Below are 57,671 nucleotides of genomic sequence, written 5' to 3' on the forward strand. Positions count from 1 at the left end.
TACAATGTGGTACTTACACATCCATTTTGTATGTGATAAACTGTGAGCTTTTTGCGACATAGTCTTAACTCCTTTCGTTTTACAATTGGCTTGAACACCTATATTGTAACTCGTTTGGAGTTTTTTTGTTATGACGGTATAACCTTCGATGCGCACCCGCATAGCGGGTGGTTTATTTGTTTCGCACCTTGGGAGCGAAACGGACTTAAAGTCACATAATAAGAGGATCGACACTAGTCGACCCTCTCAGGAGATTTATGAAAAAGAAAAGTTTTAGGATGTTTTATAGTATAGAGAGACTTACTTAAACTTTCCTTAAGCTTCTTTTTTTTCTTTACGTTCTTTGATTTCCATAAATGTCTGTCCAAAAATCTTTAATTCTTCAAGAATTTCATAGTCTTTCTTGTTACGAACATCAAAAGTAATCTCTACTTTCCCCTGGTTATCACTGATTTTTGCTTTTAAATGCGTTTTAGAGATGGCTTCGAAATAATCTTGAGTCAAGAAGAATTTGAGAGAGGCTTTTTCGAAACGAACAGTGATAGTATCATTCTTACGCTCAACTAATTCTGCAAAGGCAGCATCCAAATAGGCCTTAACCAGACCAATCTCAATGAGATAGGCAACTTGGTCTGGATATTCTCCAAAGCGGTCAATAAGCTCATCTTGAAGGTCTTGATAATCTTTCTGATTCTCAATTTCTCGAATACGCTTATAAATTTCAATTTTTTGGCGCTCGTCAGAAATATAGTCAGAAGGGAGGTAAGCATCAATCTGAAGATTGAACTCTGCATTTCCTTTATGTCGAACTTGAGTTTTACCTTGACGTTTATTGATAGCCTCTTCCAAGAGTTGCGAGTACATTTCAAATCCGACTGAGTCGATGAAACCACTTTGAGAAGCGCCAAGAATGTTCCCTGCACCACGAATTGATAAATCACGCATGGCAATTTTGAAACCTGATCCCAGTTCTGTAAAGCCCTTAATAGCATCCAATCGCTTCTCAGAGACTTCCGTCAACACTTTGTCAGGACGATACATGAGATAGGCGTAAGCAATTCGATTACTACGTCCCACACGACCTCTCAACTGATAAAGGGTAGATAAGCCCATATGATCTGCATTCTCAATGAAGAGAGTATTAACGTTGGAGATATCAATCCCTGTCTCGATAATGGTCGTTGCTACCAATACATCGTAATCACCATTCAAGAAATCCAAGAGGGTATTCTCCAACATAACCTCACTCATCTGACCATGAACAAATCCGATACGTGCTTCAGGGACTAGCTCATGTAATTCAGAAACTTTTTGATCAATGGTTTCAACACGATTATAAACATAAAAAATCTGACCACCTCGGTCCATCTCTCTTAATATCGCTTCTCGAATAAGACCAGGATTGGTTTCCATAACATAAGTTTGAACTGGATAACGGTTGGTAGGTGCTGTCTCAATAATCGACAAATCACGAATACCTAACATAGACATATGAAGCGTACGAGGAATAGGTGTCGCAGTTAGAGTAAGGACATCAACCTTAGCTTTCAACTCCTTAAGTTTCTCTTTATGCTTCACGCCAAAACGTTGTTCTTCATCAATTACTAGCAAGCCTAAGTCAGAAAACTTAACATCTTTAGACAGTAGGCGGTGGGTACCAATAATAATATCAATACGCCCTTTAGCTAGATTTTCAATAGTCTCATTCTGCTCTTTTTTACTTCTAAAACGACTGAGTTCATCTACTTCAACGGCATGATTTTCAAAACGCTCTTTAAAATTCAAATAGTGCTGATGGGCAAGAACCGTTGTAGGAACTAGGATAGCAACTTGCTTTCCATCATTGACTGCCTTGAAGGCGGCACGCATAGCTACCTCTGTCTTACCAAAACCAACATCACCAACCAAGAGACGATCCATGGGTTTGTCTGACTCCATGTCTGCCTTAATTTCCTTGATAGAACGCAATTGATCTTCTGTCTCGGCATAGGCGAAATCATCCTCGAAATCTCTTTGATTATCATCATCCGGTGAAAAAGCAAAACCTTTAAGTTGACTACGCTCAGCGTAAAGTTTTAAGAGATCATCAGCAATATCTTCTACTTGCTTACTTACTTTTTGTTTAGTCTTTTGGAAACGCCCATCATTGAGTTTATTAATTTTAGGCTCTTTTCCGTCCGCTGACACATACTTAGAGAGACTCTCAATCTGCTCAACAGGTAGAGAAATTGTTGCAGCATCCTGATATTGGATGGTCAAGTAGTCACGATGCACCCCTTTAATCTCAATAGTCTCAATACCTTTAAATTGTCCGATACCATGAGTCTGGTGTACAACATAATCACCTTTTTCAAGCTCATTGTAATCTTTTAGACGCTCAGCATTGGAAACGTGACTGGCACGCGCACGACGTTTTACTTTTTTATGGAAAATCTCACGTTCAGTGACCAGAACAAGCTTTTCATCAGCAAAGTAAAAACCATTGGATAAGTTTCCTAGAACTAATTGAGGCTTATAAGGAATCAAATCTCCAAAACTACTAAGTGGTAAATCTAAATCATATTCTTCCAAGGTTTCCTTCAAAGATTTGAGTTGCTTTTCAGCCCCCACTTGTAAAATAACTGTGGCCTTATTCTTGGTATAGCGATGTATTTCATCAACTAGAAGTGGAAATTGGTTAAAGAACTCCTGCATTGGGTATTGCGTAAATTGATACAACTTATCAAATTTAAGGTTTCCCAAGCCCTTATGAAAATTCGAAAAGAAACTAGCTGGCTGATAGTTACGTAAAGTCTTAAATGAATCCACTAAGTAGTTTAGATGACTCAGAGACTTGCCTTGGTGAAGATCCTCAGTTAAAAGATTAGCCACCTCCAATTCAAGACGTCCATGGCGGTCCACTATCTTTTGAAAATCATCAATGAATACAGGAGTTCCTTTGGGAAGGTAGTCAAATAAGGTATAAACCTTATCATAAAAGAGAGACAAAAACTTACGTAAATCTTTATGACGGTAGCCATCAATCGTAACCGACAGAACTTCCTCAAGGTAAGCCTTATGAGGACCTTCTGCCTTCGAGACCGCACTTTCTAGGGCCTTCTCAGCACGTTGGTAATCCTCTCTTGTTAAGATAATATCATCTGCTGGTGATACGATAACATGCTCTAAATTGTCTAAAGATTTCTGACTATCGCTATCAAACTGACGAATGCCATCAATCTCGTCTCCAAAAAATTCTAAACGGTAGGGGAGCTCTGAAGTCATTTCATAAATATCTAAAATATCGCCCCTACGACTATACTCACCAGGTGAGAGAACTTGCTCCACTCTTTGGTATCCAATATGAGTCAGATGCTTACTGAGAGCCTCTAAATCATGTTCTTCCCCTAGTGTTAAGTCAATGCGAGAGTCTTTATAAACCTTAGGGTTAGGCAAATGTAACTTAGTACCAACTAAACTCGTGACCAAAACCCCAATGGCCTCTTTATCCATTAAAAAATTAAGACTTTCAAGACGAGAATGGGTCTTTTCTGGTGAAGCGAAGATAAACTCTGCAGCTACTACATCATCTGCAAAAAAAGAATAAACCTTATCCTCTCCTAAGATAGCTGACAAATCTCCTGTCAGTTGCTCAGCTTCATTTTGTGTTGAAGTAACGATTAAAATCTTAGGAACCTGCTCAGAAAGAGCAGATGCCATGACAACTGCCTTGCTAGAACCAGAAAATCCCATGACCAACTGCCTACTCAATAGGGTTACTTTATCACGCCACTCAAGCAATTGATGATTCTTCTCAAAAAGATCTAATAGAGTATTAGCCATTATAACGCCTCATAGTATCTTCGAAATCATTGGTTTTCAGGTAATGATTGAGGGCTGTCTCTACCTTGTCTAAAGTCAGTAAAATTGTGGCATAGTCGTCTTCACTAAATTTTCCAAGGACATGATTAACGACCGTCATTCCTTTCTGTGGACGGCCAATACCAATTTTTATACGGTCAAATTCTTGAGTGCCAGTTTCAGCAATGATAGATTTAATACCATTATGACCACCCGCTGAACCTTTTTGACGAAAGCGCAATTTCCCAACTTCCATATCTAAGTCATCGTAAATAACGATAAAATCCTCCATGGGAATATTGTAATAAGCTAGTAATGCTCTAACAGCTAGACCTGATAGATTCATAAAGGTTGTTGGTTTCACAAAATAAACCTTCTCACCATTTAAAAAGGTCGAAGCCACTTCAGCCTTAAAGGTCCTTTCTTCAGAAAAAGTTAATCCCAGTTCCTTAGCCAATAGGTCAATAGCCATAAAACCAACATTGTGACGTGTCTCATGGTATTTTGAACCAGGATTTCCCAAGCCAACTACTAATTTTGTCATTATTTCTCCTCTTTGATAAACAGCAAAAGGACTGAAAAATACTTTTCAGCCTTGTGCACTATTTTTTATTTTCTAAACGTTGAAACGGAATTCCATGATGTCGCCATCTTGGACAACATATTCTTTTCCTTCTTCACGAAGGCGACCAGCTTCCTTAACAGCTTTCTCAGAACCATATTTAATGAGATCATCGTAAGACATGGTTACGGCACGGATAAAGCCTTTCTCGAAGTCAGAGTGGATAATTCCGGCTGCCTGTGGTGCCTTGATACCTCGTTTAAAGGTCCAAGCACGCACCTCTTTTTCACCAGCAGTGAAGTAAGTTCCAAGACCAAGCAAGTGATAGGCTGCGCGTGTCAGTTTATCAACTCCTGATTCTGTCAAACCAAGGTCTTCTAGGAACATCTCCTTATCTTCATCATCCAACTCAGAAATTTCTTCCTCAACACGTGCCGAGATAACAACTACTTCTGCATTTTCAGTCGCTGCAAACTCACGAATTTGCTTCACATAATCAATATCATCAGGATTTGCGACCTGATCTTCATCAACGTTAGCCACGTAAAGCACTGGTTTTGTTGTCAAGAGGAAGAGTCCCTTAACAATTTTTTGCTCTTCCTCAGTAAAATCAATCGTACGTGCAGACTTACCATCTTCTAGAACAGGTTTAATCTTTTGAAGAATGTTAAACTCTGCCACAGAATCTTTATCTTTTTGTGTACGTGCAATTTTTTCGACACGCGCATAACGTTTGTTAATTGATTCAAGGTCAGCCAAAATCAATTCTAGGTTGATTGTATCAATATCAGCCATCGGATCTACAAAGGCATCCTCACGCCCTTGTTCACGCATAACGTTTTCATCATCGAAAGCACGAACGACATGGACAATCGCATCTACTTCACGAATGTTCGCCAAAAACTTATTTCCAAGACCTTCACCCTTTGATGCTCCTTTTACGATACCCGCAATATCTGTGAACTCAAATGTAGTTGGAACTGTCTTTTTAGGGGTAATAAGTTCAGTCAGTTTCGTCAAACGCTCATCTGGTACCTCAACCATACCGACGTTTGGATCAATTGTTGCGAAAGGATAGTTAGCAGCCTCCGCACCCGCTTTTGTAATTGCATTGAAAAGAGTTGATTTACCAACGTTTGGCAAACCAACGATACCTGCTGTTAAAGCCATTAATTTATTTCTCCATAAAAAAGTAATTCAGTTAATTATAACACAAAAATTGTTAAAAATAGGCAACTTCCCTTTTAGAATCAGAAAAAGGAAAGCAAGGCAAAGAATGCTATAAAAAAGATGATTAGGAACTATAGAAAGTTTTTATATTGCTAGTGAACTAATTTTCTGAACATAAAACTCTCGTTATATAGTCTCTCCAACATCTGTTATAAAACCTTCTTAAGTTTCTTCTCGAAATCATGACGACTCATCATGACCACATGATCACAATTCGTACAACGAATCTTAATGTCAGCTCCAAGACGGATTACTTCCCATTCATTAGCTTTTTTTCCTGTTGCTTTGATAGTACAAGCATGTGGTTTTTTCATTTCAACTAAACTTCCAATTTGGTACATAAACTCCCTTTCTAGTAAAAAAGTTATCCACAGTGGATAACTTTTTCGATTTTAGTTTGTTCTTACAGGTGTAATCAATTGAATAAAATTCTCACTGTCATCTGCTGGCATCAATGTAAATGGACGTACTGGTGAAATGAAACGTACACGGACAGTCTCACTCTTAAGAGCTTTCAAAGCATCTATTAGGTAGGTTGGATTGAAACTAATGACCAAATCACTACCTGAAACATCTTGCACGTCAATATCCTCATTCACCTTTCCGACTTCTGGCGAATTAACATGGGCACTGACACTACCATTAATGATTTCGAGTTTAACGGTACCACTTTGACTAGCATTAGAAATCAAATATGAACGTTCCATAGCAGAACGAAGGCTAGCTGTCTCAAAAACAACTTCTGTTTCAAATGAATCGGACAAGAGACGATTAGTGTCTGGATAATTTCCTTCAAGTAAACGTGTATAGAAAGAAATTGTTTCACTACGGAATAGAATTTGATTTGCTGAGAAGAAGACCTCTAAGTTTTCAATATCATCGCTAAAGACTGCCGACAATTCTTTAAGTGAGCGACTTGGGATTACGACATCAAAGTTATCTGCAGAATGCTCCAGAACAAGTTGACGTTGACTCATTCGGTGAGAGTCAGTTGCTACAGCTTTGAGATCTTTATGATTTGAAAGAACAAAGTGAACTCCGGTTAAAATTGGACGACTTTCTTGTGTGCTTGCTGCAAATGAAGTTTCAGCAATGATAGATTTTAAAACTTTTGTGTCCATGAGTAATGGTGTCAAGCTATCAACTTCCTGAATACGGGGATATTGTTCAACATCTTTCCCTTTTAAAGTAATCTCTGATTTACCACTCTTTAGTAAAACTTGGTATTGTTCGATTTCTTCAAAAGTAAGGGTAACATCAGGCAAGCTTGAGACAACATTAATGAAAAAGTTTGCTTCCAAAAGGATACTACCTGGCTGTGTAATTAATAGACCTGCATTTTCTTCCGAAACTGAGATACTATTTTCAATTGAGATTTGCCCATTTGATCCTGTCAAATAGATACCATCATTGGTAACTTCGATTTTAATCGTCGATAGAATTGGGATAGCATTTTTAGAAGAAATAGCACGGCGAGTCGTATGAAGTGCTTGTAAGAAATAAGCTTTATTAATCGCAAATTGAATCATGATGCTCCTTTATTTTTATTAGTATTATTTTAGTAGTAGTAGTAGGTCTTGTGGACACTGTGCATAAGTCTACAAAACATAGTTTTATCAAGTCTTTGAACTTGTGCACAACCTGTGGAAAAGTTTGAATGATTTTTAATAGTTATCCACAAGTGTCATTTTATCTTGTTTTTGATGGTATCAATTTCAATGCGTAAACTGTCATCTTGGGCAATCATATTTTTGATTTTATTGTATGCATGTAAGACAGTTGAGTGGTCTCTTCCGCCAAATTCTTTTCCAATTTTTGGAAGGGAGTTATCAGTCATTTCACGCGCAAGATACATGGCTACCTGACGTGCTAAGACAATATTTTGTGTTCGTTTAGTTGCCTTGATCTCTTTTACAGTGACATTATAAAATTTCCCTACCTCAGTTTGGATATCCTCAATCGGAATAAGAGTTAACTTAGGACCATCCATTTTACGTGCGCGAATAGCTTCAGCAGCTACCTCAACTGTAATAGTATCTAACTGGCGAACATTGGCAACTAAGCTAATATCTTTTAAGGCCCCCTCCAAGTCACGGACATTTGAATCAAATTGGCCAGCTAAATACTCAATTGTTTCAGGAGGAAAATGATAATCATAGTCCATAATCTTATTAGTAAGAATGGCCACTCGCGTTTCAAAGTCAGGTGGTGTGATATTGACGGTTAACCCCCATTTAAAGCGCGTGACAAGACGCTCTTCCATCTCGTTCAATTGATCTGGATTACGGTCGCTGGTCAGGACAATTTGTTTATTATTATTGTGAAGGACATTGAAAGTATTGAAGAATTCTTCTTGAGTGGCTTGCGTTGATTTTTTAGCCAATGATTGAATATCGTCAATTAAGAGAACGTCCAGATGACGATATTTAAGTTTTAGTTCGTCCATTTTATCTAAACGGATATGTACAACAAATTCATTAATGAAATTCTCTGCAGTGATGTATTTAATGCGTGCTTGAGGATTATCATGTAAGACCTTGTTTCCAATGGCATTGAGCAAGTGAGTTTTCCCGAGACCAGGTCCTCCGTAAATAAATAGAGGGTTATAAGTAGCTCCTGGTGAATCAGCTACAGCTAAAGATGCAGCAACTGACCAACGATTTTCATCCCCTTGGATAAAATTATCAAAGGTATACTTACTATTTAAGTCTGAGTCCAATGTAGGAAGAGCAGGGGTATGCTGTTCCTTTTTATTACCAAAGTCATTATTTGCTACAGTTGAATTTGCCTCGTTTATGAGTGCTTCGTCAAAGACGTACTCAACTTTTATTTCACTATTATAGGCTTCAAAACCAGCCATCAAAATGAAAGATTGCATATTCTTTTCCCAGAATAGCTTTTTGACTTCTTCAAGCAGAATTGTAGCAACGTTATTTTGAACTTTGATGAGCTTGGTATCCAGGACATAATAATCAAAAGTGGCTTGTGTTAGTTCCTCTTTGGCCAGCTCTAAGAGCTTATTCCAAAAAAAATGCTCTTTTTCGGTCATTCCATCAATTCTCCTTCTTTATTCTTGTTCTCTGATTCTATCATAAAACAAAAAAGTTTTCCACAGGTCAGAAGATAAAAGTTTCTCTAGTTATCCACAGCTAAAAAAGACAATTCACATTGTGCACAAGAGTTATCCACAAGTTGTGAATAAAAAAAGAAACCCTCTAAAATAAAGGGAGGGCAACATTTTTACGATGTGGATAAGTTTGTTTCTTTTTTCTCATCAATTCACAGGTCAAATTAGCTTGTTGATAATTCTGTTAAAATCTTCTTCCGTCGAAAAGTGGATCTGAATAGTTCCAGAGTGATTTTTGTGATAACGAAGAGTAACGGGGAGACCAAGTGATTTTTCTAGTTCTTTTTCTTTATCTTTTATGTGAATATCTTTTTTTGATTTTTGTTTTTTAGGAAGTTCTTGAAGTCTTTTTTCCAGAGTACGAACGGACCATTTTTCAGTAAGCACCTGATGATAGATAGTTAATTGCTTTTGGGTATCCTCAACAGATAAAAGCGCTCTAGCATGTCCTTGAGTCAGCTTGCCATTTTCGATACTCGTCTGTATCTCTTTGGGAAGTTGGAGGAGTCTGAGAGCGTTACTGATATAGGGTCTTGATTTCCCCATAGCTTTGGCCAGTTCCTCGTGACTGTAAGCTAACTCATTAATTAAACTACGATAGGCCTTTGCTTCTTCAATAGGATTGAGATTCGAGCGTTGTAAATTTTCAATAATAGCTTGTTTACGACTCTCTTGATCTGAGACTTCCTTTACGACTGCAGGGATTTCTGTCATTCCCAGACGTTTACAGGCACGTAAACGTCTTTCCCCAGCAATTAGTTCATAACCAATAATGTCCGATTTTCGGACAATGATTGGCTGTATCAGTCCATTTTCAGCGATTGATTGGCTCAGTTCTGCTAATTCTTCATCAGAGAATTCTATACGAGGTTGAAAAGGATTTGGGTAGATTTCACTAATAGGTAAAGCTTTGAGTTGTTCTTGCATGTTATTCCTTTCCAAAAAAGACCTTTACATTATTGTAAAGGTCTTTTGACAGATTTGTCAATGACTTAGTCAGATAAGTCTTCTGTAGATTTTGTTAATTTAAGTTCTTCAGTTTTCTTCTCTTTACCACGATAGAAGGTTACCTTGATTGTATCTCCGATACTATGGCTGTAAAGATTGGTTTGAATATCAGTTTTTGAGCTGATTTCCTTACCGTCAATTTCAGTAATAACATCATTTTCTTGAAGTTTACCGTCAGCTGGCATACCTTTTTGAACGCTACCGACAACAACTCCAGATTTAACTTCATCTGGTAAATCTAATTTAGAAGTTGCACTGCTAGAAAGGCTATTAAGATCGGCCATTGAGATTCCTAGGGCTGGGCGTGTAACTTTACCGTCTTTTTCCAATTGATTAATGATTTCGACAACATCGTTTGATGGAATGGCGAATCCCATACCTTCAACGGCACTACCAGCGACTGCTGACGTTGATGAAATCTTACTTGAGTTAATACCGATAACTTGTCCTTCAATATTGACTAAGGCACCACCAGAGTTACCAGGGTTAATGGCAGCATCTGTTTGGATAGCATTTGTTGAGACAGTTTCACCATTGTCGTTTTGCATAGTTACGGTACGGCTAAGGCTAGATACGATTCCCTCTGTTACTGAGTTGGCGTATTCGGTACCAAGTGGACTACCGATAGCAATTGCCTTCTCGCCGACTGTGAGAGAGTTTGAGTCTGCAAATTCTGCGACTGTTTTAATTTTATCTGAAGAAACTTTGACAACTGCTAGGTCAGAGTAAGTATCTTTACCAACGAGTTCACCAGTAATTTTTGATCCATCTGAAAGCATGATTTCAAGTTTTTTAGCACCATCAACAACGTGGTTGTTGGTTACGATGTAGGCCTCTTTCCCATCTTTTTTATAGATAACACCGGAACCTTCACCAGCGACTTGCAACCCATCAGAATCTTTTGATTTGTCTTGGCTAGAATCAGAACTATCATCTCCACCAAAAATACGACCATAAAGTTCATTTAGGGAATCTGAAGATGAGCCTTCTTGGTAATTGATGACAGAAACAACGGCATTTTGTACTTTCTTAACAGCCTTAGTTGTATCTGTTGTATTGTTGTATACGGTCTTAGCTGTTTTAACACCTGTATCTGTTGTATTGGTAAAAGATATCCCTGCTGCTGTTAATAGGATAAAGGCACCTAGTAGACCACCTAGTAAGCCAATAACAAGCATTGCAATTGGCGCTACTATTTTTTTCCAGTTAAATTTTTTCACGTTTAGTCCTCCTTTTTGATAAACATATCAAAGTAAGCTTAATTATATCATAAAGTGATTTTAAAAAACAGTTATCAACAGTCTGTGGATAAGTTTCAAAAAGTGTAGATAAAAAGCAATTTTATAAGGATAACTAGAGATGCTTGACACGAAAAAGGTGTGGATAAGGTGTTAAAAGATTGTGGATATGTGCTATAATAAGCCTATGAAAGTTAAATTGATTACCGTTGGAAAACTTAAAGAAAAATATTTGAAAGATGGTATTGCGGAGTATGTCAAACGACTAGGACGCTTCACAAAATTTGAATCTATAGAATTAACGGATGAAAAGACGCCAGATAATGCAAGTGAAGCTGAAAATAAAGCTATCCTAGACAAAGAAGGACAGCGTATCTTGGCTAAAGTAGGTGATCGAGATTATGTCATTGCCTTAGCTATTGAAGGAAAACAATTTCCCTCGGAACAATTTGCTAAAGAGTTAGAGCAAGTGACCCTTAGAGGCTACTCAGATATTACTTTTATTATAGGGGGCAGTTTGGGACTCTCTCCAACAGTAAAAAAGAGAGCTAATCGATTGATGAGTTTTGGTCTCTTAACATTCCCTCATCAGCTTATGCGCCTTGTATTAGTAGAACAAATTTATCGTGCATTCATGATTCAGCAGGGAAGTCCTTATCATAAGTAGAAAAAAGGAAACAGACATGTTCAGAATGAAAAAACGCTCCTATCGTGTTTTTGAAGGATTACGAGTAGCAACTCTAGTTAGTTATATAGGTGGCTTCATTGATGCCTATACTTACAATACTCAAGACGGTCGATTTGCAAGTATCCAGACAGGAAATCTCCTCTATTTGGTCATTCACCTTGTTGAGGGGCATATTGCGAGAGCTTTTAGCTATGCAATACCTATCTTTTTCTTTGTTTTAGGTCAGTTTTTTGTTTTTTTTGTTAAGAAGTGGCTCATTAACCATAAGTGGGGATGGCATTTGCAAGCGATTAGACTTGCCCTTCTCTTGATGACTATTCTTGCAATTATTACACCATACGTTGATTCTACTATTACGATTGCAGGCTTGGCATTCTTCGCCTCTCTTCAAGTAGGTATTTTTAAGCGAGTCAGAGGTGTAAATTATGCTTCCTTTATGATGACTGGTAATATTACTAATACCTCTTTAACCATTGCTAGGGCTATTGACGAGGGTGATGCCAAAGTGCTTAAACAAGCTTCTTATACAACTATTATCATCTTTACATTTATGGTAGGAGTCGCAGCCTCAACTTGGTTTGCTCAATATTTACATGAATACAGCCTATATACGACTTTGCTTCCCTTGTTTGTTTTAAATTATTTCTTATTTATCGAGGCAAAAGAAAAACGCAACTAGAGATTCTAGATTGCGTTTTTTTTATCTGATCCCAGCAGGATTCGAACCTGCGACCGTTCGCTTAGAAGGCGAATGCTCTATCCAGCTGAGCTATGGGACCAATAACTCTATTAGTTTACAAAATATATAGCAACATGTCAATACTTTGTAAAAGCAAGATAAAAACTAAGGTAAAATTCGAATAAATTTAGCAAAATTTAATATTTTTTTTTGAAAAAAAGTATAGACAAAATCGAATACTCTGATATAATAATAAGAGTATTAACGAGATAAAAATCTCAGAACTTGGTCCGTTGGTCAAGGGGTTAAGACACCGCCTTTTCACGGCGGTAACACGGGTTCGAATCCCGTACGGACTATTTTTGCTACTTAGCAGTTTTATCCGCCATAGCTCAGTTGGTAGTAGCGCATGACTGTTAATCATGATGTCGTAGGTTCGAGTCCTACTGGCGGAGTGATAAGACACCTCAAGTTGTATAGCTTGAGTTTTTTTTGTACCCAAAGTTAAATAGGTCTGGAACACTTGTTCCAGACCTATTTAATTTAAGATAATCAGCTTTTTTGAATAATAGTTGTTTTTCTGATGAAGTAAGCGTAGCAACAAAATATGATACTTGCCAATAGACTAATCAATGAACCTGTCTTAAGTCCATAGGGAATAAAGGTTAGAACAACTTTTCCTTTTCCACTAGGGACATCGACTTTCATGAACCCCTTTTGAGCTCGTTGAATCTTAACTTTTTTATGATTTATGGTCGCTGTCCATCCCTTATCATATGGAATGGTAAAGAATAGTGAGGCATTCGTTTTACTACTATAATCAACGAACACTTTATTTTTTGACGTAGTAACCTTGCTATCACGTTCATTAATAGTATCCATAGCTATCTGATAGTTTTGAGTATCAAGGGCATAAAAACTAGGATTATCAAAGGATATTGCTTTATTGCCAGGGAAACTAAGTTTGATGGTAACCATTGATTCTGTTTCAAAGTAGCCAAGGTCAAAGAAATCAAAGGTATTGTCAGTAACTTGATTCTTTGTCACACCGTTTACAGTAATTGACAGAGAGTGGTTATTGTCATCAGACCAAGAAATATTAGGAATACTAACATAGAGTTGACTATGTGGTGGAGCAATAACTTGATAGGTGATTGTTACAAAATCTTTATTCGAGTTGCTAACGTTTTTAGCTACGCGCTGATTCAAAGATTTAGCATCCTTATCAAACAGTTGAGATGGAGCTCGTTTAAAATAGGTTAAGTTAAGTCCAGATAGAGTATTCAGCAAGCTAGTTTGATTGTCAATCGTATTGACAGTGAAGTCAATATTATTGTAAATGCCATCAGTTAAGATAGCAAGCTGGCTTGCATTATTATTTTGATAAAGTCCCATTGTTTTCTCAGAAGTTACGTGATTAAAACCATACTTATTAAGGTCAAAGTTCGATAAATTATATTTTATTCCGAAGAGACTATCAGCGATAATAGTGTTATTTTGGTAACGTAGGTTTAAATTAGTCCCTTCAGATTTGAAGCCTAACCTATCGAGTGTTGAGCTTGAAGCAGTATTTCGAATGGATGAAAACTGAGAAATACCATTATAATTGAATTTCATACTGTCGTTACCAGTTTGAGCCTCTAACCTTTCAGTACGGTAAAAAGTCTTATTTGCTTGCTTAGTTTTTGAAACTAGTTTTGTAATGGCAGACATATTTCGCAGATAGCCTTCACGAGTTGGGAATACCCACTCATTTCCAAGAGCTCCAACAACATAGTAAGTACTTAATGTAAGCTCAAAAATGCAGAATAAGAAGGTGAAACAGCGAAAAACACTCCCAGGAATTTGCTGTCTAAAATAGCTAGTAAATAGAATAGCATAGGCTAGGAGAAATGCTATACTTAGTAGCCAGGAGACTGGTTCAATGAAGCTATAGTGAGATTGAAAGATCCAAGTTAGTAAGTAAGCGGTACTCAATCCTAAGAAAGATAGGAGGAGCCTTTTAAAAGAAAACTTTCTAATTCGATTGAGTGTTTCTCCTGCTAAAAGAACAGTTAGGAGAGATAGGAGCCAAGAATAGCGATGGAGAAACATGTTAGGTGCGTGCATACCTTGCCAAAACAAATCAAGAGGCTGTAAGTAGAAGCTAGCGATAAAGAAAGCTACTAATAAGAGGTAACCTAGACGTAATGATAGCTTGATTTCCCTACTAATAAAGAAAAGTAGAAAAAGAATCAAAGGTAAGATTCCCACATAAATCATAGGGATTGATCCGAATTTAGTAGTATCGTAAACTCCAACGAGATTTTTCGCAAAGAAGTCAAAATAATAGGTAGACTCTGTCAATAAACTTGACGCACCTGTAAATTTTTCACCATGTGTTGTCAAGTCAAGTAGCGTTGGTAACAGCATGACAGCACTACTTAAACCAGCTAGTATAGAGACAATTCCAAAGTCTATGAAATGAAGAATCTTACTCTTCCACCCCTTGATAGTTATCAATTGTACTATGGTGTAAAGGGTTAGGAAAATAGCCATCATATATCCAAAATAGTAGTTTTGGATAAAAAGGCAGGTTAGACTAAAAAAGTATAAGCCCCGTCTATTGAATCTTAGTAAGAGGTGTAAACCTAATATGATTAGAGGTGCTAGAATAAAGGCATCTAGCCAGGTGTTAATTTCTAACTGACTGGTAGCAAAGCTCATCAAAGCAAATCCTGTAGAAAGACATAGGATGAAACTTCTTGACACTTTTGTAAAGAGATGCTTAAAGCTAAAAGCTCCTGAGAGCCCAATAAGACCGAACTTAAGCAGTGTTATATAATAAAAAGCATCGGCCATTTGGTTGACAGTAAAGAAATAGTAAAGTGGAGACAAGAAGGAACCTAAGTAATAGCTTGTTAGAGCATAGAAATTAAGGCCTAGTCCACTTGTAAAGGTGTAAAAGAGGCTTCCATCTCCATGAAGTATATTCCTAAGTCCAGTTGCAAAAATCACATACTGATGAAAACCATCACTTGTTAAAATAGTCCGCTCACTACCAGGATAGATTTTTTGGCTATACAGCACACCTATCATGATTAGTACTGGCAAGAAAAAGGCAGCCAGATAAAATAATAAAGTCGTATGGTATTTTTTATTTGTCATAATGATACTAAGACAGGTTGGGATATCCCAACCTGCATCTTTTTATAGTTTAATCAGCCCATAGTGCTTTGACTTTAGCTTGCACTTCTTCATTTTCAAGGAATTCATCATAAGTTTCATCAATACGGTCAATAACCCCATTTTTAGAAACGACTACGATGTGGTTCGCTATTGTTTGGATGAATTCATGGTCATGACTGGCAAAGATAACAGACTCTTTGAAGTCACGGACGCCATCATTCAGACTTGAGATTGATTCCAAATCCAAGTGATTAGTAGGATCATCTAGAAGAAGGACGTTAGATTTCAAAAGCATGAGTTTAGAAAGCATGACACGTACCTTTTCTCCCCCTGAGAGAACACTAACAGATTTATTAACCTCATCTCCTGAGAAGAGCATACGTCCAAGGAATCCACGCAAGAAGGTATCATCATCTTCACCTTTTTCGGCAAATTGACGGAGCCATTCGAGAATTGATTCACCGGATGCAAAGTCTTTAGAATTATCTTTTGGAAGGTAAGAGCGGCTAGTAGTAACACCCCATTTGATTGTACCTTCGTAGTCAATATCATCGGCAAGAGCACGAATCAATGCAGTTGTTTGAATATCGTTTTGACCGATGATGGCAGTCTTATCTCCCGGTCGCAAGATGAAACTAATGTTATCAAGAATAGTCTCACCATCCATCTTAACAGTGAGATTTTCAACTGTTAGAAGGTCATTACCGATTTCACGCTCTGCTTTAAAATTGATGAATGGGTATTTACGACTTGATGGGACGATTTCTTCTAGTTCAATTTTATCAAGCATTTTCTTACGAGAAGTCGCTTGTTTAGATTTTGAAGCATTGGCAGAGAAACGTGCAACGAATTCTTGAAGTTCTTTGATTTTTTCTTCTGCTTTTGCATTACGGTCAGCCTGCAAGCGTGCAGCCAATTCTGAAGATTGTTTCCAGAAGTCATAGTTACCGACATAGAGTTTGATTTTACCAAAGTCAAGGTCGGCCATATGCGTACACACCTTATTCAAGAAGTGACGGTCATGGGATACGACAATGACAGTATTTTCAAAATCAATCAAGAAATCTTCAAGCCAAGAGATTGACTGGATATCAAGACCGTTGGTAGGTTCGTCAAGAAGAAGTACATCAGGTTTACCAAAAAGCGCTTTTGCAAGGAGGACTTTCACTTTGTCACCATTAGCTAATTCGCTCATGTTTTGATAGTGAAGGTCTTCTGAGATATTTAGGTTCTGAAGCAATTGTGAGGCTTCGCTTTCAGCTTCCCAACCACCTAATTCAGCAAATAGACCTTCTAATTCAGCAGCACGAACACCATCTTCATCTGAAAAATCTTCCTTCATGTAGATGGCATCTTTTTCTTTCATAATATCGTAGAGGCGTTCATTCCCCATGATAACAACATCAATGACGCGTTCATCTTCATAGTCAAAGTGGTTCTGACGAAGAACAGAAAGACGCTCATCAGGACCAAGAGAGATATGTCCTGTTGTTGGTTCGATATCACCAGCTAAAATTTTCAAAAAAGTAGATTTACCAGCACCATTGGCACCGATAAGACCGTAAGTATTACCTGGTGTGAAGGCAATATTAACATCATCAAAAAGTTTACGATCGCTAAAACGAAGCGATACATCCGATACAGTAAGCATATAATATCCTTTATTTTTATTCTTAACTACTATTTTACGAGAAATTAGACTTTATTTCAATCGATTTTATAAGGGATTAATAAAGTCATTTGGAACTTTTTGGTAATCTTTTTGGAGGCTAAATCCACGTCCCATAACTGTAGAAGCAGGAACAATGACGATAAAGGCAGTTTCATCTATTTTTTGGATTTCTTCTTGAACTTTCGGAACCTCATGAGTTGACAAGGTAGTCATAATCATATTTTGTGCATGTCCAGTATGTCCACCAAGAACTGGAATTTTTGTTGCTCCTCGATCAGCCACTCTAGTGATGTAGTTTAGGATTTGTTCACTATTTTGCGAAATGATTAGAAGATTTCGTGATGAATTGAGTCCGACCATCATTTTATCAATTGTAAGAGAAACAACTCCAAGTGAGAGAATGGAGTACATAACAGTATCAGGAGGAAAGGCAATAGCACTGATTGCGACAATGATTCCATCAACAATAAGTAGTACCATTCCTAGTGGGAGTGGCGTATACTTGTGGAGAATTTGTGTGATAATTCCAGTTCCCCCAGTTGAGGAATTTCCATAAAAGACTATTCCTAGTCCTAACCCTAATACAATCCCACCAAAAATAGCAGCCAACAAAGGTTGTTTGGTGAGTGTAGGTAAGCCCTCGGTTAATTTAATAAAAGTTGGGAAGATAAGAGATCCATAGAAGGTTTTTAGAAGAACTTCGCGACCAAGAAAGCACCAACATAAAATTAACAAAGGGATGGTGGTTGCTAAGACGAAGTTAGCATTGTTCCAACCAAAAAGGGCGTTTAAACTAATGGCTAGCCCTCCGACACCACCCGAGGCAATATTATTCTTAACTAAAAGTGAGTTATAGCCAACCGAAGCTATAAAAGAACCGATTGTAACTAAAAGTATATCTATTATTCGACGTTTCATATATTATCTCCTAGAAATGATATTCTTATTATCAAGTCTTTTTAAGTTTCCGTCAAGTAATGACTATTTTGGTTGTATCTAAGGTTGTGTTTCACGTGAAACTAGAAACATAATCTTGACAAGAATAGATAAAACAATGTAGAATAATAGTCATCAGAAGAGTAATTCTTTCCTTTTTTATAGAGAGCTGGTGGTTGCTGAAAACCAGTATGAAGGTGGAATGAATGGGCTGAAGAGAATTGACGGTTAACGTGAATACATAAACGTTAGGTTTGGCACCCCTTATCGTGCAACTTCTTTGTTGAGAAGGTTTGAGATGATAGCTTCAGAAAGAGTTATCAACTGAGGTGGTACCGCGTATCAAAAGTGATTAACGCCCTCACGCATGTTTTTGCGTGGGGATTTTTTTGTATTAGAGAGGTAATTATATGACGAAACCTATTATTTTGACGGGAGACCGTCCAACAGGGAAACTTCATCTAGGACACTATGTTGGTAGTTTAAAAAATCGTGTCCTTTTACAAAACGAAGATAAATATAACATGTTTGTCTTTTTGGCTGATCAGCAAGCCCTTACGGATCACGCCAAAGAGTCAGAGATTATCAAAGAATCAATTGGGAATGTTGCTTTAGATTATCTCTCTGTAGGTTTGGATCCAACGAAGTCGACTATTTTCATTCAAAGTCAGATTCCTGAGTTGGCTGAGTTGACTATGTATTACATGAACCTAGTTTCATTGGCACGTTTAGAGCGTAACCCAACGGTTAAGACGGAAATTGCTCAAAAAGGCTTCGGAGAATCTATTCCAACAGGCTTTTTAGTTTATCCAATTTCTCAGGCAGCTGATATCACGGCCTTCAAAGCAAATTATGTTCCTGTAGGTAATGACCAAAAGCCAATGATTGAGCAGACACGTGAAATTGCACGTAGCTTCAATCATACTTATCATTGTGATATTTTGGTTGAGCCAGAGGGAATCTACCCTGAAAATGAAGCTGCGGGACGCCTTCCAGGTCTAGACGGTAATGCTAAGATGTCTAAATCCTTGGGTAATGGTATCTTCCTTTCAGATGATGAGGACACTGTTCGTAAAAAAGTCATGAGCATGTATACGGATCCAAATCATATTCGTGTGGAAGATCCAGGCCAAATTGAAGGTAATATGGTTTTCCATTATCTTGATATCTTTGGTCGCGAAGAGGATGCTACTACAATTGCTGAAATGAAGGAACATTATCAACGAGGTGGTTTAGGAGATGTGAAGACAAAACGTTATCTTCTAGAAATCTTAGAACGTGAGTTAGCTCCAATTCGTGAACGTCGTTTAGAATATGCCAAGGATATGGGAGAAGTTTTCCGTATGCTTGAAAAAGGTAGTCAAGCAGCGCGTGAAGTTGCTGGACAAACATTGGCGGAAGTAAAAGAAGCGATGGGAATTAAGTATTTCTAAGAAATAAAAAGTAGGGACTCAAGATAATCTGGAGCCCTATTTTTATTTGGAAAAAGGTTTTCTTAGAATCTTATGCGAAATCTGTTGACAAATCATTTTAGCATGATATGATATTAACAATTAAAAAATAGGCTGGGGTTTTTGTACCTCAAAACTTTGAGAAAAGAGGACGATTATAATGTCAAATTGGGACACTAAATTCTTGAAAAAAGGTTACACTTTTGATGACGTATTGCTTATTCCTGCGGAAAGTCATGTTCTACCAAACAACGTCAACTTGAAGACGAATTTGGCTAAAAATTTGACATTAAATATCCCAATTATCACTGCAGCCATGGATACGGTCACAGATAGTAAGATGGCTATCTCAATTGCTCGTGCAGGTGGTTTGGGTGTCATTCACAAAAACATGTCTATTGCGGAACAAGCTGAAGAAGTTCGAAAAGTAAAGCGCTCTGAAAATGGTGTCATCATTGATCCATTCTTCCTAACGCCTGAAAATAAAGTTGCTGAAGCTGAAGAGTTGATGCAACGTTACCGTATCTCAGGGGTTCCGATTGTTGAGACACTTGAAAATCGTAAATTGGTTGGTATTATCACAAACCGTGATATGCGTTTTATCTCTAATTACGATACTCCAATTTCAGAACACATGACTTCTGAGAAATTGGTCACTGCTCCAGTTGAAACAGATCTTGAAACGGCTGAAAGTATTCTTCATGAGCATCGTATTGAAAAGCTACCTCTAGTTGATGAAGAAGGTCGTTTGTCAGGACTTATTACTATTAAGGATATCGAAAAAGTTATCGAGTTTCCTAATGCAGCTAAGGATGAGTTCGGTCGTCTTTTGGTGGCAGGTGCTGTAGGTGTTACTTCTGATACCTTTGAACGTGCAGAAGCTCTCTTTGAAGCAGGCGCAGATGCTATTGTCATTGATACTGCACATGGTCATTCAGCAGGTGTTCTTCGTAAAATTGCTGAAATTCGTGCCCACTTCCCAGACCGTACTTTGATTGCAGGAAATATCGCAACAGCTGAAGGTGCGCGTGCACTTTATGAAGCAGGTGTCGATGTTGTTAAAGTAGGTATCGGACCAGGTTCTATTTGTACAACACGTGTGGTTGCGGGTGTAGGTGTTCCTCAAGTCACTGCTATTTACGATGCAGCTAGTGTTGCGCGTGAATACGGAAAAACAATCATTGCTGATGGCGGTATCAAATACTCAGGTGATATTGTAAAAGCTCTTGCAGCAGGTGGTAATGCTGTAATGCTTGGTTCTATGTTTGCTGGTACTGATGAAGCACCAGGTGAAACTGAGATTTTCCAAGGTCGTAAATACAAATCTTACCGTGGTATGGGATCAATTGCAGCGATGAAGAAGGGATCAAGCGATCGTTACTTCCAAGGTGCAGTTAATGAAGCGAATAAACTTGTTCCAGAAGGAATTGAAGGCCGTGTAGCTTATAAAGGTTCTGCTGCTGATATCGTATTCCAATTGATTGGCGGTATTCGTGCAGGTATGGGTTATACAGGTGCAGAAGATATCCAGTCTTTACATGACAAAGCTCAGTTTGTTGAAATGTCAGGTGCAGGACTTATTGAAAGTCACCCTCACGATGTTCAAATTACAAACGAGGCACCTAACTACTCAGCTCATTAAAAAATATAAAAGTACTTACTTCAGGTAAGTACTTTTTCTTTACATTGGTTTTTACAGAAGGTTTACAACATGTTTACAGAAAAAAGTTAACAAAGGGTTTGGGTGAGTTTTTGTTTACACTCTTTTTAACATCACCTGTCATATATGTAAAGCACAGAAAACAGAAAAACAAGTCGCTTAATCGACTTGTTTTTCACAAATAATACCCTTCTTGACTAAGAAGGTCTTTAAATCGGGTGGTAGGTTACTCAGATGATCAAGTGAAGTTGTCGTCATGAAGGTTTGAACCTCTTCGTCAATACTTTCTAACAGTTTGAGTTGACGGTGATTGTCAAGCTCACTCATGACATCATCGAGGAGAAGAATTGGAAATTCACCTGTTACTTTTTTTATCAGAGCAATCTCAGCCATTTTTAAAGAAAGAATGAGACTACGTTGTTGCCCCTGACTACCGAAAGATGCGTTCATGTCATTAATGTAAAATGTCAAATCATCCCTATGTGGACCAACACCAGTGTTCTTTTTGAAGATATCCCTTTTGTGATTTTGCTTTAACGTGGTTAAAAATGATTCACGAATAACTTTGTTATTCCCGAATGGGATATTAGATTCGTAGGAGATTTTAAGGCGCTCTATCTGATTTGAGAGATTACTATGATGTCTATCTGCCTCTTCCTCTAATTGCTTGATAAATTTTAGTCTATGTTCGATAACGCGTGCTCCAAAATCGGAAAGCTGTTCATCTAACACTGAGAGAAAATTAATGTCTACATTGTCAGTAGATTTGAGATAGGCATTACGTTGCTTGAGTACATGATTATAACTTGATAGGTCTGAAAGGTAAACAGGCTTAATCTGTCCTAAATCAATATCTATAAATTTACGTCTTAGGCTTGGAGATCCCTTTACAAGTTGTAAATCCTCAGGAGCAAAGAGTACCACTGTCATGTGACCGATATAATCGGATAATTTAGCTTGTTTGAGGTGGTTGACCTTTGTTATGCGGCCTTTATTAGATAAACTGATTTCCAGAGGTAGCTTTCCACTATGACGATGCACGATGCCGTTCAGTTTGAGAGTATTTTGCTGAAATTGAATCAGTTCCTTATCTGAACGGGTCCGATGACTACGTGTCAATGCTAGAAAATAGATGGCCTCAAGAATATTTGTTTTTCCTTGAGCATTGCGACCAAGAAAAATATTGAGATGAGGTGAGAAGCTCACAGAGGCTTCAGTATAATTTCTAAAGTGTTGAATATCAATATTTTCGAGCCACATAGTTAGGTTCCTGGGAAACGAACGGGTTTTCGTTTAGTTTTATTGCCTTCTTTTGACGGATGTGCCTTTTGTTTCTTTTTATTATCCTGATTCATTTTTTTAACAATGGCAGCAACACGTGCTTTTTCAGCGACTTCTTTTTGATGCTCTTCAATTTCATTTGTTGTAGGAGCTACAATCGTTATTTCAAGTTTCTCAGACGGAATGGTAATAACATCTCCATAACGAAGTTTTTTTCCACGACGTTTTTCATCTTCACCATTGAATAAAACGGTATTGTTAGCTAAAAAACCTTTAATAGCTCCGCCACTATGAATGATACTTAATTCTTTTAAAAGTGCCTGCAGTGTGATGTATTCATCAAATAATTTATATTCCATAGTACCTCAACTTTCTCTTGAGATAAGATAGCATAAAAATGGTATAATTGGAAGCATAAACTTTTTAGAGGTTATCAATGAAAATTGCTGATGGTGTCTATGTACACTTCATTCCAACACAAAAATATAAAACTAATCGTATTGTTTTTCGAATGACAGGTTCTTTGAATAAACAAACAATTGCTAAACGAGCTCTGGTTTCACAAATGTTGGCTACAGCCAATCAGACGTATCCAACAGTACAGTCTTTTAAAGAGAGATTAGCTTCTCTTTATGGAACACAGTTGTCAACTAGAGTGTTAACTAAAGGGTTGACACATAGTGTTGACATAGAGTTGACATACCTGAAAGATGCCTTTATCCCTACGAATAATGGATTATTTTGGGAAGTTCTAGGATTTTTGAAAGAGTGTCTTTACAAGCCGCTGTCAAGAGTAGCTCAATACCAAAATAAAGTATTTGATATAGAGAAACAAAATTTAAAGACTTACCTTGATGTTGACACAGAGAATAATTACTATTACAGTGAAGTTAAGGGAAGAGAGCTTTATTTTGTAAATGAGGGCTTGAAAGTTCCCAAATATGGTCAAGTAGAACTTGTTGAAGCCGAGACTTCGTTTACAGCTTATCAAGAATTTCAAAGTATGTTGACAAGAGATCGCATTGATATCTTTATGGTTGGAGAATTTGATGATTATCAAGTACTCCAAGGTTTACATCGTTTTCCTTTGGAGGGACGTCAAGTTGATTTACAGTTTAGCTATAGTCAACCTTATGTCAATGTGGTGAAAGAAAAGATAGAACCTAGACAGAGTAGTCAATCTATTCTACAATTAGGGTACCAATTTTCATGTCAATATGGAGATAAAGATTACTTTGCTTTAATTGTATTCAATGCCATGTTTGGTGAATTTGCCCACTCTGCTTTATTTACAACGCTTCGAGAAAAGGAAGGATTGGCTTATTCAATTAGTAGTCAATTTGATGTCTTTACAGGTTTACTAGAAGTTTACGCTGGAATTGAAAAATCTAATAGAAATCAGGCTATGCGAGGAATTAGTAGAGAATTGAATTACATTAAATTAGGACGTTTTTCAAGTTCTCTCCTGAATCAAACCAAAAAAATCATACGAATGAATGCCCTACTCTCTGAAGATCATGCCTTAACATTGGTGGAACAACGTTTTAATAAGGTGATTTTTGGCGATAAAAGTCTTTCATTAGAGAATTGGTTAGATGAGATTGAGAAGGTTACTAAAAAAGATGTTTGCCGTGTAGCGCGTCAAGTTAAGCTACAGAGTTTGTTCTTTTTAGAAGGAGTGTCTTAGAATGGCTGCTTTGAAGAAACGTTATTATCAAAAAATTGATGAAGAAGTTTATTCAGCAATTTTAGATAATGGTATGTCTTTATCAATTATTAAGAAAAAAGGATTTTTAGAAAAAGCCGCCTTTCTGTCAACGAATTTTGGGGCGCTAGATAATCACTTTTATATTGATGGTGAGTTACAATCTTACCCTGCAGGTATTGCTCATTTTCTGGAACACAAGCTATTTGAGGATGAGCAGGGAAGGGATGTGACATTGGATTTTGTCAAGCTTGGAGCTGATGTCAATGCTTTTACAACCTTGGATAAGACAACATATTATTTCTCTACCCTTGACCACTTTGAGGAGTCTTTAGAACTTTTATTAAAGTTTACATCAAAGTTTACAAGTTCCGAAGATACTGTCAACCATGAAAAAAGAATTATTGAACAAGAAATAAATATGTATCAGGATGATCCTGATTATAGAGTATATCTGGGTTGTTTACAAAGTTTGTATCCCAATACTATATTAGGACAAGACATTGCTGGAAGTGTTGATAGCATTGAAAAAATTACTGTAAAGGATTTGAAAGATAATTTTGACTGCTTTTACAAACCAGCAAACTGTCATCTCGTTTTGGTAGGTGATTTTGATGTTGAAGATATTTACACTTTTGTCAATGAAAAACAAAGCGGGTTTACACTACCTGAGAGAATAGTTGAAAAAGAAAAGAACTCCATTGAGTCAGATATCCAAAAATTAGATAGTCTTCAAATGGATATTTTCATCTCAAAGCTAGCCATTGGTTTTAAGAGTGTTCCTTTTACTGATAATCGTATGAGAGAAAACATACTGGTACAGTTATTGTTTAATTTACTGTTTGGCTGGACGTCTCCTTATTATCAAAATTGGTATGCTGAAGGAAAAATAGATGAGTCTGTGTCAATTGAATACGAGGTATCTAATCGATATTCATTTGTCATTATGACTATGGACACTGCAGAACCTATTCGTATGTCAAGTTTAATTCGTCAAGTGATGACGTCGGCAGATAAAAAAAGACTGTTGACGGATGAGGCATTGGATTTGCAAAAGAAAGCTTTGTATGGTGAATTTTTACGTAGTCTAGACAATATCCAGAATTTAGGAAGTCAGTATTTAGCTTATTTTGAGAATGATAAAACATACTTTGATTTTGGTCAGGAACTGATGAGCATTACTTCCAAGGATTTGAAGGATTTTTTGAATCACTATCTCTCAAATATAGAGATTACCGATTTTGTTGTCTTCCCTAAATAAGTGATTATTTGCTATAATAGAGACACGAAAACAAAGAAGAATATTAGAAAGGGGAAAAATGAAGTTACACTCTCTAGGTGAGCAATTACGTGCAGCACGTATAAAGAAAGAATTAAGTTTATATGATGTAGAAAAAATTTCTGGAGTCGAAGCTCAGTTTCTTCTGGCTATGGAAATGGATCAACTTAAAGCTTTGCCAGAGGACATTCAGCAAGAAGCGCTTGAAAAGTATGCCACTTCAGTTGGTTTAGATGGAAAGCGTCTGTTTGAGGAGCAGAGGCAGAACGAGCAAAAACTAAAAAAAGAAAAGAAAACAGTTGAACGTAAGGAAGAAAGCTTAGCTACCAAAGCTCCTATGTCACGCTTTTTAAAGCATAAACGTGAAGAAAAAAGAAAGTCTAACTATCTACCTTTACTAATTCTTAGTGCGGTTTCGTTACTTATCATTTGTTCAGTAGGTTATATTATTATTAGACATCTTTCTAATCAACCTCAGGTGATAAAACCGAATACTATCTCTACAGTTAATCATCTATCAACGGCTAGTAAGGCTAAATCGTCACGAAGCATTTCTGAGGTTACCGTTTCGGGGGCAAATGTAACAACGACAACTCAAGGAAATCAGCTAATGGTTGATTTCTCCAATGTAAATTCTTCAGTAGTTTTAGATGTAGAGTTATCAGAAAATAATGATGACACCTGGTTTTCAGTAGATAATTCAGAGACTTCAGAGAGTTACCTCCTTTCAAAAACGAAAAATTCAAAATACTCTTTAGATTTTTCTGATAAAACGAAACCAACTCAAATTATTATTGCTCAATCTTCAAAAGTAACTCTAAAGGTAAATGGGGAGTCACTTGATTTATCGCAATTAGATAAAAATACACCTAGCTACCTAACATTAAGAATCCAATAGAATCGAGAAGAAATGTTTAAAAAAGAAAATTTACCTAACTTATTGACACTTGCTAGAATTATTTTGATTCCTATCTTTTTATTGATGACATCATTTGCGTCAAGTAATATCATGCATATTGCTGCGGCGGTTGTCTTTGCTATTGCCAGTATTACAGATTATTTGGATGGCTATTTGGCACGAAAATGGCATGTTGTTACTAATTTCGGGAAATTTGCAGATCCATTAGCGGATAAAATGTTGGTAATGTCAGCTTTTATTATGCTAGTAGGTATTAATCAAGCGCCATCCTGGGTAGTTTCAGTTATTATCTGTCGTGAGCTTGCAGTCACAGGTCTTCGTCTTTTATTAGTGGAAAACGGTGGTACAGTTCTCGCTGCAGCTATGCCTGGTAAGATTAAGACAGTGACTCAGATGTTATCTATCATTCTATTATTGTGTCATTTGCATTTTATTGGAACAATTATGCTTTATATCGCTTTGTTCTTTACAATTTACTCAGGCTATGATTATTTCAAAGGTGCAGGTTTCTTATTTAAGGATACTTTCAAGTAGTACGATAAACAAATGATTGAAATAAAAAATTTAAAGTTTAAATATCATCAAGATCAACCATCCTATATTCTTGATGATGTATCGTTTCACGTGAAACGTGGGGAGTGGCTATCCATTGTAGGGCATAATGGTTCTGGAAAATCCACGACAGCACGTCTTATTGACGGACTATTAGTGGCAGAGTCTGGGCAGATTATCGTTGATGGTCAAGGATTAACAGAAGAGAATGTCTGGGATATTCGTGATAAGATTGGCATGGTCTTTCAAAATCCAGATAATCAATTTGTTGGGGCAACTGTTGAAGACGATGTTGCTTTTGGTCTTGAAAATAAAGGTGTTCCCTATGAAGAAATGGCTTCAAGAGTTCAAGAGGCTCTGGAATTTGTAGGAATGTCAGAATTTAAGGATAGAGAGCCAGCTAGATTATCTGGAGGTCAGAAACAACGTGTGGCTATCGCAGGTATTGTAGCTATGAGACCCTCTATTTTGATTTTGGATGAGGCAACTAGTATGCTGGACCCAGAAGGTCGCCAGGAATTGATTCAATCTATTAAAGCTATTCGTAAAGAATACGGAATGACTGTTTTATCAATTACTCATGATCTCGATGAGGTCGCTTTGAGTGACCGTGTTTTGGTTTTGAAAAAAGGTAAAGTGGAGTCTGTTTCAAGTCCTCGTGAACTATTTAGTAGAGGCACAGAGTTGGTTGACTTAGGTTTGGATATCCCTTTTAGTGCATTATTAACTCAAAAGCTAAGAAATAAAGGTCTGATAGAGTGTGAAGACTATCTGACAGAAAAGGAATTGGTAGAACAATTATGGGAATCTCTCTCGAAAATGTAAGTTATATCTATCAAGAGGGTACTCCTTTTGAGGGGCGTGCCCTTTTTGAATTGACAACGACGATAAAAGATGGTTCATATACAGCCTTTATTGGACATACAGGAAGTGGTAAATCTACTATTATGCAGCTCTTGAATGGCCTCTATATACCAACTAGTGGCCAGGTTCAAGTTGATGATACTATCATAACCAGTCAATCAAAGAACAAGGACATAAAACCAATTCGTAAGAAAGTAGGTTTAGTTTTTCAATTTCCAGAAAGTCAGTTATTTGCAGAGACTGTTTTAGAAGATGTTGCCTTTGGACCTCAAAATTTCGGAGTTTCTAAGGAAAAAGCAGAACAACGTGCTATTGAAAGTCTAAAATTAGTTGGACTCCCGGAAGAATTTCATGGACAGAATCCTTTTGATTTATCAGGAGGGCAAATGCGACGCGTTGCCATTGCAGGGATTCTAGCTATGCAACCAGATATTCTAGTGCTGGATGAACCGACTGCCGGTCTAGACCCACAGGGACGGAAGGAATTGATGTCTCTCTTTAAGGAGTTACATCTTTCTGGAATGACGATTGTTTTAGTCACTCACTTGATGGATGATGTTGCCGATTATGCGACAGCTGTGAATGTTATGGAAAAAGGGCAACTGGTATTTTCGGGAGCTCCTAAAGATGTTTTTCAAAAGGTTACTTTTCTTAAAGAAAAGCAATTAGGTGTTCCTAAAATTACAGAGTTTGCACTACAGCTACAAGAAAAAGGTTATCGATTTGAAACTCTCCCTATTACAATCGAGGAATTCGTAGAGGTGGTGTCGCATGGATAAGTTAATTATTGGACGTTATATTGTTGGGGACTCTTTTATACACCGATTAGACCCTAGAAGTAAATTATTAGCCATGCTGATTTATATTGTTATTATCTTTTGGGCTAATAATCCCTTAACTTATGCTGTAATAACTTTATTTACATTTTTCTTGGTTTTCTTGTCTAAAATAAAACTTGGTTTCTTTTTAGGTGGAATTAAACCGATGATTTGGATTATTTTATTTTCTACCCTATTTCAAGTTTTCTTCAATACAAAAGGGAGTGTACTTTGGTCTATCGGCTTTTTTAAGATTACAGAAGTCGGTTTAAATCAAGGTTGGATGATATTCCTTAGATTTATCCTCATTATTAGTTTTTCCACCCTACTTACTCTAACGACAACACCTTTAAGTTTATCTGATGCAGTTGAATCACTTTTGAAACCTCTTACTGTTTTCAAAGTGCCAGCACATGAAATTGGTTTAATGCTATCTTTGAGTCTACGTTTTGTACCAACTTTGATGGATGATACAACTCGTATTATGAATGCTCAAAAGGCGCGTGGTGTTGACTTTGGTGAAGGAAATATTATTCAAAAGGTACGCTCAATAATACCTATTTTAATACCTTTGTTTGCATCAAGCTTTAAACGAGCAGATGCTCTGGCGATTGCTATGGAAGCACGAGGCTATCAAGGTGGTGAAGGACGTACAAAATATCGTCGACTTTCATGGAATGGTCGAGATACCTTATCAATTATTGCTATTTTAGCTTTAGGATTAATGCTTTTTTATCTTAAGAGTTAATTTGTTGAGATAAATAAAAACTAGGTCTTAAGACCTAGAAGTTTTAGATGGACGCCCACGTAGGTGTTCTTTTTTCGTCTAATCCCAACCTACTTGTAATATTTTTAATATCCCTAACAAGGGGATGTTATATTTCCAAGGTATCATAGATACATGGTTATAGTTCTTCAGCTTAATCTGGATTGAAAAATCCCTATATAGAATAAGCCCGTTGATTTACCTATTAGTCATAAACAAAAAAATAACTTAATATCTTTGACTAATATGAATTGGACTATAAATAGATAAAGGAGCATCATCATGCAAAAAAAGAATACATCTAACACTAAAAAATTAGGTCTTTTTGGACTTGTTACAGTAGCAACACTTGGAGCAACAGCCTTAGCTAATGCAGAAACTTACACAGTTCAAAAAGGCGATACCCTTTCAGCTATTGCTAAGAAGAATGGTACGACTGTAGATGAAATCGTTTCAAAAAACGGTATTCAAGATGCCAATAAGATTTCTATTGGTCAAAACTTAACAATTAATGAAACTACTGAAGAAACTACAGAACCTTCAGTTACAACAGAAGCAACAGAAGCAACTGCTGAATCAACACAATCAACAGAGTCTACACAAAGTGAAGATACTCAAGCAACCAATACAAATCTTTCTTCTTCAGAGGCAGCTGCCAAAGAAGAAATTGCACAACGTGAGTCAAGCGGTAGCTATACAGCTCAAAATGGGCAATATTATGGACGTTACCAATTAGCATCATCATATTTGAATGGAGACTTGTCTCCTGAAAATCAAGAGAAAGTAGCAGATAATTATGTAGCAAGCCGTTATGGTTCATGGACTGCAGCTCTTGCTTTCTGGAATGCTAATGGTTGGTACTAAATCATTATTACTGACTTATGAGGAAAACTAGTAAAACCTCATACAAATAAGGGGAAAATGCCAGATTTTTGGCATTTTTTTATTAAAATGATAAATCATTGTAACATTAGACATAATACAAATAATCGGCAGTAATATTACTAGGTTATGATGAATGTAACTAGAATTAACTAGGAGGGATTTATGTTTAAAAAAAGTTATAAGGGACGCCGTATCAAATTTGCAGCGAAGAAATCATTGGCGGTACCAGTAGCAATTGTAACAAGTTTTATTGTCATTTTGGCAGTATCACTGTCTACACTAATTAATAAAGGGTTGGTTAATGCATTTTCAGATTCTGTTACTCCAGCGCCTTCAACAGCATCAAAAACATCAGAATCGACAGCAGATTTAGTAAAATCAACAGAAATTAGCTCAAGTAAAGATAATAAGGCTAATAAAGAAAAGGTTGAAGAAAGTAAGCCTCAGTCAGAAACAACAGGAGAAGCGGTAGAAGCAGCTGAAAAGTCTCAGTCAGATACTGCTACTACAAGCACTGCTACAACGAGTACTGATACTACGTCGACTCAAAATACCGGAACAGCTCCTTCGGTTGCTGCAAGTGGTAGTGGGGCAGTTGTTCTCTCAAATGGTAACACTGCAGGAGAAGTTGGTTCTTATGCAGCGGCACAGATGGCAGCTGCTACTGGTGTTCCTCAGTCAACTTGGGAGTCAATTATTGCGCGTGAGTCAAATGGTGACCATACTGCAGCAAATGGTTCAGGTGCATCAGGTCTTTTTCAGACAATGCCTGGATGGGGCTCTACTGCAACGGTTGAGGATCAAATTCAATCAGCCTTGAATGCCTATAACGCACAAGGTTTGTCAGCTTGGAATTACTAATATTAATAGAAGTTGGGAGCATACTCTCAGCTTTTTAATTTGGATGTGGGTAATATGTTTTATAGAGCTTTTTGTTATTATTAGGTAGGGTATGGCCTTTTTGTTATAATAGGAATGAAAGGTATAGCAATGAAACAAATTTTTAAATCAAGAGAAAAGTTGTGGGTTTCTCTTATTATTATAGCTTTTGCTGTGTTATTGGTTACACCACAACTATTTACAAGAAAAGTCATTTTAGGTTCAGATTCCATCTTTCACTATAACAGATTCTATGAAGCTGCTATGCAACTAAAAAATGGTAACCTTTCTTACTTTTTATCTTTATATGGATTCCAACAGTCAGGCCGCATTGTCAATGCTCTTTACGGTCCTTTTTTTGCCTATTTACAAGGAGGGCTTGTTTTAATAAGTGGCACTTGGTTTCGTTATCAGATTGTGTCAAGGGTATTACTACATATACTGTCTGAGTCCTCAATGTATGCTTTGCTCAAGCAGTGTAAAGTTAAGACAACAATTGCCTTGTCACTAGGTTTACTCTATGCGACAACATTCTCTATTCAATACTGGACGATGCGTCAGGGGTTCTCTAGTTGGGGAGCAGCTTTACTACCTTTTTGTTTTATTCCAGCAATTCACTATGTCTTTTATCAAAAAGTAGAACCAATTAGACTTGCCTTATCTATGGCATTGATTTTTCAGGTTCACGTACTTAGTGCTTTGATGCTAGTGATGATGTATCTTCCTTTTTATCTTTACACTTTTGTAAAGTCTCCTGTCGCAAAGAAAAAGGAAACCTTCGTGCAAGTCGTTATAGCAGTCATTCTTTTCCTCTTATTGACTGTCAATGTCTGGTTAGTACTCCTATATTTGAGAGGTACGAATCATCTTTTAGATCCATTTATAAATAGGGAAATAGGTAAGAATGGAATTGATGGAACAGCAAGATACTGGCTATATACCCCAATTTCCTTAATGGTATTACTCGTTTTACAGTTTGTTTACGCTATTTTGAATTGGAAGAAATTGGCCAAATGGAAAAAAATATTGCATTTTATCTATTTTATCTTCTTTTTCTTATCAACAGGTCTTTTTCCGTGGCAGTATCTAGTGGAAAATGGAAATACCTTTGCTGAATTGATTCAATTTCCATTTCGATTCTTTGTTCCTGCAACCATTTTGCTTTTAGCCATTACAGGATTAACTGTCACACGATTTGTTAACTGGCGAAGAAGTATTGCTGTTTTACTCTTTGCCTTTGCGGGTATTGGTCTTATTCAGAATATGATGGATACTACCGATCGTGTAAAAACTGCGGCACAGGATGGTGAACTCATTTCCGTGGTCAAACATACTTATGTTGAGGGTGATTACCAGACGGTAAGTCTTATTATGGATGACAGTGATTTGTCACAGTTTTTAAATTTAGTTGTTAAACCGACACCAGATTATGTACCAATTTATGGGACAATAGGTAAGCAGAATACTTACGATCTTTATTATAAAAATGTCGTTAAGAATCAGAGTGCAGAAAAGTGGCTCGAAAATGGTTATCTTGTATTAACTTGGCAAGCTGCTGAAGGAGAGGAGCTAAACTTACCAATAGTTGTCTATAGAGACTCCATCTTGACACTAAATGGCCAAGAACTGAACAAGGCTGATTATAAATTGTCAACAATTGGTACACCAATAGTTTCATCACAAAAAGGGCAGAATAAACTGGTGTTAAGTTACCAAGAACCGGGATGGTTAGTTATAGCTGTATTGATTCCAATAATAGTCTGGGGATTAATATCTTTACAGTGGGTTTACACTAAAATAAATATAAAAAAGGTTGCCTAGTGTAACCTTTTTGCATTATTCTTTAATCATGATATAATTAAGCTTGCGTGCTTTTACGCTTCAAAATCGACCTTCAAATCGATATTTGAATAACTAGACCCTTCAAGTCTATGTTAAATTTTATTTGATGGGAGGAGTTATCAATGACTGATAATTCAAAAACACGTGTTGTTGTCGGTATGAGTGGTGGCGTTGATTCATCAGTAACAGCTCTACTTTTAAAAGAGCAAGGCTATGATGTAATTGGTGTCTTCATGAAAAATTGGGATGACACAGATGAATTCGGTGTATGTACAGCTACCGAAGATTATAAAGATGTGGCAGCAGTAGCTGATCAGATTGGTATCCCGTATTACTCTGTAAATTTTGAAAAAGAGTACTGGGACCGTGTATTTGAGTATTTCTTAGCAGAGTACCGTGCAGGTCGCACCCCTAATCCAGACGTTATGTGTAATAAGGAAATCAAGTTCAAGGCTTTCCTCGACTATGCTATGACATTGGGAGCGGACTATGTGGCTACAGGGCACTATGCTCAAGTTGTTCGCGATGAAGATGGTATTGTCCATATGTTGCGTGGTGCAGATAACAATAAAGATCAAACCTACTTCCTTAGTCAACTTTCGCAAGAGCAGTTGCAGAAAACGATGTTTCCTTTAGGGCATCTGCAAAAGCCAGAAGTTCGTGAAATTGCTGAACGTGCTGGTCTTGCAACAGCCAAGAAAAAGGATTCAACAGGAATTTGTTTTATTGGTGAAAAGAACTTTAAAGAGTTTCTTAGTCAGTACTTGCCAGCTCAAAAAGGTCGTATGATGACTGTCGATGGTCGTGATATGGGGGAACATAACGGACTCATGTATTACACCATTGGTCAACGTGGTGGTATGGGTATTGGTGGTCAAAAAGGTGGAGATAATGCTCCTTGGTTTGTAGTAGGGAAAGATCTTTCTAAAAATATTCTTTACGTGGGTCAAGGTTTCCACCATGAGTCGTTGATGTCAACTTCACTTGACGCTTCAATGATTCACTTTACTCGAGAAATGCCAGAAGAATTTGAAATGGAATGCACAGCAAAATTCCGTTATCGTCAACCTGATAGTAAAGTTACTGTAAAGGTTAAGGGTGATAAAGCAGAGGTTATTTTTGCTGAACCTCAGCGTGCTATTACACCTGGTCAAGCTGTTGTTTTCTATGATGGTCAGGAATGTTTGGGCGGCGGTATTATTGACCAAGCGTATAAAGACGGAAAAGTTTGTCAGTATATCTAACTGGAGGTAAGTAATAACGATGAGTTCCCAATTGTTTTATGCATTTATGGCATTTTTCGCTATAATGAATCCAATTTCAAATCTTCCTGCTTACATGGCTTTAGTAGCAGATGATAGTCAAAAAATTTCACGAAAAATTGCTTTTAGGAGTCTTTTGATTGCCTTTGTTATTGTAACTGTTTTTATCTTTTCAGGAGATTTCATTTTTAAAGTATTTGGAATTACAATTGTTTCTTTCAGAATTGCTGGTGGAATATTAGTGGCCGTTATCGGTTATCATATGATTAATGGTAATCATTCACCTAGCTATAAAGGAATGGAGCAGCAAGCAGTAAACTCAGATCCAATGTCTATTGCTATTTCTCCTCTTGCAATGCCGCTTTTTGCAGGACCAGGAACAATTACAACTGCCTTAAGCTTGGCTAATGGAGGTTTGCGGAATCAACTAATAACCGTAGTTGCTTTTGCTATACTATGTGTAATCACTTATCTCCTACTAAGAAGTGCAAAACAAATTGCAGGCTTCTTTGGAAAAAATTTGATGAAAATTATAACGAAAATGATGGGACTTTTACTATTCTCGATAGGAATACAGATGATTATCGTCAGTGTGCAGACCTTGATCAAACAGTGATTTGCATTGACAAAACGATTTGATTTGATAAAATAACTTTAACAATAGTCATGATGGTCAAAGCTCATGAGAATTGTGCGTTTTTGCGTACAGTTTTCTGGAGTTTTGGCTATTTTTGTAGGAAAAAAACAAAGAAAGGATAGGGCAGTTGATTGTAAATCACTGCATAAATCTAAAAAATGTCTTACGAGTTTGATGAAAATTTTGATGTAATTGTTGTTGGTGCTGGTCACGCCGGTGTGGAAGCTAGCTTGGCTGCAGCCCGTATGGGATGTAAGGTTTTATTAGCGACCATTAACCTAGAGATGCTGGCTTTTATGCCGTGTAACCCTTCTATCGGTGGATCGGCCAAGGGGATTGTTGTTCGTGAAATTGATGCTCTTGGTGGAGAGATGGGTAAAAACATCGACAAAACCTACATTCAAATGAAAATGTTGAATACTGGTAAAGGACCCGCAGTTCGAGCTTTGCGTGCTCAAGCAGACAAAGCCTTGTATGCCATGACAATGAAACATACAGTTGAGCGTCAGGAAAACTTGACTCTACGTCAATCAATGGTTGATGAAATACTTGTTGAAGATGGCAAGGTAGTCGGTGTAAGAACAGCCACAAATCAAAAATATGGAGCTAAAGCTGTTGTTGTAACAACAGGAACGGCTTTACGTGGTGAAATTATCCTAGGTGAGCTCAAATATTCTTCTGGACCAAATAATAGTCTTGCATCGGTTACTTTGGCTGATAATTTGAAGGAGCTTGGGCTTGAAATTGGCCGATTTAAAACAGGTACTCCTCCTCGTGTCAAGGCATCATCAATTAATTACGAAGAGACGGAGATTCAACCAGGTGACGAAAAGCCGAATCATTTTTCATTCTTGTCGAAGGATGAAGACTATCTTCAGGATCAAATTCCTTGTTGGCTAACTTATACGAATCAAGAGAGCCACGATATTATCAATAACAATTTACACCGTGCACCGATGTTCTCAGGTATTGTCAAGGGAGTAGGTCCTCGTTACTGTCCATCAATCGAAGATAAAATTGTCCGCTTTGCAGATAAGAATCGTCATCAGCTTTTCCTTGAACCTGAAGGAAGAGAGACTGAAGAAGTCTATGTACAAGGTCTATCAACAAGCTTACCTGAAGATGTTCAAAAAGAGTTGATTCACTCAATCAAAGGTCTGGAAAAGGCAGAGATGATGAGGACTGGCTATGCGATTGAGTATGATATTGTCCTTCCACATCAATTACGTGCAACACTTGAAACGAAGTTAATTTCAGGTCTCTTTACAGCAGGACAGACCAATGGAACTTCTGGATACGAGGAGGCAGCAGGTCAAGGTCTAGTTGCTGGTATTAATGCAGCTCTTAAAGTTCAAGGTAAACCAGAGCTTATTCTCAAACGTAGTGATGCCTATATTGGTGTAATGATTGACGATCTTGTCACGAAAGGAACCCTGGAACCATATCGTTTATTGACTTCACGCGCAGAGTATCGTCTTATATTACGTCATGATAATGCTGACATGCGCTTGACACCTATTGGTCGAGAAGTTGGCTTGGTTGATGATGAACGTTGGAATATCTTTGAAATTAAGAAAAATCAGTTTGACAGTGAGTTGACACGTCTGTCAAAAGAAAAATTAAAGCCTATCAAAGAAACAAATGAAAAAATTCAAGCTCTAGGATTTAAGCCTTTGACGGATGCCATGACAGCCAAAGAGTTTATGCGTCGACCTGAGATTGATTACGCTACAGCTACTCAGTTTGTCGGTCCAGCTGCAGAAGATTTGGATGCTAAGGTTATAGAGTTACTTGAAACTGAAATCAAGTACGAAGGTTATATCAATAAAGCTTTGGATCAAGTAGCTAAGATGAAGCGAATGGAAGAAAAAAAGATTCCGAAAAATATTGATTGGGATGCTATTGATTCTATTGCAACTGAGGCTCGTCAAAAATTTAAGAAAATAAATCCTGAAACCATTGGTCAAGCAAGCCGTATTTCAGGGGTTAATCCAGCAGATATCTCTATTTTGATGGTTTATCTTGAAGGCAATAATAAAGCTCGACGTAAAGTGGATTAACAGTCGTAACACTTGTAAAAGCCTTTTAATTAAGGCTTTTTTATGTTATAATTGTTAGATTAAGAGGTTTTATATGAAAAGATTTCACTTTGCAACTATTCACCTGGTAATGATAGGACTAATTCTTTTTGGAATTGCTACCATTTTTGTTCGCGTACTACAATCGGAGTCTGCACTCATTTTTGCGCTTTTTATCATTATGGTAGTAGTTGTTGCACTATTGCATTACCAAAAGACAACATATGAGTCTTTGGAAATAGAGCAATTAGATGAACTGAATCAGGATGTGGAAGATTCTTTGAAGATCCTTCTTGGAAAGATGCCTGTCGGAGTTATTACTTTTGACGAAAATGATCATATTGAATGGTTCAACCCCTATGCCAAGTTAGTACTTTCAGATGAATATGGGAACTTCAATAAGCAGTTGATTGCAGATTTTATCTCCCAGAAACGAAAGGGATCACCTTCAAATGTGATAACTGTTGGTGACAATAAATATGCTGCTTTTGTAGATTTTGACAATAAGCTGACATATTTTATTGACAATGTTTATGATCAAGATGAAAATGTTGATCCAAATATGACTCGACCTGTTATTGGGATTATTTCAGTTGATAACTACGACGATGTGACAGGAAGTTTGCCAGATGCGGATGTTTCAAAAATCAATACATTTGTAGCAGGATTTATTTCTGAGTTTGCTAAGGCTAAGCATATTCATTATCGACGTATTGAAGGGGATCGCTTTTACTTCTTTACCAATTACAGTGTTTTGACAGAATTCATGGATCAAAAGTTTTCTGTCTTGGATGACTTCCGTCAACAGGCTCAAGAACGTGGTTTACCACTGACTTTGAGTATGGGCATATCCTTTGGGACGCTTAAGCATGATCAAATCGGGCAAGTTGCCTTGCAGAACCTTAATATTGCACTTGTTCGAGGTGGGGATCAAGCTGTTGTTAAGGAAAATGATGATCACAAGGAACTTCTTTATTTTGGAGGAGGCTCTGTCTCAACGGTTAAGCGTTCTCGTACAAGAACAAGGGCTATGATGACTGCAATCTCAGATAAGTTAAAAACAGTCGAAAAAGTATTTGTTGTTGGTCACAAGAATCTTGATATGGACGCCTTAGGGGCTACTGTTGGTATGGCCCATTTTGCTAGTCAGATTGTTAGAAAGAGCTATGCTGTTTATGATGATATGGCTATGAATGCGGATATTGAGCGTGCGGTCGAACGTTTGAAAGAAGATGGGCAGTCACCACTTATTACACTCTCAGAAGCTGAAGAACTAGTTAATCAACACTCGTTGTTAATTATGGTTGACCATTCAAAAATCAATTTAACCCTATCTCAGGATTTTTATAATCAATTTAATGAAGTTATTATCGTAGACCATCACCGTCGAGATGATGACTTCCCTGAAAATGCGGTTTTGACTTTTATTGAAAGTGGAGCAAGCTCTGCTTGTGAATTGGTTACGGAGTTGTTACAATTCCAAGGGGCTCCAGAACGTTTGAGTAAAATCCAAGCTTCCATCCTTATGGCAGGTATAATGCTAGATACCAAGAATTTCTCTACTCGTGTTACTAGTCGAACTTTTGATGTTGCCTCTTACCTTCGTAGTTTAGGAAGTGACAGTGGAGAAATTCAAACGATTTCTGCTACTGATTTTGACGAATATCGACGTATTAATGAGTTAATTCTTGCAGGCGAACGAATTACTGATGATATAATCGTTGCTACAGGAGATAACCATAAGTGTTATAATAATGTTGAGATTTCTAAGGCGGCAGATACTATGCTTGCAATGGCTGGAATCGAAGCAACCTTTGTTGTTGCTCGAACAAGTCCCTCTACTGTAAACATATCTTCTCGAAGCCATAATGCGATTAATGTACAACGTATTATGGAAAAATTAGGTGGTGGAGGACATTTCAACCTAGCTGCCTGCCAGTTACGAGACTGTAGTGTTGCTCAAGCGCAAAATAAATTAATTGAAACTATTATGGGAGAGTTGGCTCCCAAGGAGGATTAAAATGAAAGTTATTTTCTTACAAGACGTTAAGGGTAAAGGAAAAAAAGGTGAAATTAAAGAAGTACCATCAGGTTATGCTCAAAACTTCTTGATTAAAAAGAATCTTGCTAAAGAAGCAACAAACCAAGCTATCGGGGAGTTGAAAGGAAAACAAAAATCAGAAGAAAAGCATGCTGCAGAGTTGTTAGCTGAAGCAAAACGCGTTAAAGAACAACTTGAGAAAGAAGAAAATCGTCTTCAATTTACTGAGAAGGTTGGACCAGATGGTCGTACATTTGGTTCAATTACAGCTAAAAAGATTGCGGAAGGACTTCAGAAACAGTTTGGAATCAAGATTGATAAACGTCATATTGAACTTGAACATCCTATTCGAGCGATTGGTTTGATTGAGGTTCCTGTAAAGCTTCATAAAGAAGTGAGTGCACAAATTAAGCTTAACATCAAAAATAGTGCTGAGTAATTCGTTGACACTATAAGTAAATCTTGTAAAGGAGGGAATAATTGTGGCAGAAGCTCAAGAATTACGAGTGCAACCTCATGATTTAGTAGCGGAACAGTCTGTTTTGGGGGCTATTTTCATTAACCCGGAAAAGTTAATTACGGTTCGAGAGTTTATCGAAGCAGATGACTTTTACAAGTATTCCCATCGTGTCATTTTTAAAGCAATGGTAACGCTGTCGGATCGAAATGATGCCATTGATGCCACGACAGTACGTACTATTCTAGACGACCAAGATGACCTCCAAAACATAGGGGGTATTTCTTATCTTGTAGATTTGGTCAACAGTGTTCCAACATCCGCAAATGCTGAGTACTATGCTAAGATTGTGGCTGAGAAAGCCATGCTTCGCCGTATTATAAATAGGTTGACAGAAACTGTCAATCAAGCATATGAGGGCGCAACTGAATCTGATGAAATTATTGCAAATGCTGAGAAAGCCTTAGTTGATGTTTCAGAGCATAGCAATCGTAGTGGTTTCCGCAAAATATCTGAAGTTCTTGATGTCAATTTTAATACTTTGGAGATGCGTTCACAGCAAACATCAGATGTTACTGGATTACCGACAGGTTTCCGTGACCTTGACAAGATTACAACAGGTTTACACCCGGACCAATTAATTATTTTAGCAGCTCGTCCCGCTGTTGGTAAAACAGCCTTTGTGTTGAATATTGCTCAGAATGTTGGCACCAAGCAAAATAAAGCTGTTGCAATCTTTTCACTAGAGATGGGTGCAGAAAGCTTGGTTGATCGTATGTTAGCAGCCGAAGGTATGATTGATTCCCATGCTTTACGTACAGGTCAATTGACAGAGCAAGATTGGAATAATGTTATGATTGCTCAAGGGGCACTGGCTGAGGCACCTATTTACATAGATGATACCCCTGGTATAAAGATTACTGAGATTCGTGCACGGTCCCGTAAATTGTCACAAGAAGTAGAGGGTGGTCTCGGTCTTATTGTGATTGACTATTTGCAGTTGATTACAGGGACGCGACCAGAAAATCGCCAACAAGAGGTCTCAGATATTTCAAGACAGTTAAAAATCTTAGCCAAGGAGCTCAAAGTTCCTGTAATTGCCTTGAGTCAGTTATCTCGTGGGGTTGAACAACGTCAGGATAAACGTCCAGTCTTGTCTGATATCCGTGAGTCAGGATCTATTGAGCAGGATGCAGACATTGTAGCTTTCTTATATCGTGATGATTACTACCGAAAAGAGAATGAAGAATCAGAGAATGCGATTGAAGATAATACAATCGAAGTTATCCTAGAAAAAAACCGTGCTGGTGCGCGTGGAACAGTCAAGTTACTATTCCAAAAAGAATATAATAAATTTTCATCGATTGCTCAGTTTGAGGAATCGTAACTTTCAGATTTAAGGAGATATATATGAGTGACGCATTTGCAGATGTTGCTAAAATGAAAAATATAAAGGAAGCTATTAAAGCTCATGAAGGTCAGTTGGTAGAATTGACTCTAGAGAATGGACGTAAACGTGAAAAGAATAAGATTGGTCGTTTGACAGAAGTCTATCCATCATTGTTTATTGTTGAGTATCAGGACTTCAGTTCTCAAGCTGGCGCTATTAATAATAATTATGTTGAATCTTATACTTATTCAGATATTTTGACTGAAAAGACTCTCATTCGTTATTTGAGTCCTGAGGAACAAGCTGAAATCGAAAATAAATAAGAAAAAGCCTTTACTTGGGCTTTTTTTCGTGGTAAAATAGTCAAGTATGTGAAATAATAGCAGGATAAAATGAAGCTCGTCAACAGGAAGTCGGCTAGAAAAGTAACCTTTGCTGTTTGGGCGAAGTCTTTCTGAACGAATCAGGTTTATCTAAAACGTTATTTCCTAAAAATATTTTTTATAGGAGGACATTATTAATGTCACGTTATACAGGTCCATCATGGAAACAATCACGTCGCCTTGGTTTCTCACTTACAGGCACAGGTAAAGAATTGGCACGTCGTAACTACGTACCAGGTCAACACGGCCCAAATAACCGTTCAAAACTTTCAGAGTACGGTTTGCAATTGGCTGAAAAACAAAAACTTCGTTTCTCATATGGTTTGGGTGAAAAACAATTCCGTAACTTGTTCGTACAAGCTACTAAAGTTAAAGGTGGAACACTTGGTTTCAACTTTATGGTTCTTTTGGAACGTCGTCTTGACAACGTTGTTTACCGTCTTGGTCTTGCAACAACTCGTCGTCAAGCACGTCAATTTGTAAACCACGGTCACATCCTTGTTGACGGTAAACGTGTTGATATCCCATCATACCGCGTTGAAGTTGGTCAAGTAATCTCAGTTCGTGAAAAGTCAGCTAAAGTTCCTGCTATCCTTGAAGCGGTAGAAGCTACTATCGGACGTCCAGCATTCGTATCATTTGATGCTGAAAAACTTGAAGGTTCATTGACACGTCTTCCAGAACGTGATGAAATCAACCCAGAAATCAACGAAGCACTTGTCGTTGAATTCTACAACAAAATGCTTTAATTTTAAGATTATTGTATCGAAGAGCCTGTTATTATGGGCTTTTTCTTTGTTTTAAAAGACTGTTTCAGCAATTTGCTTACTTTTATATAGATTTTAGAGCCATTTCATAGAATGAGATGGCTTTTTTGTTTTCTAACATTAACAAGCTCCTAGTCACTTGTATTAGACTAGGAGCTTGTTCCATTATCTTATGATATGTAATTTTGAGGTATAGATTATTTATTTTCCAGTCCACCTTCAAAATCTGCTGAAACATTTGAAACGTAGTTGGTGAAGTAGGCTTCAAAATCTTTTTTTAGTTGTTTGTACTCTTCTTCTGAGTATTCCTTATCCTCTATATAAGCTTGAAATCTAGGGATTTTCAAGTCTTTTTGTAGACGTTGTATTACTTCTGTTTTTGTCATAAGGACCTCTCTTTCACTCTTTATTTTACCATATTTTAAATTGTATAAAACATGTGTGTTGTTTTAATGCCTTACTTTTGATATACTGTCAAAGTTATTTAAGAAGGGAGATACTATGTCTATTATTACACTAATTTTAGCTGGGGTTGTTGCTTTGGAGCATCTTTATATTATGTATTTGGAAACTTTTGCAACACATTCAGACACAACTAGTAGAGTCTTCAATATGAGCAAAGAAGAGCTTCAACGCGAGTCTGTTACAAACTTATTTAAAAATCAAGGTATTTATAATGGTTTAATCGCTGTATTCCTCTTGTATGGTATTTTTAGCAATAGTCAGCTACTTGTAACTGTTTTTGTTCTTAATGTTTTCTTTGCTGCTGTTTATGGTGCTGTAACTGCTAATAAGAAAATTATTTTAACGCAAGGTGGACCCGCAATCTTGACCTTACTTTCACTTATCATTTCCTTATTGTAAGGATTTTATTGTAAAAGAAAAAGCTGCTTTAACTGTTGAAATGGTTTGCAGCTTTTTATGCTTTTGAAGTTGTTTTATTGTGGAATAAATCGTAGAAGAAAATCTGTCATTTCTCGGGGGGATTCTTTTTTTCCTTTATTTATCCAGGCTTGACAAGCACCAAAAATAGCGTGCGCAAAATAAATACTAGCATAGTCTTTCTCAAATCCTTTAAGAGATTTTTCTTCAGCAGTAGGGACAATGAAGTCCTCAGCTATCATACGCTGAAGTTTATGTATCAGAAAATCTTGAATTTCTTTTGATCCATTGGTAGACAATAGAGCTGATAGGAGTTTTTCACGAGTAAGAAATTCAAAGATTTCGAGGAAGGCTCCCTCTTTCTTTCCTTCGTATTTATCGAAGATATACTCTAGTTTATGGAAAAGCTCTTTCTGATAACTATCAATCATTTCATACTTATCTTTGTAGTGGGTATAAAAACTCGAACGGCTAATCCCAGCTGTTTGAACCAGACGAATGGTAGTAATATCATTGAAATCTTGGTCTTTAAGGCATATTACTAAAGCATCTAAAAGAGCTTTTTTAGTTTGAACTCGCCTTTGATCTTTTGACATACAAATCTCCTTTTATACACTTTTAGACTATGTGTCCAAAAACTAATTGTTTAACATTGATTTTCATGCAAATGAGTTTATAATTGATTATATCATAAAAATAAACACAATGTCTAAAAAGGAGAAATATGTTAGCAGAATTAAAGGCGCTTCTTAAAAGTCCAAAGCTCTGGATAACTATTATTGGTGTCTCATTGATACCCGCTTTATATAATCTAATCTTTTTATCTTCTATGTGGAATCCTTATGGAAATGTAAAGCATCTGCCAGTAGCCGTAGTGAACAAAGATAAGAGTGCTAGTTTCCAGAATAAAACTCTAAATATTGGTCATGATATGGTAGACAATATGTCTAAAAATAAAAATCTAGACTATCATTTTGTGACTGAAAATGAAGCCAAAAAAGGAATTGATGATGGTGATTACTATATGGTAATCACTTTTCCAGAAAATCTCTCAAGTAATGCAGCAAGTCTTTTGACAAATGCTCCTAAGAAACTTGAAATTTCTTATCAGACAACAGCAGGGCATAGCTTCGTTTCTTCAAAAATGAGCGATTCTGCCATGTCTAAGTTAAAGGATACCGTTTCTAAAAATATTACGTCAACTTATGTTGGAGCTGTCTTTAAGAGTATGACTCAACTACAGGGTGGCATGGGAACTGCGGCGAATGGAGCTAGTCAATTATACGCAGGTGCAGGCGCACTTCAATCTGGGAGTCAGACTTTATCAAGTGGTTTAGGAACTCTTGCTAGTTCTACACAGACATTGGCTACAGGTGTTGATACCTTGAGTTCAGGTGCATCTGCCTATACTTCAGGTGTGTCAACTTTGTCAGGTGCTTTGTCACAGTTAAACGCTAACTCTGAGGCTGTTAATTCTGCTGCAGGTCAATTTGTTTCAGGAGCAGATGCTATGAGTACCTTAGTTACTGGTGCAGATTCTTTGTCAACTGCACTCAGTCAAATGGCTACGGCAACAAGTTTAACTGAAGAACAGCAAGCACAGTTGTCAACCTTGTCAACTAATTTAACCGATTTAAATACAGCAATTCAAAATCTCAATACAGCGGTAAATAACACATCATTACCTAGTGGAACATCAACAACATCAGTAGATACAAGTTCAATAGCGACTTATCTTTCAAATATTTCTTCTGCGGCTAGTTCTATAGCTACAGCTAGTGCCACTGACAAAGCGAACGATTTGGCTGCGGTACAAGGAACAGCTGCTTATCAAAGCTTAACGGCAGATCAACAAGCAGAGATTACATCGGCAATTAGTAACGCAGGATCTACGGCTAGTAGTTACGCTTCAACTATTGCATCAGAAGTGTCAAGTATGTCAACGGCCTTATCTAGCTTGACAGGTACGACAACAACTAGTAGCGGAGATTCAAGTAGTTTAGCTTCTCTACAAACATCTATTTCAGGCATTGCAAGTTCGGCGAATGCTCTTCTTCCTGTAGCTTCATCAACGGTATCATCAATGCAAGCTAATATTGCTAATGTCAATTCGGTACTTGTCAATCAATTATCACCAGGAGCAATTCAAGTGGCTTCAGGTGTGTCAACCGCTCAAAGTACTCTAGCAACAGGTGCAAGCGCACTTTCAACTGGTTTGTCAACTTATACTGGTGCTGTGTCAACAATTGCCAGTGGCGCTCAAACTCTAGATGCTAACAGTAGTAGTTTAATGACTGGTTTTTCTACTCTTCAAAGTGGTACAAGTGCTCTCAATACAGGTGCTCAACAATTAGCAACTGGAGGAAACACCTTAACAAATGGTTTGACAAGTCTGTCAACTAACCTTTCTACATTATCTGATTCATTAAATAAAGCTAATCAGCAACTCTCTCTTGTTTCTGTAAACTCAGACAATGCAAAAATGGTGAGTGCTCCGCTCAAAGAGAAGAAAACTGATAAGGATAAGGTTGACACTAATGGTGTGGGAATGGCTCCATATATGATTTCTGTTTCTCTTATGGTTGTCGCTCTTTCAACTAATGTTATCTTTGCTAAGAGCTTGACAGGAAGAAAATTTACGGGCCGTTTTGATTGGGCTAAGAATAAGTTACTTATCAATGGTATTATTACAACTATGGCTGCTATTGCGCTTTATATTGCCATTCGATTTGTGGGAGTTGAACCAAATCATCCATTAGCTACATTTGGTATGATTCTCCTTGCAGCATGGACTTTAATGGCGCTCGTTACAGCCCTTGTAGGTTGGGATGATAGATATGGTGCATTTGCTTCCATGATTCTATTGCTTTTACAGCTAGGTTCTAGTGCAGGGACTTATCCAATTGAACTTAGTCCTAAGTTCTTTAAGGTCGTACAACCCTTCTTACCAATGTCCTACTCTGTGTCAGGCCTTCGTCAAACTATTTCTATGACAGGACAAATCTCAGATCAAGTACGTATGCTAGTCATTTTCTTACTTATTTTTGTAGTTGTAGGTATTGTTATTTATAGACCAAAAACTGAGAATGTATAAACTAAAAGCCGGCTAATGTGGCTGGCTTTTTTATGTTATTCGACAGTTATATTACCGAGATCGGAGGTGATGGTAAGTGTATTATCTTTTGAGTTCTTAAGGTTATTCGTAACATCCACCTCTCCTGAGTGACTATCTGCTTGAACATTGATAGTGTAATCTTTAAGAACTATTTCAATTTCACCGGTTGTAACGTCAAGTTTATTGTGACCGTTAAAAATTAAGTTATTACCGGAGTATTCTCCCATTGCAATAGATAAATCTGCGTTAGTAAAAAGGGTATTATCACTATCAACACTACCAACATCAAGGTTAGCTTTTAGGTTGCTGACTATCATTTTAGTAAAAGTCAAGTCCCCCATATTTAGATTAATGTCTGCTTGTCTAACCGTGCTATTGCTTAAATCTAGATTTCCAGTTGCTAAATCAGTCTTTAAGAAATCAATCGTTTGTTTTTTAGGAAGTGTAATAATAATGGTTTGCTTTCTGACTTCCTGGTCGATAGCAGAAGAGAGGCTTATTAAATCTTTTAATCCGAAAAAGTTAATGTGTTTTTTAGAAGTCGAATCTAATTTAGTGTTGTTTTCATTAATAGTTAATTGACCATCCTTTACAGTTGTATCAATTGGATTTTTCTTTTTTTGGTAGTAAGAAAGCGTGGCTTTGTTAACGTCACCACTTTTAATAAGAACATTGTAGCTACTACTTTTAATATCAATCTTATTGAAGTCATCAACTTCCTTATTGACATAATCTTGCTCACTTTTAGTTTGATTTTGTAAATCTGTAAAGCCACCTTGACTATAACCCCAAGTTGCTAATCCCCCGCCTAAAAATAGAGATATGAGAGATACTCCAAGGACGATTTTTTTCCAAGTTTTCATGATTTTCTTCCTTTCTTGATGAGCCATTTAATTAAGAGTGTTATTAGCTTGACAATAAGTTTACAGATTTCGAATGAAACCAAAAGCAGTAAGATTGCTCCACCAAACATTACAAGTCCAACGCCTACTCCAAAAAGTGTTGAAGCTAGTGAAACACTTAAGAGAGAGAAGCTTGTAAAGAAAGTGTAAACACCACTAATGAGTAAGGCAAAAGTAAGAGCTAAGGCAGTCACTATGACTGCGAAAATAATCATAAGAAGTGTCATTAGCATAGCTAAGAAGAAAAGGAGAATTGGAAAAGCTACTGGACTAGCTAATACTGCGAGAATAGCAATCCAAATAATAGTTGTTTTATTGCGCAAACTAGTCGTATCCTCAATAACCTTTTCATCTAGTAGACGGCTAATGACTTCATGTGCGGCTTCCTTAGGTGTACCCAGTTCTGCAATAACTTGAGCTTCATTTTCGGGTCCAGCCTCCTCAAAATATTCCATGAAATATTCTAGAGCTTCTTCGTAGTCCTTTTGTGGTAATTTTCGTAGATATTTTGTTAATTTAGCTATATATTCAGTCTTTGTCATGTCTTAATCTCCCTTCCACAATACCATCCAGAGTTTCTTTGTAAGTTAACCATTCCTTATTAAGAAACTGAAGCTGCTCTTTGCCATTTGGGGTAATACTATAATATTTACGTTTGCGCCCTTGATACTCTTGACTGTAGGTGGTCATATAGCCTGCTTTTTCAAGCTTTTTTAGAATAGGATAAAGTGTTGACTCCTTGATATTAGCCACAAGCTTTATGGTTTGACTAATCTCATAACCATAAGAGTCTTCTCTATCAATAATTGCTAATATTAAGAACTCAATCAGGGTTGACGATGTTGGAAAATACATAGTTTGCTCCTTTTCTTTTAGGATATGTATAAAAATTATATATAATTATTTTACATATTGAGTATATCTCTTTTAGAAAGATATGTCAATATTTTATATATAAAATTTTTATATAATAGGGCTATCTTATTTTTTATGATAATATGAAATCAAGGAGTACTTATGACTATTAAAGATAAATTAGCTCATTACGAGCCGAAGCCACTGGGGGAGAAAGGACGCTATGCAGTTCTTTTGCCCTTAATATATGATGTAAAAACTGATAAGTATCAAGTCCTTTACCAAGTGCGAAGTGAACATATTTCTCAACCGGGTGAGGTTTCTTTTCCTGGTGGACGTGTCGAAGACGGCGAGACTTTTCAAGAGGCTGCTATACGAGAAACTTGTGAGGAATTAAACCTAGCTCCTGATCAAATTGACATTTGGGGGGAGCTTGATTATCTGATTCATCAGGGTAGAACCATCCATTGCTTTGTTGGAAAGATAAAGATAGAAAATTGGGAGTGTATTAATCCGAACGAAGAGGTAGAGCGGTTGTTTACAGTTGATGTTGACACGTTGTTGACAAAAGAACCGACTTATTACACTGTAACTTCAACCTTAAGTAATGCGAAAGATTTCCCGTTTTTTCTAGTAAAAAATAGAGAAAAATATAATTTCGGTTACAGTGAACGTCATATTCCTTTTTACAGGAAGTTGACAGAGAATATATGGGGGATGACAGCTATGTTTACACATAGATTTACAGATATATTGAAAGATTTAGAGTGAAAATAAAAGATCAACAATAATATGTTGATCTTTTTGCTATTAGTTAGTTTGATAATAGGTATGAATAAGGCGGTTTATATATGCTTGGGCAGTACTGAAAGATTGTATTGACATAAAAGGATTCCCATTTTTTGAGATATTCACCTTGCGAAATTGTCCCGCCCAAGCATAGACATCTTGAAATAAATATTTATGAATGGCTAAAATATCACTAATGGAGTAGACTTCAATGACTTTCAAGCGTAAGTCTGCAAGCCTTCTAGTAACGAATAAATGCTCATTCCGATAGGCTTCTTCAATATTTGTAACATTTTGTTTGTTGATTAAGACTGTAGAATTTGGATAGGTATATTGATGATTGGGGTCAATGTACTCATATCCTTCGTATTGATTTTTAACCAATATTCAATTCCTTTCGTCTGTTGATAACATAAGTTTTTAAATCAATCACATCTTGAACAGTAGGTTCATAATTTTCAATCATTGATGACCCAATAGCATACCAGACAGTATCAAAATCCGAAAAGTTATCAAAGGGAATCCCTAAAATTGTTAATTCTTCTTTATTTACATCAAGAGTCATGGCACACCTCCTTATATAGAGTTATCCTTATTATACCATAAAATCGGTATTTTTACCTAAAGGGATAGAGACCAAAAGATATATGTAAGCGTATAGATTAATACTTATGAAACGGTTGTAGGAGGAAAATCTCTCCTACACTATTACAGAGAAATTTCTAAAAGGGATAGAGAACCTATCTGGGATGATCGTATCTATTTTTATCATTTAAAAAACATACTTTTTTTAATACTAAATTTTATAATATAATAGATACAATGACTTTTAAAACACTTCTTCCCTATCCATAGGTGGATAGGGTTTTTCGTTGTTCATTACACGTTCTAAACATTCAATACTAGATCTTAGGTGAAACATTTCATGTTTCCTATATTTTTCATCCTGTGAGTTTAATAGTTCGTTTAGGTGACGTCTAATATGCCAAATGACTTTTCTAATATTTGCTTCTTTTAAATTATTCATGACTCCATTGTATAATAAAATATAATCCAATTTCTTTGATTAAGCTAATTTGCATGAAATATAATCTAATCGGTTAATAATAAGCTTAAAAGTTTTTTGAAGGAATCTATTTAGCACAAAAAAACACCTATTCGGGAAAATAGGTGTGAATGATGTTATTTATATCCATATTGTTTTAGTGCGTTATTATATACTTCGCTATCTTTAAGATAGTAGTCGTGCTTAACTCCACTAATATCAACAGAAAAGACCCCATCTTTAAATGAATATTCTTCTGTTCGACTTGCAATATTTTGTCCAGTTAATTCGATCGTATTCTTTTGTTTGTTAATCGTAAAGCTGTCTGCTTCTCCATGATCAATGGAAGCATTTTCTCCTTTAATAGTAAACGCTAACTCGTTTCTTTCACTTGAGATCCAATAATATTCACCATCTAAAGATTGGTAGTTGCTTTTAGAGCAAGCAATTAATGTAATTAATGATAATGAAAATAGTAGTATACCTATTAATTTTCTCATAATTTTCGCCTCCTTCTATAATTTTAATTATACCCAAATAATATTACGAGAGTATATCAGTGTCTGTTATAACGGAAAAATGAAGAAATGTCTATTATAACAGCAAATACTAAACTTTCGGGAAATTGTTATTTTTCGGAAAGTCATATTTAGAAATTGAATGGTATTGTACGAATATTTCTAGGAAGTCTTAGAGGATGATGTGGGGTCCCGTTTTTATTTTTTTAAGAAAATATAAATTAGGTACAAGTCCCTTAATGATATTTTCCCTATTCATATACATACCATTATTTCCCCAGCAGGCAATTACTAAATCAGATTGTGCTACACATTCTAAAATATAATTATCATTTTCATTTCCGATAGGATCATCAACTAAATATATATCCCTTGGGTAAGTACTTCTAAAAGCAAATAAGTTTGCCATAAGTAATGTTCCATATCCCCAAACTTTTGCATAATTTATACATCGTGTGATCGTCGGATCATCGATAGTTTCATTGGCAATTGAAGGATTCAAACCAATAAAAAGAATTGTAGGTTTTGTTTAGTCCCAGGTACGAGATAGTTTATAGCGATAAATCTGATCGTCTGAAATAGTAGCTTCTTTTTGCATAGTTGACCTCCACTTTCTTCTATTATATCATTAATATTTTTTGATATAATATAATCAGAAACAGAGAGGAAATTACAAATGGGAAATAAACGTATCACATGTCAAAAATGTAAAACTTTAATTGAATATGATTCTACATCTACCCATGAAGGCCTCAGAGATTTTGAGGAAATAGAGTGTCCACGATGTGGCCACGTTGTGACACGGGTTTTTACTAATTTAACTCCATCCGTTCGAGTAGTAGATTAGTAGAATAGAAAGGGAAATATTACCATCTCTATTCATGTTTAGTTATTTATTTTTGATATAGTTTAAAATTAAATCAAAGATTGCAATTTTTGGTAAAGAGTAAAAGCCGTAAATTAGAGAAACTGATTATGACTGAAATTCCCTCATTGAATCAAACTTATTTAATTTTTTTGAAATAAAAAAGCAGTACAAGCCTGCTAAAGTTTGATATAAAGCTATTTATAAATTACTTGAGATCCAACCTTCTCAAACCAGGCTTGAAAAAAGCTCGTAAAGCATCACAATTTAGTAAACGTTAAAACTTATTTACACTTATTGAAAGCATTTCGTCTAATACGGGATGCTTTTTTGTCAAGCTTAATTTTTCAAATTGATAATTCTCTTTTCTTGCATTTCAAAAAAAAAAGAACGTACAATAATATTGGAAGGACTATCGCTTAAACAGAGATAGAAAGGAAAAAATTAGGAAACTATATTTCTCTGGTTTAATGTGTTAGAACTAAACGATATATCTTTTCGCATTTTACACTACACTAATAACTACGAAAGGCGAGGTTTATTAAGGAGACTCAACATGCTCAAGAAATTCACTACATGTGCTTTTATCGTTACTCTAATTTCTTCTGTCCTTATCGGAAGTAACATAATATTTGCAAATGATAAAGGCGAGGATATCCAAGCGAAACCACCAACTCTAGAGATAATGGTAAAACAAGCTTCTAAAGATTCTACTCTCTTGGAAACGTTAAATCAATTTTCAGATCAGGATACTATCATTGCCTATCCTGAAAACATGGGTGGCGGGTTTTCTGTTAAATCTGTAGATAGTAGCGAACCTCTAGTCGGAGAAATTCTTGATACTAAAGGGGAAAAAGTCATTTATAAAGACTCTCAACCTGTCACTATTGCCCAAGTAAAGGAAGCGATTCAAAACAAGTAATAAACTGATATAAATAAATATAACCGGCCTATTATTAAATAGGTCGGTTATTTGACTTTCCAATTCTTATTAATGATTCGCCTTACTTTCCTATACAAAGAAATTATCGTATAGCCTTTAAAAATCTTATAAAAATTGAGCTATCTGAAAGATATTTACAGTTATTGAAAGCATTTCGTATCCAAAATACGGGATGCTTTTTCTGCTTCCCCCAAATTTTTGTAATTAGGTGATGCTTGAAATTGATACAAATTTGGTTATTTTTAATAAATATAAGTACCCGTTCATAGTTCACTTGTTGTCCAGGTAAAACTAGAAGGACTCAGTCCTGTTCAATACAGAACTAAATCTTTTGGGTAAATTATTGAAATAACTATTTGGGTGCAGTTCATTGTTGAGATGTGTTTTTTCTAAAGTTATCATCCCATTCCTTCACTGCCTCAGGATTAAGAATAATATTAATTGTCTCTAGAATAGTTTGATGTATTTTTAAAGCCTCCTCTTTGTCACCCCAAAGATAATCAAATATGGCTTTAAGTTCATGTAGATATAGTTTTTCAAAAGAAAAATAGGTTGGATAATTTTTGTTAAATAATAATGTCAGAAGTTTTCGGCTAGCGTTTCTTTCTTTTCGTTCTAAAAAAACAGATAGGCAGTTTAGGACGGTATCAATTTTAATACGATCTAGGTTATTTTTTAGCGACTGAGGAGTATCTTCGAGAATAGTATTAGTGAAGACTATAAGAGCATCCGATGTAAAATAAGGGACGAGATTACCAAGCAGACCGACATCAAGATTTGTCCAGTACTCTAATGAAATAAAGTAGTCAGTGAGTTGAAAAATGGTATCTTGAGGAACGGTTAATTGCTTTAGTTCGCAGATGATTACCTCTAAAACGCGAGCTATGATTTGGTAAATGTATTGACCTTTCTGATCTGATAACTCATAGAGATATGATTTTAGTTCGGAAAGTATCTGAGTATCTTTGTTATTCAGTGCCTCTTCTAACTGCTCGGTTAGCTGGTAAAAATCTTTGTCTCGGAAATCTTTCCATTCAAAGAATTCATTAATTTCAACTAACATAGATCCTAGAAGTCGAAATAGAACATCATTAGAAAGGGTTGTATGACCATTTTCAAAATCTGAAATACTGGTGGCAGAACCAGCAATTTCTCCAAGTGCTTTTAAAGATAGTTTTCTTTGTTTGCGAATTGCCTTAAATTTTTCTCGATTAGTCATGTTCGGATTTCCGAAATTTCTCCTTTTCACATTTTTTATATTATATAATACTGATATCAAAAAGGAAAGGGGAAGAAACATGGTTATCAATGAAATTGTTGAACATGATTTTGATCAAGATTATGATATCTTCAAAAATCTTGTATGCGGTTCAGGCTGCTAAATGCTTTCCGATAAATCCTATGTTCACTTTGTCACTAATACTATTGACCAGTCATTGAGTTAGTAGTTCTCTCGAACTTATGTGGAAGTGTTCACTTTGTTCTATATAATCTGTATTTCAGGAGCAGAAAGAGTATGCTTTCTGCTCTTGAAATATTATTTGTAAGGAGAAGTTTTGATGAAGTATTCACGTTATGTTGTATCAATCCCAAAGAAAGAACATACCTTTTTGTTTAATACAAAGAATAATTTGGCGGTTAAAATTGAAAATCGTTTATTTGAAAAAATTGAAACTGATAGTAAAACTAGGAAGCAATTTTATAATTTTCTTTATACAAGAAAATTTTTACCAGAAAGAAATGAGTTGGAAGAAGCAGTACAAATGTTTAGGGACAGAGATGCATCAACTCTTAGAATCATTATACTTGCTCATGGAGATTGTAATTTTAGATGTAAGTATTGTTATGAAAAATTTGTAGATTGTAGCATAGAATCACAAAAATCGAGTATTTTAAAATTCGTGAAAAATAAATTTGAACAATACCAATTTAAAGATATTCATGTTTCTTGGTTTGGTGGGGAGCCTCTTTTAGGTTATAGAGACATTTTAGATATTTCCAAAGCACTAATTGAGTTATCATCAACCTATGGAATACGCTATCATTCTGATATGACGACTAACGGCTACTTGCTAAATAGTAGAACTTTGTCAAGATTGGTCACAGAATGTCAAGTCCAGTCCTATCAAATTACAGTTGATGGAACTAAAGAGGGTCATGATAATCAACGGGTTTTAAAAAATGGACATGGTTCGTATGACCGTATAATAAAAAATCTTAGCAATGCTCAGAAATTAGACTTGAACTTCCATATACTAATACGATTAAATGTTTCCAAAGAAAATTATTCAGATGTGGAGAATTTTTTAGTAACAGATGCGCAATTATTTAAAAGGGACAAGAGATTTCAATTGCTTTTTAGAAATGTGGGTGATTGGGGATGTGGGGATAGAAAAGAAGGATACGAGGTTAAAAGATTTGCAGAGGATGTTTCTTTTGAACTATCTCAAAAAGCAATTAAACAAGGATACAATTTATTTGATGACTTATTGTTTAGAAGTAATTACTATGCCTGCTATGCTCAAAAAGAGCATACCTACACCATTGATACAAAAGGAAACCTTTTAAAATGTACGGTAGCATTATATGATGAAGAAAATAAAATTGGAAATTTAGATAGTTTTGTTATCGATGATCAAAAACAAAAACTCTGGATAAACAACTATGAATTTTCACAGAAATGTTCGAAATGCCAATTATTATTGATTTGTAAAGGTGGAGCTTGTCCTAAACGTGACATTTTTAATGAACGGACGTTTAATGAAAAGTGCCAACGTATGCGACAAAATATTTTACAAAATTTTGAACTTGCGATTTTATCCAATAAGGTCAATTATGAATTGAAGGCGGAATGAGATGGGAACTATTTTTAAGTATATTTCAAAAACTAAATTATTTTTTTATCTATTATTTTCGCTACTATATTCCTTACAAGGCTTACTTACTTCATTTCTCATACAGGTAGCAGGAAAAGTTGATGTAAATGACAATCGAATGATCCTAACATTTGGATTAAGTGGAGTGTTATTATTTGTCTTTATATACGCTTGTATGTATGTAAATAATATCCTAGCACGAGCAATCATTGAAGATTTTAATGTGCTCATTTCTAAAAAAGCTATTGAGAAGTTCTATCAAAGAACATTGCAATACAGTCCATCAGAATTAAATTCCTTTTTAGCACAAGATATTCTAATGTTTTGGCAAGAGTATCTGGTCCCGCTCATTATTTATCCTATCTTTGGACTATCTATTCTAGCTTCTGTGTCCTATCTTTTGATACAACATATCCAACTAGGTCTGATGTTTACAGTTGGGGGATTTTTAATGATTATACCCCAGTTTATCTTTCATAAGATGTTGAAGAGACGGGGGGAGGAATTAAGTAAAGCTAGAGAAAACAGTATGGCTTCTATCACAGATTTTACCAAAGGAATAGATACTATTCGTAGTAATCAGGCCAGCCATCAGTTTTCAGCCCATGTGTTGGATGCTATCAAAAACACTGAAAGGAAGCAATACCATTATTTTATAAGTCATAATTTAGTCATGTTTTGGACAGGACCTCTCAAAGGTATAGGGCTAGTTATCCCTCTGATGATAGGCTTATTTTTGATGAGAACAACCTCTTTAACTCTGACGACATTACTGGCCATGATGACGGCCTCGATGAATCTTATTTCTCCATTACAACAATTGCTAGAAGGTACTTCTAGTCTACAATCATCCACAGCTATTAGAGATAAGGTAGTTTCTATTTTACAGTTAAGTGATGGATTTACTGACGTAGAGGAAAAAAACGTTGAAGGAAGAAAATTATGTATTGATATTGATCATTTAAGTAAATCATTTGGAGAAAAAAATCTCTTTCAACAGTTATCTCTTAATATTCCTTTTGGGAAAAAGGTTTTACTGACGGGAGCAAGCGGTAGTGGAAAATCTACTCTGTTTAAACTTTTAAGCGGTGAAGATACTGAATTTTCAGGAACTATTTCTTTTGAAAGTGAGAATGGAATGTCTTTTAAGCCATCGTATGATTGTGTATCAGTCATTCATCAAAAGCCTTATATTTTTAACGGTAGTTTAAGAGATAATGTAACTCTCTTCCAAGATTTTTCAGACAGTAGTATAATAGATGTGTTACAGAAAGTTAATCTTCTTAAGGAAGTTGGCAATAATCTTGAACTACACCTTGATGGACAAAATTTATCAGGTGGTCAAATGATGAAATTGGAACTTGCCAGAGCTTTGCTTAGATTGAAGCCCATTCTACTTGTTGATGAGGTAACAGCTTCATTGGATGATACGAATGCAAAAGAGATTCGACAGCTTATTTACTCTCAAGATTGTACAATTATTGAAATTGCTCATAAATTCAATAAAGATAATTATGATGAGGTTATTAAGTTAGAAGATTATAGATTTCGTGATTAACACAGAGTTCAAATTGAAATACAATCCAATATATTGCATTTGATAATCAGTTGTATTGAAAATAAAATACAGATAGAATTCTGCAAGTGTCTGATACTATGCTATTTTAGACTAATTGAAAGCTAACTTTTTATTTTCCCCTATTCAATCAAACTCAATCAGTTTTTTTGAAAAAAGAGATAGAATTCTGTGAGTGCTTGATGCTGATGCTACGCTGTTTTTAGCCCAACTGAAACCCATACTTTCCAACCCAAATGTTACTATTTGTAAGTAAAAGAACAAATAACAAAAAGAGGAGCTTCACACTAAAGTTCCTCTTCTTTTAAATATCCGAATCATTATTTTTATTTCAAAAAAGGTAGTGAAAAAGGTAGTGATTCGGTTGATTTCTATTGCAATGTAGTGAAATTTGAAATTTCAAAAATCGCTTAAAATCAAGGTTTTTAACGTCTATTGACGTGTAGTGAACCCCTATTTCACCTCAGTAAAGATTACGTGTTTACGCAATTTTGGTGAGTATTTTTTCAATTGAAGACGGTCTGGAGTGTTACGTTTGTTTTTTGAAGTAAGGTACAAGCGTTCACCAGATTCTTTGTGTTCAAGTGTAATATTTACGCGCATGGTATCTCCCTTCTATTATTTAGTTGCGTTAGCTTTAGCGATTTTACGTCCTTTGTAGTATCCTTTAAGTGATACACGGTGTGAACGTGAGTAATCTCCAGTTGTTTCGTCAAATTGTACTGATGGAGCAGTCAATTTGTAGTGTGTACGACGTTTGTTTTTCTTCGCTTTTGAAGTGTGACGTGCAGGTACTGCCATTTCTTTATTTCCTCCGAATTAATATTTATGTTCTTGATTTTAAATCAACTATAACAGAATAACATATCTTTTTTGTAAAGTAAAGTTGCTTGACAAAAAAACTTGCCAAGAAAAGATATAGTTAAAAACTATATTTTGCGATAACAAATATATATTTCACAGCTATAACAGCAAGTGCTAGAATAGGCTTATTATTACATTAAGTGAAAGCATAAAAAGGAGTAAATAACTATGAGTAAAGTTCATTATCATTTTGATCATGTTGGTTCTTACCTTCGTCCACAAGCTTTAAAAGAAGCACGTGAAAAATTTGCCAATGGTGAGATTTCGCAAGAAGAATTGTTGAAAGTACAAGATGAATTGGTTAAGGAATTGGTTCATCATGAGGTAGAAAATGGTCTTCAAGTAGTTTCTGATGGTGAATTTGGTCGTTCTTGGTG

General features: G+C 36.3%; 53 protein-coding genes, 3 tRNA genes, 2 pseudogenes and 1 other annotated feature (1 of these 59 running past the window's edge). Of the genes and pseudogenes, 31 read left to right on the forward strand and 27 right to left on the reverse strand.

Going from position 1 to position 57,671, the window contains the following annotated elements:
* Positions 1-315: 315 nt before the first annotated feature.
* From mfd to ACYVQ1_RS05465, 8 genes are all read right to left on the reverse strand, one after another.
* Positions 316-3,822 (reverse strand): transcription-repair coupling factor, encoded by a 3,507-nt coding sequence (gene mfd, locus ACYVQ1_RS05430; protein ID WP_461250099.1) that lies wholly within the window; start codon positions 3,820-3,822, stop codon positions 316-318.
* Complete coding sequence (pth, locus tag ACYVQ1_RS05435) at positions 3,815-4,384, reverse strand: aminoacyl-tRNA hydrolase (protein WP_084915166.1); 570 nt, start codon at positions 4,382-4,384, stop codon at positions 3,815-3,817. The genes mfd and pth overlap by 8 nt, the downstream gene beginning before the upstream one ends.
* Before the next feature lie 72 nt (positions 4,385-4,456).
* Positions 4,457-5,572 carry a redox-regulated ATPase YchF gene (gene ychF / locus ACYVQ1_RS05440; protein WP_002883967.1) on the reverse strand — a complete coding sequence of 372 codons (1,116 nt, stop codon included), beginning with the start codon at positions 5,570-5,572 and terminating at the stop codon, positions 4,457-4,459.
* 209 nt (positions 5,573-5,781) lie between these two features.
* Positions 5,782-5,973 carry a DUF951 domain-containing protein gene (locus ACYVQ1_RS05445; protein ID WP_037599384.1) on the reverse strand — a complete coding sequence of 64 codons (192 nt, stop codon included), beginning with the start codon at positions 5,971-5,973 and terminating at the stop codon, positions 5,782-5,784.
* A gap of 51 nt (positions 5,974-6,024) precedes the next feature.
* Positions 6,025-7,161 carry a DNA polymerase III subunit beta gene (dnaN, locus tag ACYVQ1_RS05450; protein ID WP_461250100.1) on the reverse strand — a complete coding sequence of 379 codons (1,137 nt, stop codon included), beginning with the start codon at positions 7,159-7,161 and terminating at the stop codon, positions 6,025-6,027.
* 155 nt (positions 7,162-7,316) lie between these two features.
* A complete protein-coding gene (gene dnaA, locus ACYVQ1_RS05455) occupies positions 7,317-8,681 on the reverse strand; it encodes a chromosomal replication initiator protein DnaA (protein WP_461250101.1) in 1,365 nt (454 codons plus the stop codon).
* 237 nt (positions 8,682-8,918) lie between these two features.
* A complete protein-coding gene (locus ACYVQ1_RS05460; protein WP_461250102.1) occupies positions 8,919-9,686 on the reverse strand; it encodes a ParB/RepB/Spo0J family partition protein in 768 nt (255 codons plus the stop codon).
* A gap of 65 nt (positions 9,687-9,751) precedes the next feature.
* Positions 9,752-10,987, reverse strand: a complete 1,236-nt coding sequence (locus ACYVQ1_RS05465; RefSeq protein ID WP_461250103.1) for a S1C family serine protease — start codon at positions 10,985-10,987, stop codon at positions 9,752-9,754.
* A gap of 205 nt (positions 10,988-11,192) precedes the next feature.
* On the opposite strand from ACYVQ1_RS05465, the gene rlmH reads away from it, so the two are divergent.
* A complete protein-coding gene (rlmH, locus tag ACYVQ1_RS05470) occupies positions 11,193-11,672 on the forward strand; it encodes a 23S rRNA (pseudouridine(1915)-N(3))-methyltransferase RlmH (protein ID WP_037598563.1) in 480 nt (159 codons plus the stop codon).
* A gap of 16 nt (positions 11,673-11,688) precedes the next feature.
* Entirely contained in the window at positions 11,689-12,372 is a 684-nt protein-coding gene (locus ACYVQ1_RS05475) for a YoaK family protein (protein ID WP_060972103.1), read from the forward strand.
* Between the two features lie 26 nt (positions 12,373-12,398).
* On the opposite strand, the gene ACYVQ1_RS05480 is transcribed toward ACYVQ1_RS05475, so the two are convergent.
* Positions 12,399-12,472 (reverse strand) — tRNA-Arg (locus ACYVQ1_RS05480).
* Positions 12,473-12,659: 187 nt separating this feature from the next.
* On the opposite strand from ACYVQ1_RS05480, the gene ACYVQ1_RS05485 reads away from it, so the two are divergent.
* Together ACYVQ1_RS05485 and ACYVQ1_RS05490 are read left to right on the forward strand one after the other, a co-directional pair.
* A tRNA-Glu gene (locus ACYVQ1_RS05485) sits at positions 12,660-12,731 on the forward strand.
* A gap of 22 nt (positions 12,732-12,753) precedes the next feature.
* Positions 12,754-12,827 (forward strand) — tRNA-Asn (locus ACYVQ1_RS05490).
* Positions 12,828-12,924: 97 nt separating this feature from the next.
* On the opposite strand, the gene ACYVQ1_RS05495 is transcribed toward ACYVQ1_RS05490, so the two are convergent.
* From ACYVQ1_RS05495 to ACYVQ1_RS05505, 3 genes are all read right to left on the reverse strand, one after another.
* The gene (locus ACYVQ1_RS05495; protein WP_461250104.1) at positions 12,925-15,519 is read right to left on the reverse strand and encodes a YfhO family protein; all 2,595 of its coding nucleotides are present in this window, start codon (positions 15,517-15,519) and stop codon (positions 12,925-12,927) included.
* Between the two features lie 49 nt (positions 15,520-15,568).
* Positions 15,569-17,191, reverse strand: a complete 1,623-nt coding sequence (locus ACYVQ1_RS05500; protein WP_037602413.1) for an ABC-F family ATP-binding cassette domain-containing protein — start codon at positions 17,189-17,191, stop codon at positions 15,569-15,571.
* A 66-nt stretch (positions 17,192-17,257) separates the two neighbouring features.
* A complete protein-coding gene (locus ACYVQ1_RS05505; protein WP_037599377.1) occupies positions 17,258-18,130 on the reverse strand; it encodes a YitT family protein in 873 nt (290 codons plus the stop codon).
* 144 nt (positions 18,131-18,274) lie between these two features.
* Positions 18,275-18,514, forward strand: a binding site (T-box leader).
* 44 nt (positions 18,515-18,558) lie between these two features.
* Between ACYVQ1_RS05505 and trpS the strand changes: the two genes are divergently transcribed.
* Together trpS and guaB are read left to right on the forward strand one after the other, a co-directional pair.
* Positions 18,559-19,581, forward strand: coding sequence for a tryptophan--tRNA ligase (gene trpS / locus ACYVQ1_RS05510; protein ID WP_175057876.1), 1,023 nt, complete (start codon positions 18,559-18,561; stop codon positions 19,579-19,581).
* A gap of 178 nt (positions 19,582-19,759) precedes the next feature.
* Positions 19,760-21,241: an IMP dehydrogenase gene (guaB, locus tag ACYVQ1_RS05515; RefSeq protein WP_461250105.1), complete on the forward strand. Its 1,482-nt coding sequence runs from the start codon at positions 19,760-19,762 to the stop codon at positions 21,239-21,241.
* A 177-nt stretch (positions 21,242-21,418) separates the two neighbouring features.
* On the opposite strand, the gene recF is transcribed toward guaB, so the two are convergent.
* Positions 21,419-22,519: a DNA replication/repair protein RecF gene (recF, locus tag ACYVQ1_RS05520; protein ID WP_461250106.1), complete on the reverse strand. Its 1,101-nt coding sequence runs from the start codon at positions 22,517-22,519 to the stop codon at positions 21,419-21,421.
* A gap of 2 nt (positions 22,520-22,521) precedes the next feature.
* Complete coding sequence (gene yaaA / locus ACYVQ1_RS05525; protein WP_037599372.1) at positions 22,522-22,899, reverse strand: S4 domain-containing protein YaaA; 378 nt, start codon at positions 22,897-22,899, stop codon at positions 22,522-22,524.
* A 77-nt stretch (positions 22,900-22,976) separates the two neighbouring features.
* Here yaaA and yfmF point away from each other — a divergent pair, with 77 nt between their 5' ends.
* The 18 genes from yfmF to rpsD all read left to right on the forward strand — a co-directional run bounded on the left by yfmF (position 22,977) and on the right by rpsD (position 42,046).
* Positions 22,977-24,227, forward strand: coding sequence for an EF-P 5-aminopentanol modification-associated protein YfmF (yfmF, locus tag ACYVQ1_RS05530; protein ID WP_347100249.1), 1,251 nt, complete (start codon positions 22,977-22,979; stop codon positions 24,225-24,227).
* A gap of 1 nt (position 24,228) precedes the next feature.
* The gene (gene yfmH / locus ACYVQ1_RS05535) at positions 24,229-25,506 is read left to right on the forward strand and encodes an EF-P 5-aminopentanol modification-associated protein YfmH (RefSeq protein WP_461250107.1); all 1,278 of its coding nucleotides are present in this window, start codon (positions 24,229-24,231) and stop codon (positions 25,504-25,506) included.
* Positions 25,507-25,564: 58 nt separating this feature from the next.
* Complete coding sequence (locus ACYVQ1_RS05540; protein ID WP_201041202.1) at positions 25,565-26,422, forward strand: helix-turn-helix domain-containing protein; 858 nt, start codon at positions 25,565-25,567, stop codon at positions 26,420-26,422.
* Positions 26,423-26,434: 12 nt separating this feature from the next.
* A complete protein-coding gene (gene pgsA, locus ACYVQ1_RS05545) occupies positions 26,435-26,977 on the forward strand; it encodes a CDP-diacylglycerol--glycerol-3-phosphate 3-phosphatidyltransferase (protein WP_461250108.1) in 543 nt (180 codons plus the stop codon).
* Positions 26,978-26,989: 12 nt separating this feature from the next.
* Positions 26,990-27,820 (forward strand): energy-coupling factor ABC transporter ATP-binding protein, encoded by an 831-nt coding sequence (locus ACYVQ1_RS05550; RefSeq protein WP_461250109.1) that lies wholly within the window; start codon positions 26,990-26,992, stop codon positions 27,818-27,820.
* Positions 27,796-28,638 carry an energy-coupling factor transporter ATPase gene (locus ACYVQ1_RS05555; RefSeq protein WP_461250110.1) on the forward strand — a complete coding sequence of 281 codons (843 nt, stop codon included), beginning with the start codon at positions 27,796-27,798 and terminating at the stop codon, positions 28,636-28,638. Before ACYVQ1_RS05550 ends, ACYVQ1_RS05555 begins: the two co-directional genes overlap by 25 nt.
* Positions 28,631-29,425 carry an energy-coupling factor transporter transmembrane component T family protein gene (locus tag ACYVQ1_RS05560; RefSeq protein WP_461250111.1) on the forward strand — a complete coding sequence of 265 codons (795 nt, stop codon included), beginning with the start codon at positions 28,631-28,633 and terminating at the stop codon, positions 29,423-29,425. The genes ACYVQ1_RS05555 and ACYVQ1_RS05560 overlap by 8 nt, the downstream gene beginning before the upstream one ends.
* A 300-nt stretch (positions 29,426-29,725) precedes the next feature.
* Complete coding sequence (gene apf, locus ACYVQ1_RS05565) at positions 29,726-30,307, forward strand: aggregation-promoting factor (RefSeq protein WP_145517036.1); 582 nt, start codon at positions 29,726-29,728, stop codon at positions 30,305-30,307.
* 183 nt (positions 30,308-30,490) lie between these two features.
* Entirely contained in the window at positions 30,491-31,189 is a 699-nt protein-coding gene (locus ACYVQ1_RS05570; RefSeq protein WP_461250112.1) for a transglycosylase SLT domain-containing protein, read from the forward strand.
* 129 nt (positions 31,190-31,318) lie between these two features.
* Positions 31,319-33,028: a hypothetical protein gene (locus tag ACYVQ1_RS05575; RefSeq protein ID WP_461250113.1), complete on the forward strand. Its 1,710-nt coding sequence runs from the start codon at positions 31,319-31,321 to the stop codon at positions 33,026-33,028.
* Positions 33,029-33,171: 143 nt separating this feature from the next.
* Entirely contained in the window at positions 33,172-34,293 is a 1,122-nt protein-coding gene (gene mnmA, locus ACYVQ1_RS05580) for a tRNA 2-thiouridine(34) synthase MnmA (protein ID WP_461250114.1), read from the forward strand.
* Between the two features lie 19 nt (positions 34,294-34,312).
* Entirely contained in the window at positions 34,313-34,927 is a 615-nt protein-coding gene (locus tag ACYVQ1_RS05585) for a MarC family protein (protein WP_461250115.1), read from the forward strand.
* Between the two features lie 179 nt (positions 34,928-35,106).
* Positions 35,107-37,008 (forward strand): tRNA uridine-5-carboxymethylaminomethyl(34) synthesis enzyme MnmG, encoded by a 1,902-nt coding sequence (gene mnmG, locus ACYVQ1_RS05590; RefSeq protein ID WP_461250116.1) that lies wholly within the window; start codon positions 35,107-35,109, stop codon positions 37,006-37,008.
* Positions 37,009-37,081: 73 nt separating this feature from the next.
* Positions 37,082-39,046 carry a GGDEF domain-containing protein gene (locus ACYVQ1_RS05595; protein WP_461250117.1) on the forward strand — a complete coding sequence of 655 codons (1,965 nt, stop codon included), beginning with the start codon at positions 37,082-37,084 and terminating at the stop codon, positions 39,044-39,046.
* A gap of 1 nt (position 39,047) precedes the next feature.
* Complete coding sequence (rplI, locus tag ACYVQ1_RS05600; protein ID WP_314676764.1) at positions 39,048-39,506, forward strand: 50S ribosomal protein L9; 459 nt, start codon at positions 39,048-39,050, stop codon at positions 39,504-39,506.
* Between the two features lie 43 nt (positions 39,507-39,549).
* A complete protein-coding gene (gene dnaB, locus ACYVQ1_RS05605) occupies positions 39,550-40,911 on the forward strand; it encodes a replicative DNA helicase (protein ID WP_461250118.1) in 1,362 nt (453 codons plus the stop codon).
* Positions 40,912-40,934: 23 nt separating this feature from the next.
* A complete protein-coding gene (locus ACYVQ1_RS05610) occupies positions 40,935-41,237 on the forward strand; it encodes a Veg family protein (protein WP_461250119.1) in 303 nt (100 codons plus the stop codon).
* Positions 41,238-41,434: 197 nt separating this feature from the next.
* On the forward strand, positions 41,435-42,046 hold the full coding sequence (gene rpsD, locus ACYVQ1_RS05615) for a 30S ribosomal protein S4 (RefSeq protein WP_002885833.1): 612 nt from the start codon (positions 41,435-41,437) through the stop codon (positions 42,044-42,046).
* Positions 42,047-42,261: 215 nt separating this feature from the next.
* On the opposite strand, the gene ACYVQ1_RS05620 is transcribed toward rpsD, so the two are convergent.
* Positions 42,262-42,450 carry a hypothetical protein gene (locus tag ACYVQ1_RS05620; RefSeq protein WP_314676766.1) on the reverse strand — a complete coding sequence of 63 codons (189 nt, stop codon included), beginning with the start codon at positions 42,448-42,450 and terminating at the stop codon, positions 42,262-42,264.
* A 115-nt stretch (positions 42,451-42,565) separates the two neighbouring features.
* Between ACYVQ1_RS05620 and ACYVQ1_RS05625 the strand changes: the two genes are divergently transcribed.
* Positions 42,566-42,928 (forward strand): DUF1304 domain-containing protein, encoded by a 363-nt coding sequence (locus ACYVQ1_RS05625; protein ID WP_461250120.1) that lies wholly within the window; start codon positions 42,566-42,568, stop codon positions 42,926-42,928.
* A gap of 74 nt (positions 42,929-43,002) precedes the next feature.
* Here the strand turns inward: ACYVQ1_RS05625 and ACYVQ1_RS05630 are convergent, their stop codons facing one another.
* A complete protein-coding gene (locus ACYVQ1_RS05630; protein ID WP_461250121.1) occupies positions 43,003-43,542 on the reverse strand; it encodes a TetR/AcrR family transcriptional regulator in 540 nt (179 codons plus the stop codon).
* Between the two features lie 128 nt (positions 43,543-43,670).
* Here ACYVQ1_RS05630 and ACYVQ1_RS05635 point away from each other — a divergent pair, with 128 nt between their 5' ends.
* Positions 43,671-46,040, forward strand: a complete 2,370-nt coding sequence (locus ACYVQ1_RS05635; protein ID WP_461250122.1) for a YhgE/Pip family protein — start codon at positions 43,671-43,673, stop codon at positions 46,038-46,040.
* Positions 46,041-46,075: 35 nt separating this feature from the next.
* Here ACYVQ1_RS05635 and ACYVQ1_RS05640 read toward each other — a convergent pair whose 3' ends face one another.
* The 3 genes from ACYVQ1_RS05640 to ACYVQ1_RS05650 are packed head-to-tail and all read right to left on the reverse strand — an operon-like array spanning position 46,076 to position 47,818.
* Positions 46,076-46,924 carry a DUF4097 family beta strand repeat-containing protein gene (locus tag ACYVQ1_RS05640; RefSeq protein ID WP_461250123.1) on the reverse strand — a complete coding sequence of 283 codons (849 nt, stop codon included), beginning with the start codon at positions 46,922-46,924 and terminating at the stop codon, positions 46,076-46,078.
* On the reverse strand, positions 46,921-47,505 hold the full coding sequence (locus ACYVQ1_RS05645; protein ID WP_461250124.1) for a DUF1700 domain-containing protein: 585 nt from the start codon (positions 47,503-47,505) through the stop codon (positions 46,921-46,923). Before ACYVQ1_RS05645 ends, ACYVQ1_RS05640 begins: the two co-directional genes overlap by 4 nt.
* On the reverse strand, positions 47,492-47,818 hold the full coding sequence (locus ACYVQ1_RS05650; protein WP_461250125.1) for a PadR family transcriptional regulator: 327 nt from the start codon (positions 47,816-47,818) through the stop codon (positions 47,492-47,494). The genes ACYVQ1_RS05645 and ACYVQ1_RS05650 overlap by 14 nt, the downstream gene beginning before the upstream one ends.
* A gap of 162 nt (positions 47,819-47,980) precedes the next feature.
* Between ACYVQ1_RS05650 and ACYVQ1_RS05655 the strand changes: the two genes are divergently transcribed.
* On the forward strand, positions 47,981-48,589 hold the full coding sequence (locus ACYVQ1_RS05655) for an NUDIX hydrolase (protein ID WP_461250126.1): 609 nt from the start codon (positions 47,981-47,983) through the stop codon (positions 48,587-48,589).
* Positions 48,590-48,634: 45 nt separating this feature from the next.
* Here the strand turns inward: ACYVQ1_RS05655 and ACYVQ1_RS05660 are convergent.
* The 5 genes and pseudogenes from ACYVQ1_RS05660 to ACYVQ1_RS05680 form a co-directional block, all read right to left on the reverse strand.
* Positions 48,635-48,991 (reverse strand): annotated as a pseudogene (locus ACYVQ1_RS05660) (Fic/DOC family protein); the annotation flags it as partial.
* Positions 48,984-49,172 carry a hypothetical protein gene (locus ACYVQ1_RS05665; RefSeq protein WP_014713950.1) on the reverse strand — a complete coding sequence of 63 codons (189 nt, stop codon included), beginning with the start codon at positions 49,170-49,172 and terminating at the stop codon, positions 48,984-48,986. The gene ACYVQ1_RS05665 and the pseudogene ACYVQ1_RS05660, both read right to left, overlap by 8 nt.
* A 264-nt stretch (positions 49,173-49,436) precedes the next feature.
* Positions 49,437-49,634 carry a hypothetical protein gene (locus ACYVQ1_RS05670; protein WP_049489284.1) on the reverse strand — a complete coding sequence of 66 codons (198 nt, stop codon included), beginning with the start codon at positions 49,632-49,634 and terminating at the stop codon, positions 49,437-49,439.
* A 155-nt stretch (positions 49,635-49,789) separates the two neighbouring features.
* Positions 49,790-50,152 carry a hypothetical protein gene (locus ACYVQ1_RS05675; protein ID WP_461250127.1) on the reverse strand — a complete coding sequence of 121 codons (363 nt, stop codon included), beginning with the start codon at positions 50,150-50,152 and terminating at the stop codon, positions 49,790-49,792.
* Positions 50,153-50,301: 149 nt separating this feature from the next.
* Positions 50,302-50,768: pseudogene (locus ACYVQ1_RS05680) on the reverse strand (DUF1643 domain-containing protein).
* An 823-nt stretch (positions 50,769-51,591) separates the two neighbouring features.
* Between ACYVQ1_RS05680 and ACYVQ1_RS05685 the strand changes: the two are divergent.
* Positions 51,592-51,957, forward strand: a complete 366-nt coding sequence (locus ACYVQ1_RS05685; RefSeq protein WP_461250128.1) for a hypothetical protein — start codon at positions 51,592-51,594, stop codon at positions 51,955-51,957.
* A 388-nt stretch (positions 51,958-52,345) separates the two neighbouring features.
* Here the strand turns inward: ACYVQ1_RS05685 and ACYVQ1_RS05690 are convergent, their stop codons facing one another.
* A complete protein-coding gene (locus ACYVQ1_RS05690) occupies positions 52,346-53,197 on the reverse strand; it encodes a helix-turn-helix domain-containing protein (RefSeq protein WP_461250129.1) in 852 nt (283 codons plus the stop codon).
* 340 nt (positions 53,198-53,537) lie between these two features.
* Here ACYVQ1_RS05690 and ACYVQ1_RS05695 point away from each other — a divergent pair, with 340 nt between their 5' ends.
* Positions 53,538-54,833, forward strand: coding sequence for a radical SAM protein (locus tag ACYVQ1_RS05695; protein WP_461250130.1), 1,296 nt, complete (start codon positions 53,538-53,540; stop codon positions 54,831-54,833).
* Between the two features lies 1 nt (position 54,834).
* Complete coding sequence (locus ACYVQ1_RS05700; protein ID WP_461250131.1) at positions 54,835-56,412, forward strand: ATP-binding cassette domain-containing protein; 1,578 nt, start codon at positions 54,835-54,837, stop codon at positions 56,410-56,412.
* A gap of 471 nt (positions 56,413-56,883) precedes the next feature.
* On the opposite strand, the gene rpmG is transcribed toward ACYVQ1_RS05700, so the two are convergent.
* Together rpmG and rpmF are read right to left on the reverse strand one after the other, a co-directional pair.
* The gene (rpmG, locus tag ACYVQ1_RS05705; protein ID WP_002262412.1) at positions 56,884-57,033 is read right to left on the reverse strand and encodes a 50S ribosomal protein L33; all 150 of its coding nucleotides are present in this window, start codon (positions 57,031-57,033) and stop codon (positions 56,884-56,886) included.
* A 15-nt stretch (positions 57,034-57,048) separates the two neighbouring features.
* The gene (gene rpmF / locus ACYVQ1_RS05710; RefSeq protein ID WP_002892130.1) at positions 57,049-57,231 is read right to left on the reverse strand and encodes a 50S ribosomal protein L32; all 183 of its coding nucleotides are present in this window, start codon (positions 57,229-57,231) and stop codon (positions 57,049-57,051) included.
* A 231-nt stretch (positions 57,232-57,462) separates the two neighbouring features.
* On the opposite strand from rpmF, the gene ACYVQ1_RS05715 reads away from it, so the two are divergent.
* Positions 57,463-57,671: the beginning of a vitamin B12 independent methionine synthase gene (locus ACYVQ1_RS05715; protein ID WP_461250132.1), read on the forward strand. 904 nt of this gene lie beyond the right edge of the window; 209 of the gene's 1,113 nt are visible here — the first part of the coding sequence; its start codon is at positions 57,463-57,465; its stop codon lies beyond the right edge, outside the window.

The sequence above is a fragment of the Streptococcus parasalivarius genome, from assembly GCF_054785155.1.

Coding starts and splice junctions, on each gene's coding strand:
- rlmH (WP_037598563.1), top strand. CDS start 11,193: ATGAAAGTTAAATTGATTACCGTTGGAAAACTTAAAGAAAAATATTTG.
- ACYVQ1_RS05695 (WP_461250130.1), top strand. CDS start 53,538: ATGAAGTATTCACGTTATGTTGTATCAATCCCAAAGAAAGAACATACC.
- ACYVQ1_RS05625 (WP_461250120.1), top strand. CDS start 42,566: ATGTCTATTATTACACTAATTTTAGCTGGGGTTGTTGCTTTGGAGCAT.
- ACYVQ1_RS05635 (WP_461250122.1), top strand. CDS start 43,671: ATGTTAGCAGAATTAAAGGCGCTTCTTAAAAGTCCAAAGCTCTGGATA.
- guaB (WP_461250105.1), top strand. CDS start 19,760: ATGTCAAATTGGGACACTAAATTCTTGAAAAAAGGTTACACTTTTGAT.
- ACYVQ1_RS05475 (WP_060972103.1), top strand. CDS start 11,689: ATGTTCAGAATGAAAAAACGCTCCTATCGTGTTTTTGAAGGATTACGA.
- ACYVQ1_RS05560 (WP_461250111.1), top strand. CDS start 28,631: ATGGATAAGTTAATTATTGGACGTTATATTGTTGGGGACTCTTTTATA.
- ACYVQ1_RS05700 (WP_461250131.1), top strand. CDS start 54,835: ATGGGAACTATTTTTAAGTATATTTCAAAAACTAAATTATTTTTTTAT.
- ACYVQ1_RS05685 (WP_461250128.1), top strand. CDS start 51,592: ATGCTCAAGAAATTCACTACATGTGCTTTTATCGTTACTCTAATTTCT.
- rpmF (WP_002892130.1), bottom strand. CDS start 57,231: ATGGCAGTACCTGCACGTCACACTTCAAAAGCGAAGAAAAACAAACGT.
- ACYVQ1_RS05630 (WP_461250121.1), bottom strand. CDS start 43,542: ATGTCAAAAGATCAAAGGCGAGTTCAAACTAAAAAAGCTCTTTTAGAT.
- ychF (WP_002883967.1), bottom strand. CDS start 5,572: ATGGCTTTAACAGCAGGTATCGTTGGTTTGCCAAACGTTGGTAAATCA.
- ACYVQ1_RS05570 (WP_461250112.1), top strand. CDS start 30,491: ATGTTTAAAAAAAGTTATAAGGGACGCCGTATCAAATTTGCAGCGAAG.
- ACYVQ1_RS05620 (WP_314676766.1), bottom strand. CDS start 42,450: ATGACAAAAACAGAAGTAATACAACGTCTACAAAAAGACTTGAAAATC.
- ACYVQ1_RS05540 (WP_201041202.1), top strand. CDS start 25,565: ATGAAGTTACACTCTCTAGGTGAGCAATTACGTGCAGCACGTATAAAG.
- ACYVQ1_RS05670 (WP_049489284.1), bottom strand. CDS start 49,634: ATGAATAATTTAAAAGAAGCAAATATTAGAAAAGTCATTTGGCATATT.
- ACYVQ1_RS05460 (WP_461250102.1), bottom strand. CDS start 9,686: ATGCAAGAACAACTCAAAGCTTTACCTATTAGTGAAATCTACCCAAAT.
- yaaA (WP_037599372.1), bottom strand. CDS start 22,899: ATGGAATATAAATTATTTGATGAATACATCACACTGCAGGCACTTTTA.
- ACYVQ1_RS05595 (WP_461250117.1), top strand. CDS start 37,082: ATGAAAAGATTTCACTTTGCAACTATTCACCTGGTAATGATAGGACTA.
- ACYVQ1_RS05555 (WP_461250110.1), top strand. CDS start 27,796: ATGGGAATCTCTCTCGAAAATGTAAGTTATATCTATCAAGAGGGTACT.
- ACYVQ1_RS05645 (WP_461250124.1), bottom strand. CDS start 47,505: ATGACAAAGACTGAATATATAGCTAAATTAACAAAATATCTACGAAAA.
- ACYVQ1_RS05585 (WP_461250115.1), top strand. CDS start 34,313: ATGAGTTCCCAATTGTTTTATGCATTTATGGCATTTTTCGCTATAATG.
- pgsA (WP_461250108.1), top strand. CDS start 26,435: ATGTTTAAAAAAGAAAATTTACCTAACTTATTGACACTTGCTAGAATT.
- dnaA (WP_461250101.1), bottom strand. CDS start 8,681: ATGACCGAAAAAGAGCATTTTTTTTGGAATAAGCTCTTAGAGCTGGCC.
- mnmG (WP_461250116.1), top strand. CDS start 35,107: ATGTCTTACGAGTTTGATGAAAATTTTGATGTAATTGTTGTTGGTGCT.
- rpsD (WP_002885833.1), top strand. CDS start 41,435: ATGTCACGTTATACAGGTCCATCATGGAAACAATCACGTCGCCTTGGT.
- ACYVQ1_RS05655 (WP_461250126.1), top strand. CDS start 47,981: ATGACTATTAAAGATAAATTAGCTCATTACGAGCCGAAGCCACTGGGG.
- ACYVQ1_RS05675 (WP_461250127.1), bottom strand. CDS start 50,152: ATGAGAAAATTAATAGGTATACTACTATTTTCATTATCATTAATTACA.
- ACYVQ1_RS05690 (WP_461250129.1), bottom strand. CDS start 53,197: ATGACTAATCGAGAAAAATTTAAGGCAATTCGCAAACAAAGAAAACTA.
- yfmH (WP_461250107.1), top strand. CDS start 24,229: ATGGCTGCTTTGAAGAAACGTTATTATCAAAAAATTGATGAAGAAGTT.
- dnaN (WP_461250100.1), bottom strand. CDS start 7,161: ATGATTCAATTTGCGATTAATAAAGCTTATTTCTTACAAGCACTTCAT.
- ACYVQ1_RS05575 (WP_461250113.1), top strand. CDS start 31,319: ATGAAACAAATTTTTAAATCAAGAGAAAAGTTGTGGGTTTCTCTTATT.
- ACYVQ1_RS05640 (WP_461250123.1), bottom strand. CDS start 46,924: ATGAAAACTTGGAAAAAAATCGTCCTTGGAGTATCTCTCATATCTCTA.
- ACYVQ1_RS05650 (WP_461250125.1), bottom strand. CDS start 47,818: ATGTATTTTCCAACATCGTCAACCCTGATTGAGTTCTTAATATTAGCA.
- ACYVQ1_RS05550 (WP_461250109.1), top strand. CDS start 26,990: ATGATTGAAATAAAAAATTTAAAGTTTAAATATCATCAAGATCAACCA.
- rpmG (WP_002262412.1), bottom strand. CDS start 57,033: ATGCGCGTAAATATTACACTTGAACACAAAGAATCTGGTGAACGCTTG.
- apf (WP_145517036.1), top strand. CDS start 29,726: ATGCAAAAAAAGAATACATCTAACACTAAAAAATTAGGTCTTTTTGGA.
- yfmF (WP_347100249.1), top strand. CDS start 22,977: ATGAAAATTGCTGATGGTGTCTATGTACACTTCATTCCAACACAAAAA.
- ACYVQ1_RS05665 (WP_014713950.1), bottom strand. CDS start 49,172: ATGACTCTTGATGTAAATAAAGAAGAATTAACAATTTTAGGGATTCCC.
- pth (WP_084915166.1), bottom strand. CDS start 4,384: ATGACAAAATTAGTAGTTGGCTTGGGAAATCCTGGTTCAAAATACCAT.
- trpS (WP_175057876.1), top strand. CDS start 18,559: ATGACGAAACCTATTATTTTGACGGGAGACCGTCCAACAGGGAAACTT.
- ACYVQ1_RS05610 (WP_461250119.1), top strand. CDS start 40,935: ATGAGTGACGCATTTGCAGATGTTGCTAAAATGAAAAATATAAAGGAA.
- ACYVQ1_RS05445 (WP_037599384.1), bottom strand. CDS start 5,973: ATGTACCAAATTGGAAGTTTAGTTGAAATGAAAAAACCACATGCTTGT.
- mnmA (WP_461250114.1), top strand. CDS start 33,172: ATGACTGATAATTCAAAAACACGTGTTGTTGTCGGTATGAGTGGTGGC.
- rplI (WP_314676764.1), top strand. CDS start 39,048: ATGAAAGTTATTTTCTTACAAGACGTTAAGGGTAAAGGAAAAAAAGGT.
- ACYVQ1_RS05505 (WP_037599377.1), bottom strand. CDS start 18,130: ATGAAACGTCGAATAATAGATATACTTTTAGTTACAATCGGTTCTTTT.
- mfd (WP_461250099.1), bottom strand. CDS start 3,822: ATGGCTAATACTCTATTAGATCTTTTTGAGAAGAATCATCAATTGCTT.
- recF (WP_461250106.1), bottom strand. CDS start 22,519: ATGTGGCTCGAAAATATTGATATTCAACACTTTAGAAATTATACTGAA.
- ACYVQ1_RS05495 (WP_461250104.1), bottom strand. CDS start 15,519: ATGACAAATAAAAAATACCATACGACTTTATTATTTTATCTGGCTGCC.
- ACYVQ1_RS05500 (WP_037602413.1), bottom strand. CDS start 17,191: ATGCTTACTGTATCGGATGTATCGCTTCGTTTTAGCGATCGTAAACTT.